Origin of the sequence: Facivitalis istanbulensis (genome assembly GCF_040560405.1) — a bacterium.
Lineage (GTDB): Bacteria > Pseudomonadota > Alphaproteobacteria > Sphingomonadales > Sphingomonadaceae > Sphingomonas > Sphingomonas istanbulensis.
Map to the genome: position 1 here is coordinate 1 of NZ_JAVSCQ010000035.1, position 41,927 is coordinate 41,927.

The window sequence follows — 41,927 nt, forward strand, 5'->3', positions numbered from 1 at the left end:
CGCACCCTCCAGGTGATCCATGAAACGCGCCCCTCGCAGCCGTCAACGCCATGATTTATATGCGAAATATCACGATTACGACAGCGAAATCAGCGACTTACTTGGAGAATGTGGGTTACATTGAGAGGTTTCCACGCCTCTGCCCCCCTCTCGGCGGGCGCGTGTCGTTTAGAGGAAAAGCATTAAGAATTGCAAATAAAGTGCAGTCCCGCACGCTCGCGGCACTGTTCTTCGGCAAGTCGTTTAAACGATCTCAACCGACGCCGATCGGCGCTGGGGTGGTTCCATAGTTGATACACTGACAGCAGCGGTGATGCAGGAACTGATGCACCTCCATTATTGAGATTCATTCGCAAGAAGATTGCTGAAAAGGGCATCCTGCGCTATGAGGCCGGCATGGCAGAGGATGGATTTTTGATCGCGAAAGCGCGCGACGATCTCTGTTTCTACGAGGATCGCGCGCGCCAGGAGCGGGCCGCCGCCGAGTCGGCAAGCAAGCCCGAAGCGGCTTCCGTGCATCGCCTGCTGGCGATCGAATATGAGGCCCAAGCCCGCGAGCTGCGGGCGGAGCTGGTGATGGGGTGCGCGCCATGACCATCATCGCTCTGGATTTCGAGGCGTCCTGCCTGCCCCGTCATGGGCGATCCTATCCCATAGAGATCGGGATTGCCGATGAGCATGGCCTGATCCGCTCCTGGCTCATCCGGCCTCCCGATGCCTGGGCGGGCTGGGGCTGGACGCAGGAGGCCGAACGCCTGCACGGCATCTCCAAGGAACAGCTCGCCCGCGACGGCCTGCCCCCGGCGCGGGTCGTCGCGGAGCTGGAACCCTATGTGCGAGGCGCGCGCGTCATCGCCGATTCCCATTTCGACGCGCCGTGGCTGACGACGCTTTCGGCACTGGCGGCCAAGCCGCCGCCCTGCGCCATCGGTCATGTCGCGGACCTGCTCGAAGAGATGGGCGCGGCCTATGAGCATGTCGAGGCGGCATTGCGCCAGCTCGATCGCCAGCCCTTTCGCCGGCACCGCGCCGCCGAAGATGCCCGCTTCATCATCGCGCTCGTGCGCGAAGTGCGGGGCCAGGTTGAAAAGACGCGGAAAAGCCAGCCCGTCTTTGACTGGCGGCGCGCACCGCCGATCGCGCGCCCTTCCGCCTATCGACCGTCGAATGTGGGGAGTGTCCGGTGAAGCCGATCAAAGACAGCAAGCGTCGCGAAGAGATGACCCAAGAAGCCGTCGCGCTGGTCAAAAAGGCGATGAAATTATTCGACAAGGCGGGCCAGGACATGGCCGCCCTTCATTGTCAAGAAGCGGTCGAAATGGTCGAGGATGGCCACGTTTCCCGGCTAGAAATGGAACGGGTGCCAAGCAATAGCTGAACAGACCGGGCGGCGCGATCGTCACTCGCGGAATAGGTCCACCACATGACAGCCCAGCGCGCCCGCTATCGAATCCAACAGTTCCAACGTGGGGTTGCCGCGTCCGTTTTCTATGCGCGACAGATACGACGCGGCAACGCCCGATCGCTCCGATAATTCTACCTGCGACATTGCGAGTTGCACGCGGCGCTCGCGGCAATTTCGACCGACAAGCATCTGGCATTCCTCTGCCCCGGCAATAGCTGGCTGGTTCATGATTTTTGTCCGCTATCCGCTTTGACCTCAATCGTGCAGCGCACCGGCTTTGCCGCCTTTTCCGCCTGCTCACGGCATTTCTGCACCGTCTCGCGATTGGCATCCGTCAGCGGTGAGGCCGCGACGATCAGCGCCCAGCTCTCCGGATCGGCCGCCTGCATCAACCGCTGCCCCGCTCCCCACGGTCCCGGTTCATTCAGAACGCGGGTCGCCATGCGCTCGGGCCAGCGCCAGCTATCGGGGGTCGCCCGCGCGAGCGGGCCGGCAAGGAAGGCATAGAGCAACAGCCCTAGCACCACGCCGCAAGCGCCGATGACATACAGCCAGCGATTTTGCTCGTCGCCGCGCCGCGCCGACGCGAGCCGGCTACCGATCTCGCGCGCGGCCTGGTCCAGCGCCGTGCGCGCCTCGGTGATAAGGCGCTGATCCTCGCGCCGCGCATTCGTGGCGGCGCTGGCGATCTCGCCCGCCATATGCGCCGGGTCCATCGACAAGGCGGGGCTTTTCCGCATCGCCGCGACCTGCTGGGCCAGCACGCCCAATATTTCCTGCGTCTTGGTGAGCGTCGGCTGATAGTCGGGTATCTCGATATTCTCGCGCGCAGCGGTCAGTCCTTCGACCGCAAGGCGCAGCAACGACACTTCGCCGCGCAGCTTCTCGAACGCCCGCGCCGGATCGTCCGCGTCGTCCAGACCATCACCCTCGCCCATTATCGCTTCTCCTTACCGGCTAAGGCCACGATCGCGGCCAATCCCAAGTTCGTGCGTCAACTGGTGGCTAAGGTCGCGCCCGCGCCCCATGCCCATCTCAAGCCCCAGCTCGCGCTCACGGCCGCGCAGGATCGATTCCACCTGGGGATCGCGCTCAAGGCTTTTCGCCATGCCCGCCATCTCCTTGCCCGCCTTCTCCCGGCCCGTCATGTCCCCGGCGCGATAAAGCCGGTCGCGATCCTGGGAGAGCTGTTGCCAGCGTTCCACGAACCGATCGGCGCGCAAGTTCGGATCGGCCCGCACCTTGGCCTCATGCGCCATCGCATCCATCATCGGGCCGCTGCGCCCTGCCGCCGCCTCATGGAGCAAGCCGGGTTCGCGCTGGAACGCCGATGCCATATCGCGCGAGGCCCCCGCCCTGATCTGGTCCAGCGCCTCCGTCGCGCGCTCGAGCGCGACCTTCTGATGCTCCAATACCGGCCCGCCCGATGCGCGGGCCTGCAACACCGCCTCGGCCGAACGCGAGGCCCGCTCGACCGCGCGCCGGAAATCATGGGTATGGCCCTGCTCGGCACGCGCCGGGGCTTCCTTCGCCGGCGTCGGCGTGCGCGACGACAGTTTCAGCCCATCGAACATGCCGCGCTTGGGGGCGGCCTTTTCCTTCGCGCCCTGCACTGGCTCGGCCGCCTTCGCCGGCTCGGCCGACAGCTTCAAGCCGTCGAACATGCCGCGCCGCGGCTGTCGCTCGGCCGCGGCCTTCCCCTCGCCAGCGCCGCGGCCGCTGGCTTCATGGGGGCCGATCTCGCGCGGGCGTGGATCTTCGCCCATCTGGCGCATGGTGCCAGCACGCGGGCCAAGAAGCTCCACACCCTTCCGCTCGGGCGCATCCGGCAATCGGATCTCGCCCGACAGGCCGCGCCGATCGGCGAACGCTTGCGCCCCCCTCTCAAAATCAGCGCCGTCGCGGTCCCGATACATGGGATAATCCGACGCCATATCCTTCGCCCGCTCGCGCGACAGCGTGCGGACAAGCCGCCGATCGTCGGCGAAGTCGTCGCGGCCGTAATGGAGCTGCACGCCGTCACGGTGCCGCGACAACGCCACATAGGCCGCATGGCGGTCCATGCCGGGGGTGGCGAGGACATGCCCCTGATCGACCGTCACGCCCTGCGATTTGTGGATGGTCGCGGCATAGCCATGATCGACATGGGCATAATCCTTGAGGTCGAACGCCACCTGTCGGCCGTCATCGAGCCGCACCGCCATGCTGTCGGCCGACACGCGCTCGACCTTCCCCAGCGTGCCGTTCTTCACGCCCATGCCGCGCTCGTTTTTCAGGAACATGATGCGGTCGCCGGTCGCGAAGTCGCGCGCGCCCCGCTCGGCCGAAATCCGCACGTCCTGCCCCAGCTCGCCGGCGTCGCGCAGCCGATCGCGCGCGGCAAGGTTGAGGTCGCGCACCTCGGCATTGGTATGGGTAAGGATAATCCGGGTCTTGTCGGGATCGGCAAGCCGCTGCGCGTCCCATGTGTCGATCAGCTCGGCGCGGGCCGCCTCGCGCGTCTCGGCCGCGTGGACCATGCCATGCTGCTCATAGGCACGGATCGCCTCGCCGGTCCTGCCCGTCGCCAGCGCCCGCGTGGCGTCCTTCTGCCAGTCCTCATGCTGCCGGCGAACCTCGTTGATCTCGGCCGCGCCGTGGCGCTCGGCAAGCGAGCGGAACGCCGCGCCCGCCTCGATCGCCTGCAACTGCTCCGCGTCGCCGACTAGAACGACCTTCGCCCCCGCCCTCTCGGCCTCGGACAATACGCGCTCCATCTGGCGCGTGCCGATCATGCCGGCCTCGTCGATCACCAGCACGTCGCGCGGGCCTAGCAGCTCGCGGCCCTGATCCCACTGATATTCCATACTCGCGATCGTGCGCGACTGGATGCCGGAGCCGCCCTCCAAGCCCTCGGCCGCGATGCCGGACAGGGCCGCGCCGCGCACCTGATAGCCCGCGCGCTCCCATTCGTCGCGCGCAACCCCCAACATGGTCGATTTGCCGGTGCCGGCATAGCCCACGACGATTGCAAGGTCGTTCTTGCCGGTGATATGGGCCAGGGCGTCCTTTTGCTGGCTTCCCAGCGCAAGGCTTCCACTCTCGGCGGTGTCTCGCCCCCCCATTTGAGACGCCGCCGAGAGACCATGCCCTGCCCGATCCGCAAGCCGATCGCCGGCCTGACTCAACCGCTGCTCGGTGTCGATCATGTCGCGCGACGTGAACCGATCCTCGCCGCGCCCATCCTTCCCCAGCGCCACCAGCTCGGGCGAGGTCCGCACCGCGCTCATCACCTGGTCGAACTGGTCCTTGCCGTCGCTGTGGCGGAACGCGAACTGCGCCAGGTCGCGGCGCGTGAACGTCGCCTGCTGCCGCGTGATCGCGTCCAATGCGATCTCGGGCCGCGCAATGATCTTCTCGCCATTCTCGCGCGCGATCCGGGCATGGTCCTCAACCCGTTCCGCCTCAAGCCCCTGTTCGGGCATACGCGATGCAGCCGGCCCGATCTTGTGTTGCGGCTCAAGGTCGATCCCCTGCGCCGCCAACGTGCGATGGTCGATCCGCGCGTCAATATCCAGCTCGGCAAGCCGCTGGTTCACATGGTCCGCCCACGCCTCGCGCCACTCCTTCAGGAGCGCCGTGCTGTTCCACTCGACAACCTTCTTGCCGAAGCCGTCCGGGCTGATTTCGCGCATCGACAACATGACATGCGCGTGCGGCTTGGGCTGGCCGTCCTTGCCCATGTCCCAATGCACATTGAGGTCGGCCACCATGCCGCGTTCGACGAACTGCTTTTCGACGAACTCGCGCGCGAGCGCCACGCCCTGCTGCTGGTTCATCTCACGCGGAATCGAGAACTCCACCTCGCGCGCAAGCTGGGCGTCCTTGCGTTTCTCGCCGGCCTCAACCTCGTTCCACAAGGTCGCGCGATCGTTTAAACGCTCCGGCGCACCTTCGGGCAGCATGATTTCCGAATGGACGACGCCGGCCTTGTTCGAGAAATCATGGTCGCGCCCGAGTCGGTCATCGTGCAGCCGTTCCGCCGCACGATAGGCCGCGCTGGCAACGGCGCTCGATCCACTGGAGCGGCCGATGACTTTCGCGGAGAAATGGTAGATCGCCATGACAACGCGAAACTTACCCTTCTTAGCGCAGGTCGGCAACGACCTATAAGCGCGCACTCACCACTCTCTGCCGTTCGCGTGATTGACTTCGCCGCATTTCTGTTCGGAACCGCTGTCCTGCCAGCGCGATCGTGCTACTGTGCGGCTTCTGTTCGACGGGCGCGAGGGAGAGAATGATGCGAAAGACGCGCGACTATGACGCCGAATTGCGGGCACTGAGCGACAAGGCCAAGTCTATCAAGGCGAAGAAGGTCGAGCAACTTGGGCTACTGGTAACGGGGACCGGGGCCGATGCGCTCGATCTGGACACGCTCGCCGGTGCGCTGCTCGCCGCCGTGGAATCGGCCGACGCGGAAGAAAGGGAGGCGTGGCGCTCGCGGGGCGCGGCCTTCTTTCAAGGACGCGGGCGCAAGGCTGGGCGACGCTCTGGCGGCAACGGCGAAGGCGGAAACCCGACTGGCGCAAGCGAGGCATAGGGTTGAAGCCGCCGCGCGCCGCACCGATACGAGAGGATGGGTCGTGGCTCGCCGCGAGCGCACGCGCCATCTCATAGAGCTGGGCGGCCTCGTCCAGAAAGCCGGCCTCGTCGATCTGACCGACGACGATCGCGCAACGCTCTATGGCGCGATGCTCGATCTGGCCGCCCGCGCGCGCGACGATGGCAACGCTCTCGCGCTCTGGAAGCGGCGCGGCAAACGGGCCTTCGACGCGGAAGCCGAAGGACAGGACAACGCGGAAGGAAACGCCCATGACTGACACGTCGCGCCTCTCCTGGCAGCTCCTGATGGTGGGGCCGGGAATCGACCGCATCACCCCCGACATTCAGGACAAGCTCGCCTCGCTGCTCGATCTGCTTCCCGCCACCGCGACCATCAATGTCCAGACCGATGCCGGCTATGTCACCATCTCGCGCGACTGGCCCAGTCACCGCATGGAAACCGTCGATAGCCTGGTGGACGAAATCGCCGCCGCTCCGGGCATCACCCATATCGCGCTGCCCGACGATCCCGCGCGCAACGCCATCGCGCAGCCGACAAGCCAAGGGCAGGAACCGTGACGCGCGCCCTCGACATCGCGGCGATCCGCGCCCAGGTCCGCGCGCTCGATTATGTGCGCGGCACCCCCGCCGAAGTCACGATGTGGCGCGAAGGCGATGCCGAAGCCCGCGCTAATCTCGCGATCGAAGGCATGGACCTCGACGCCGGCGAACATGCCCTGTTCGACATGCTGCGCGAGGAAGCCGTGCCCCCTCCCCTCGCCACGGCGATCGTCCTAAAGCTGCTCGATCATCCCGACGCAGACCCGGCGCTGGCGATCACGCCGGCAACGATCGAATGACGATGCGGGCCGATCTCGATCATCTCCCCGCCGCCAAACGCCGCGAGCTGGAACGGGTCGCCCGCGTCCTGTTCGATGAATTTGAGGATGCCGTCAAAACCAAGCTCTCCGACAAGCGCAAGGGCGGCCGCATCCTCAAGCTGATCCTGTTCGGCTCCTACGCGCGCGGCGATTGGGTCGAGGATCGCGCCAGCGGCTACATCTCCGACTATGACCTGCTCGTCGTCGTCAACTCCGAGACCTTCACCGATCTGCAAACATGGTGGGCGGTCGCCGACGATCATCTGGTGCGCGAGCTGACCGTCACCCGCCACCTCTCCACCCCCGTCAATTTCATCGTCCATTCGCTGATGGACGTGAACGACCAGCTCGCGCGCGGCCGTCCCTTCTTCGCCGACATAGCCCGCGATGGCATTGCCCTCTACGAAGCGCCAGGACAGGGCCTCGCCGTGCCGCGCCAGCTCGACGCGCAGGAACGCCACGCCGAAGCCCTGCGCCATCGCGACCATTGGTTCCCGCTCGCCGCGCACGCGCTCAAGCTCGCCCAGGACAGCATTGCCGACGGCGTGCCGCGCGATGCAGCGTTCATGCTCCACCAGGCCGTCGAGCGGGCTTACAATGCCGTGCTGCTCGTCCTGACGCTCTACGCGCCCAAATCGCACCGGCTCGGCATCCTGCGCTCGCTCGCCGAAAATCTCGATCCCCGGCTGATCGAAGCATGGCCGCGCGATACCCGCGCCGCCCGTCGCCATTTCGCGCAGTTGCAGCGCGCCTATGTCGAGGCCCGCTATTCCCACGCCTATGAAATCACCCCCGACGAACTGGCCTGGCTCGTCGAGCGCGTGAGGCATTTCCACACGATCGCCGCCGCGATCTGCGCCGAACATCTCGACAACGACAATGGGAGGGAATCCTGATGATGGAATGGTTCCGCCAGCTCGGCCGCGCAATCCGCAACCTCGCCCGCATGGCGCGCTCACAGCCGATATGGGCGGTAACGGCCCTCGTCACCAGCCCGGTTGCGCTCATCCGCCACCTGTTCGGCGTCGCGGTCCTGTTCCTCATCACCACGCTTGTGCTGGGGCTGGGGACGCAACTCGTCCTTCGCTCCCTGCTCGGCCTGCCGCGCGATTCTAATATCTACCAAATCGTGATGATGCTGGCGGGCCTGGTTATCATCCTCGTCACGCTGCGCGCCCTCTTCCAACCACTGATCCTGCGCTATGGCGGCCCTGACGGCGACGACACGCACGGCTCGGCCCGCTTCGCCTCCGATCGCGAGACAAAGCCCCTCGCCGGCGACGCTGGCCTGCTGATCGGCCGCGACCGCAAATCGGGCAAGCCCCTGCGCTATGCCGGCCCTTCCCATCTGCTGACGATCGCGCCAACGCGCACCGGCAAGGGCGTGGGCACCATCATCCCCAATCTGCTCGACTATCCCGGCCCGGTCGTCTGCATCGACCCCAAGGGCGAGAACGCGCGTATCACCGCCCACTACCGGGCAAGATTCGGGCCGGTCCATGTTCTCGATCCCTTCGGCGTCACTGGCATGGTCGGGGCCGCGTTCAACCCACTGGATCGCATCGACCCTGCCGGCCTCGATCTCGCCGACGACTGCATGACGCTGGCCGACGCGCTGGTCTATGACGCCCCCGGCGAAGCTGGCGAGGCGCATTGGAACGAGGAAGCCAAGGCGTTGATCGCCGGCCTGATCCTGCATATCGTCACCAGCGAGCCGGCGAGCACACGGACCCTTGCCACGCTGCGCGACCGGCTCACCCTCGCCCCTGCCGCCTTCGCCGCCCAGCTAGAAGCCATGCAGGCGCAAGGCGGCCTCGCCGCGCGCGCCGCCAACCGCCACCTTGGCAAGTCCGATCGCGAAGCCGCTGGCGTGCTGTCGGCCGCGCAGCGCCATACCCATTTCCTCGATTCCCCGCGCATGACGGCGGTGCTGGGACATTCCGATTTCACGTTCGCCGATGTGAAGGCGCAGCCTACCAGCGTCTATCTGGTGCTGCCGCCCGATCGGCTCGCCACCTATGCCCGCTGGCTGCGCCTGATGCTCGCGCAAGGGCTGACCGATCTGGCGCGCGCGCCGGCCTCCCCTGCCCGCTCCGTCCTGTTCCTGCTCGATGAGTTCGCCGCGCTGGGCCGCCTCGAACCCGTCGAGCGCGCTATGGGCCTGATGGCCGGCTACGGCATCCAGCTCTGGCCGATCCTGCAAGACGTTCACCAGCTCCGCGCGCTCTACGAGCGCCGCGCCGGCACCTTCCTGTCCAACGCCGGCGTGCTGCAAGTGTTCGGGGTCAACGATCACGACAGCGCCAAGCTCGTCTCCGATCTGCTCGGCCAGGAAACGGTCGTGTTCGAGACGATGAGCCGCGCGATCGACAGCGACGAAACCGGCATATCGTTCGGCGCGCAGCATGTCGCGCGGCCCCTGCTCACGCCCGATGAGGTCCGCACGCTGCGCGAGGATTTGCAGCTCCTGTTCCTCGCCGGCCAACGGCCGATCGTCGCCGCAAAGCTGCGCTATTTCGCCGATCGTGAGTTCGCGGGGAAGTTCGACAAGGTGTAGAGCGTTTAAACGCTCTCAAACACAAGGTATTTCGACCATGCCAAATGAACGATTTGAGGAATTTGCCGATCGTTTCATGAAGAGCATCGGCGAGCCAGGCTGTGACCTACAAGCATTGGTCGATGAGCTGATAGAACTGCACGCTGTCGAGCGCGACGAATTTAACCGCGTCCGCCTGATAAGTATGCACATCGCGTTGACCAACATCGCCGCCGAAGGGTTGGCCAAGGCACAAGTTCCAGGTGATCGGATCATCGGCTTTCTGGCCGATAACCTTTCGACTTACCATCTCATGCTCCGCCAGGAGAGCTTGGTTGACGGGCAGATCGACAAGGCCGTGCTTTTGCGCGTGACCGAACGCGAAATCACCGCTGGCCGCATGAAGGGCAACGATCCGCTCCGGGCATTTGCCGAAGGCGGCGAATATGTTCGCGACAATCCGATGGAGGGCCTTTTTCACGCTGATCCATCGGCCGACGACAAACCAGTCCTGAATTGAAGCGATAGCGCCGACGCGCCACAAGGGCGCGAATGTATAGGCGTATACAAATATAGGGGTCAGTTTCGGTAGGGGGCGGAATGACACCCTAAGCGAACTGTCAAGCGCCGCTGTTATCGCAGACGCGCTGGCTCGGGGATTTCGTCGGCCTCGCCCGTGGTGGCAAAAACCTCCTCGCGGATGATCCGCTCCGTGATGATCATCAGGTGGGCGCTGAGCGCGTCGCTCAGTTCCTGAAATTCCGGCCACAGCGTGTTGTTGACGAAGCTGGCAGGGGCATGAACCATGACCGTCTGGCGGTGCATGCGCGTGTAGCGGAACGGACGCAGCCCATAACGGCGACACAGGGCGGTGAATAATTGGCGCGACCATGGGTCGGAAATGGAAAACTTGAACTCCTCAACCTTTTCTCGCGACTTTGTTTCGGAAAATTGGCGCCGTATGCGCTCAGCGGCAGCGCCCGCCGCGGCCTTTTCACCGGCGGTTGCCGCCCCGGCAAACAGGGCCTCGATCTTGCGCAATTTCTCGCGCAGCCGTTGTTCGGCGTCGATTTCCCGCGTGGGTTTCAATGTCGAGTTGGCCACGGCGCGGTAAGGCCGGCCTCGTCCGCTCCGTTGAACAGCCCTTCGACAAACCCTTCTGCCTCCTGACTGCGCACCAGGCCAAAATTGCCGAGATTGGCCGCGGTGGGTTCCAGCGGCACCGGCATGGCCCTGAACGGAACCTTGGGATCCTGATGGGCCGACATTTCGTTCCAGAGCCCCATCACCAGCGCGCCAAGCAGTTCATTGGCGTCTTCCATACTATCAAATTCGGGCAATTCGCCGCCCCAAAGGTCGGCAATCACCGTCATGGGCTTCACGTCCGGATCGGGACTGGCGATGGCGCCCAACAGTCGGGTGCGAACCTCGTGATAGCCAACCGGGCAATCGTGTTTGGCCAGCAGGGCGCGGATCACCCTGTCGCCGGGCAGTTTAGTCGCTGCTTTTGCCATCGCAATGCCTTGCCGGTATCTCCATTTGGATATTGCCTACACCGGCCCCTCGTCCTTGGGCCAGCGATATTCACCGGTCAGCAGGATGTGCGCCCAACCCAAGGGCGAAATGTGGGCAAGCAATTCAGGCGGCACATCGAGGCCATCCCGGCGCCGGGCTTCGACGGCCTCGTGCAGGTGCAAGGTGTTCCAGTATATCACGATGACAGCCAACAGGTTCAGGCCAGCAATCCGGAAGTGCTGCCCCTCGCTGGTGCGATCGCGGATTTCGCCCTGGCGGCCAATCCGGAGCGCATTTTTCAAGGCATGATGCGCCTCGCCCTTGTTCAGCCCGATCTGGGCGCGGCGCTGCATGTCGGCATCAAGGATCCAATCGATGAGAAACAGCGTTCGCTCGATGCGGCCCACCTCGCGCAAGGCCACAGCCAGATTGCTCTGGCGTGGATAGCCAGCGAGCTTGCGCAACATTTGGTGGGGTTCGATCCGGCCCGAGTTGACGGTGGCGATCGCGCGAAACAAGTCGGGCCAGTTGGCAACGATGCTATCTTCTTTGATCTTGCCCGCAACCAGCTTGCGAAGTTCGGTCGGGGTGGCGGTGGGGTCGAACACATAGAACCGTTTGGACGGAAGATCGCGAATGCGCAGGACAAGGCGGCGGTCGAGCAGGCCGCTCATCCCAAAGACATGATCGGTGTAGCCCGCCGTGTCGGCGTATTGCTCGCGGACCAGCCTGCCCGCGTCATTCGCCAGCAGGCCACTGAGGATGTAGGGTGCTTCGCTTGCCGTCACTGGAATCAGGCGGGAAACGAATGGCGCATACTGGTCGTTCACCGAACTGTAGCTCTTGGTGCCGGGGTCATTGCCATACTTCGCATTGACCGCGTTCATCGCCTCTCCCTGACGGGCGGCAGGGAAGAACTGACCGTCGCTCGAGGCCGTGGTGCCAAATCCCCAATGGCGGGCCATGTCCAGTTTCCCCTGCGCGGCAACCACCGTCGCCAGTGCCTGATCCATGGCCTCGCTCTCGACGTACCAGCGTGCCAGGCGCGACAACTGCCAGTAATCGTGAGTGTTCGACGCTTCCGCCATCTTGCGCAGACCCAGATTGAGTCCTTCCGCCAACAGCACGTTGAGCAAACCGATCTTGTCCTCGCACGGCGCGCCTGTGCGCAGATGAGTGAACGCCTCGGTAAATCCGGTGGCCGCGTCGACCTCGAGCAGGATGTCAGTGATCCGCGCCGTTGGTAGCCGGCGATAGAGATCGAGGATCAGCTCGTGCGCCTTATCGGGCACATTGGCGGTCAGCCGGTCGATCCGCAGCGTGCCATTTTCGATGCTGCCGTGAGGAATGGTTCCGTTGCGGGCGGCTGCGGCAAGACGTTTCAGACCGGCCGCCAATCTCGCCTTGCGATCGGCAAGCCATGTGTGCGGATCGAGCGGCATGGTCAGTTGGGCCATTTCCTGCTGGGCGGCCGCCATCGGTACCAGTACTTGCTTCATGTCGCCGTAGCGGCGCGAATGCGCCAACCACATGTCGCCAGCGCGAAAGGCGTCGCGCAGATGGAAGAGGACCGAGACCTCCCAGAAGCGGTTGTCGTCCCGATCCTGGTTCTTCAGGTGTCGGCGCCATTTGGAACTCGGTCGCAAGAAATCCGGTTCCGCCCTGTCCGGCGGCCTGGAATCCCTGATCTTCATGGCGGCGGCCAGCAAGGGCTTGGCCACCGGTGCGCATTCGATCCTGAGACAACGCAGCATGCGCGGTGCATAACGACGGAACCGATGGTAGCCCATCCCGACATGGGCGAGTGGCTCATCCGCCATGGTGGTGCTCAACTGCGCCGCGGTCGCCACCAGCTGATCAAGCTGGCCCCATTCCGGTATCCGGCCAAGAACTGTCTCGATCGGTACGCCATCATTGCGGGCCGTGATCATGGCGGTGCCGATGGCGGTAAATCCGCGCAGCGTTTCCGTCACCGCTGAACGGGCATCGCCAATCCGGGCTTCGTGAAGTTGTTTCGCCTCGCGCCAGGTCTTGCCAACAATCCGTTCATGGGTTTCGACTACGGCATCCGCAATGGCAGCCTCCCATTCGACGCAGCAGCAGGCGAGGATGGCAATGCGGCGGTCCGACGTGATATCGCGAAGCCCGTCCGTGAAATAGCGCTCTCCCTGCCGGCGTAATCGCGTGATCCTGTGCACGGGCACGCCTTTCAGTACGGCCGTCGGCAGATTCAGGTCTTGAAGGAACTCGAGCCGGTCGAGCAAGCGGCCCGCCGCAGTCGATTTGTTGCCGACCTCGAATTTGCGCAGCCACACGAGGCGACTGATGTTTCCCGGCATCGTTTCCGTCAGCAATGCGATCATTCGCTTGCGCATCTCACCGTCGATCCGGCGAGCGATGCGGGTTTCGATACGCCGCTCGGCGGCAACCAGCGCGTCAGCGCAGAGCCGTTCGATGGTCGTGATGGCCGGCAGAATGGTCTGGGTCTCCCGGCAGCGAGCCACAAAGCGCCTGACAATATCCTCGTTGGACCGTGCCTCTTCCGCCTCCCGCGAAAGCCACTCCTTGAAATCCCGAGCGCACCGCCCGGTAAACATCTTGTAGCCGTAAATCCGGCGCAGCGCATCCATGTGCTGCTGGCGGGTCTGTCGACGCGCTGCGTAGGTCAGCAATGCATCTGCTGGGATGCCCAATTGGGCGCCGATGAATGCTAGCAGCGGTTGGGGAATGACTTCGCCCGAGTTCAATGATCTGCCAGGAAAGCGGAGGGCGCAGAGCTGTAATGCAAAACCGATTCGATTTGCTGGGCGGCGGCGCTCGTTGATGTGACCGAGGTCGTCATCGGCCAACATGTAGTGCCGTAGCAACTGTGCATCATCGGTTGGCAGGGCAAACAGAGCAGATCGCTGGCGGTCGGTGAGAATAGTACGCCGGGTCATTGCCTCCGTCCCATTTGATCATTAGTCTGTTTGAGACGGAGTTCGGACCAGCATTTCTGCGGCTTTGCAAGCCGGAAATCCGAAGGGGTTCAATTGGGACAACGCGCCGCCATTTACGCCCGGGTTTCAACCTCGGACCAGTCGTGCGAGCGCCAACTTCTCGACCTGACCGGTTTCGCCGAGCGTGGCGGGTTTGAGGTGATCGCCACGTTCACTGAAACGGCTTCCGGCATGAAAGCTGGTCGCTCCGCCCGCAAGCAGGTCATGCAATTGGCGCAGGCCCGAAAGATCGATGCCGTTCTGGTCACCGAACTCAGCCGCTGGGGGCGCTCGACACAGGACCTGCTCGATACGCTCAACGTCCTTGCGGGGTGGAGAGTTTCGGTCGTCGCCATGAGCGGCATGACCTTCGAGCTCAATACCCCGCATGGACGGATGATGGCGACCTTGCTTGCGGGCATCTCCCAGTTCGAGAGGGACTTGCTCAGCGAACGGGTCAAATCCGGCTTGGCCGCAGCCCGCTCGCGCGGACGCAAACTGGGCCGTCAACCTGGAGACCGTCCGAAATCGGATCGATTGACCCCCAGGGTCATCGAGGCGATAGAAGCCGGACGCAGCTATCGTTGGATTGCCCGCGATCTTGGGATCAGCAAGAACACGGTCACGGCGATTGTGCGTCGCCACCGGGACGGATCGGCATTGTAGTATATAGTTGACATGTCATCCTAGTCTGTGCATTATACTTGACATGATCGAAGTCCTCCGCACTGCCAAGTTCATCGACTGGCTCACGGCGCTGCGGGATGTCTAGGCGCGGGCGCGGATCGCCAAACGAATCGACCGTATCGCTCAGGGCAACTTCGGCGACGGCTCTGTTGCAAAAATCGTGAAGCTTGAGCATGCTTGGCGGAGATTGGACGGACGGAACGATGACGGATTTCAAGTGGCGCCATTTCCAGGGTGATGTGATCCTGTGGGCGGTGCGCTGGTATTGTCGCTATCCGATCAGCTATCGCGACCTTGAGGAAATGCTGGCGGAACGCGGCATTTCGGTCGACCATACGACGATCTATCGCTGGGTCCAGTGCTACGCCCCGGAGATGGAGAAGCGGCTGCGCTGGTTCTGGCGGCGTGGCTTTGATCCGAGCTGGCGCCTGGATGAAACCTACGTCAAGGTGCGGGGCAAGTGGACCTACCTGTACCGGGCAGTCGACAAGCGGGGCGACACGATCGATTTCTACCTGTCGCCGACCCGCAGCGCCAAGGCAGCGAAGCGGTTCCTGGGCAAGGCCCTGCGAGGCCTGAAGCACTGGGAAAAGCCTGCCACGCTCAATACCGACAAAGCGCCGAGCTATGGTGCAGCGATCACCGAATTGAAGCGCGAAGGAAAGCTGGACCGGGAGACGGCCCACCGGCAGGTGAAGTATCTCAATAACGTGATCGAGGCCGATCACGGAAAGCTCAAGATACTGATCAAGCCGGTGCGCGGTTTCAAATCGATCCCCACGGCCTATGCCACGATCAAGGGATTCGAAGTCATGCGAGCCCTGCGCAAAGGACAGGCTCGCCCCTGGTGCCTGCAGCCCGGCATCAGGGGCGAGGTGCGCCTTGTGGAGAGAGCTTTTGGCATTGGGCCCTCGGCGCTGACGGAGGCCATGGGCATGCTCAACCACCATTTCGCAGCAGCCGCCTGATCGGCGCAGAGCGACAGCCTACCTCTGACTGCCGCCAATCTTTGCAACAGAGCCAGCGCGAGCACCGTCACGCGCAAGCACGTCAATGTTTCAGGCGCCTAAACTTCTAACCGATATCCATCAGGAACGACGATGACCAAGATCATCACCCTTCAGGCGTCCGCGCTCTTGTCGACATGGACGGGACGCTGGTTGGGACCCACATGCGCCGCCAGTTTGGAGCCAACGCCTTTTCGGCGGCGGGCGGGAGCAACCTGATCCCGGCCCCGTCACAGTTCGCTGACCCATCGCTCTCTGACGCGTTTGAAACAATGGTATCGGTGGCCGATATCTCGTTTTCACATCCTGTCGGTTGTCAGCGGAAGGATATCGCTCGCCGTGAACTGGCAAGCGCACTCACCACCTCTGCTGACACAGGGGTTGTCGCCGCGACCTTGAATCTGGAAAGCGCACACGTCGCGAGAGCCGTAGGCGACGTGTGCCGGGCATATGGATGCGATTTCATCTTTCGAAGGTCGAAAGGAAGAGGTTGGCTTGATCGCCTCTCCGCCCGTATCACGTCGGCGGCAAACATCGCCCGGAGTCCGGTCCCTGTTCTGAGGTGATCGGCAAGCAGGCATAAACGGTTTTCACAATCGGCCGATACGGCAAAGTGCGTTTCATACGAAGAGATTAGATGACAATGACAGGAAAATGGCCCGATCTGACGGATATTCGACACGGCGATTGGGTGGATAGGTTTTTACCTGCCGCCTTTCAGCCTTATGCGCGCCTCGCCCGTATTGATCGGCCAGTTGGCATCTGGTTGACACTGTTTCCATGCCTGGCAGCACTGGTGCAGGCATCGGGCGGTATTCCGTCAGCGCGTGTGCTGGTGATCTTCACGCTCGGCGCCGTCCTGATGCGAAGCGCCGGTTCGACGGTCAATGACATAGCGGACCGGAAGTTCGACGCGCATGTCGAGCGCACCCGTTTCCGACCGCTTGCAAGTGGCGCGATCACGACACGCGCGGCGCTGATCTTCCTTGCGGTGGAATTGGCGCTGGCCGCTTCGCTTCTTGTGTTTCTGTCGCCTTTCACGAGACTGGTTGCGGTCAGCGTCGTTCCGCTGGTTTTCCTCTACCCATTCTGCAAGCGCTTCACATACTGGCCGCAGGCGGTTTTGGGGGCGGCGTTCAACTGGGGTATGCTTATGGCATGGTCTGAGGTGACCGGGCATATCCCTTTCGGCGCGGTACTGATGTGGCTCGGTGCGGTGGCGTGGCAGATCGGATATGATTCCATCTACGGCTATGTCGATGCGCGCGACGATGCCCGGCTCGGCCTTCGCTCCACCGCGCTTCTGTTCGGCGCGCGCGGCAAGTTCTTCATCAGCCTGTTCTACGCCCTTGCCGTTCTCGCCTGGATCGTGGGGGGCTGGATGCTGGGAATGTCCAATCTCTATCAGATGGGGATGGTCATCATCGCGGCTCATCTGGCATGGCAAATCTACCGCTTTGATCTGGATCGGCCCGATTTGAATTTCAGGATGTTCCTATCAAATGTCGGAACGGGCGCGCTCTTGGGGGTCTTCGCTGTCGCAGGCGTCCACAGTCTGTAGCAGCGAACAGAGGGGATTTCGCGCGGCGTCGGTCTGGCCGCCGATCGTGCCACATATCGTCTATAACGGTTTCAACCTGGTTTATTGTTCGACGCTGTGACCGTCGTCGGTGCTTCTGCTCAAGGCATTCGTTGCACGCAACCTTAGTTGAATATTTGTGACAGGGACACCCCTCCGCCTGCCAACAGGACGGCACAGATCGCAGCGGTCGGAATGATGGTGGGACGATATGCCAGCAGCACCTGGAGGACAGTCGCGGCCAGAGCCACGAGGCCGAACCAGCAGGCAAGACCGATCGACCAGCCATAGGCGGCGATGCAAATGGCGGACGATAGCCCAAGCAGCAGCACACCACCAACGCGCGCCAGATGCCGCTGCCTGGGTATTGGCCTGCCCGCCATCACTTGCCCGTAATGGCGGTCCATGGCGAGCGACAGGCACACACAGCCGGCAAACGCCAGGACCAAGGCGAGCATCATCATAGCGCTACTTCGCCGCCGCCAAGACAGCAGTATTCGCTTCCCGTGCCTTGATCGCCCTCCGGCCTTTCGCTTCGCGTCGGATCGACAAGCGCCGGGCGGTTTCCAGCAGCGCGAGACCGGTCGCCAGGCAGGTGAGATCGAAGCCGGCGACCACCCAATTGCCATTGGGAATGGTCATGCCGAGATGCGCATTACCGGTGAGAACGCTCAGCAACGGGATTGCGGCGAACAGCATCCCGCCGAGGACAAGCTGCTCCATCCATGCGCGTTTCAGGGGACGCAGGATCGGATGCAGGAACGCTATCAGCCACAGGATGAGGAAGCTGTTGATCTCCCATTGCTCGCGGCCCGGCATGGCGGCGGGGATCAGCCGGTTCGCCCAGAAATACCCGGCGATCGCGATCAACAAGCCGGAGATCGCACCGACGTTGAGATGGTCGACCAGCCGATGCCCGAACGACAATCGCTCGGCCCGGCTCTTCTCGGCGTCTCTTCCGGCGCATTCCTCGCGGCTGATCTCGCTATCGGCGACAATATCTCACGGCCGGATTTCGTCGGCCTGATCTATGGCGGCCTGCGCACGCCGGTTCCCGCCGATGCGTCGCCAGCGTTTATCGCTGGCGCGGCGGATGATGAGTTCATGCCGAACGATCCTGTGCAACTCTATTCCGCATGGCGAAAGGCTGGCGTGCCAGCTGAGCTCCATATCTGTAGCGGCTTGCAATGATGATCGCCCGGAACTGCAATAAAGGGCGGTTTCCGGCTCACATTGGGTGAGACGTTAGGGGCCGGCAGGCTCACATTGGTTGAGACGCAAATCACAATCGGTGCGACGGACGCGAGATGTTCGGCGATCGGCGCAGGATCGCGGACACGCCATGACGTTGCGACTTCGTGGCCCTTTCGACCTGTGAGGTTGCTAAGCCATGACAGACCGCAGGCATGGTCCGCTCCGCACGACGCTTGCAATCACGCGGTGCTGCCTCCAGTCGAAGGCGACGTGCTCACGATGCTGCAGCGAAAGGACGGGTGCGAGATGACCGATGCCAACCGGATCGCTGCCGCCATTAACCTGCGGGTCCGCCAGCTTGAAGCGCAGGGAATCACCGGGATCGCGCTGGCCAATCATATGATCGGCCACATGCAGGACCTGCACGCCATCTACACCACTGCAAGCGACCGGGCGTTACGCGATCTGTGTGACCGCTTTCCCGGGTTTGAGCGTTATGCCAGAATCATGGAGGAGGTTTCGGAACGGAACCAGGCCATGATGGCCTCCGGCAGCCATCCCCATGGCGATTTACCCGAGTTGCCTGAGCCCATGAAAGCAAAGCTCGTGCACGTGCTGCGCGCTGCCGCCGAACTCGAGCGAGAGGCCCAGGCAGCCGTTGATGGTCGCACAGGCGACCTGTCGGAGCGATTGACGGAGTTGAGGCGAAGTTGGGCCGACGGCTGCGCGCGATTAGTATCCGAATTCAAATCCTCGGATTTACCGCTCGGTTCCCAGGCTTTGGTGGAACAGGTGCTCAAGGCGACAGCAGAAAGAATTTGCAAGGCGGTGGAAAACCGTAGCGCAGCCTGATCGCCGGAAACCGATGCCGGGACCGCCAGGAAAACGAGCGGTTTTCTCGCGGTCGGGCGATGCCGCTTCCGGCTGCCCGAAAACAGCAAGAAAACCCGTTGTGAAAACCAGCGCCATCTTGCACCATGCCGGTGATCTTTTCTGGCGGGGTACGCATTGCTCATCGGCTATATCCGGGTGTCCAAGTCGGACGGCACGCAAACGCTGGAGCCGCAGCGCGACGCACTGTTCGCGGCCGGCATCGATCCATCCCGCATCTATGAGGATATGGCCTCGGGTCGGCATGATGCCCGGCCGGGACTCACCGCCTGCCTGAAGGCGCTCCAGCCAGGCAACACGCTCGTCATCTGGAAGCTCGACCGGCTCGGTCGCGATCTGCGTCACCTCGTGACGACGGCGGAGGATCTCCGGTCGCGCGGGGTCGGGTTGAAGGTCCTGGCCGGTGCCGGCGCGCAGATCGACACAACGTCTGCCAATGGCCGTCTCGCTTTCGGCATCTTCGCGGCGTTCGCCGAGTTCGAGCGCGAGTTGATCGCCGAGCGCACCCATGCCGGCCTTGCTGCGGCGCGCGCGCGCGGTCGCATGGGCGGTCGGCCGCGCAAGATGAACCGGGCGACGCTGACGATGGCGATGGCGGCGATGTCCGATCGGGGTGCCGTCGCAGCCGATGTCGCCAAGCGGCTCGGAATCACGACCACCACGCTCTATGTCTACGTCAACGGCGACGGCACTCCCAAGGCGCCGGGGCAGGCGTTGCTCGATGCTGGTCCCAGTCGGCAACTACAAAGCCAGGCTGCGTAATGAGCGCGGGCGTCACGGTCCCCATTGAGGCGATCGTGACGCTCCGGCGTCGATTGGCGGCACTTCCGGCGAGGCATCCTGAGCGGCAGCCGCTGATGGCATCGACCGCCGAACTCTACGATATCAGCCGCGCCACGCTCTACCGGCTGTTGCGCGGCGAGAGGCGTCCGAAGGACGCGCACCGCGCCGATCGTGGTCTGTCGCGGACGATGCCTGCCGACGAGATTGAGTGGTGGTGCGAGGTCGTCGCGGCGATGAAGAGCCGCACGACCAACCGGCAGGGTCGTCGCCTCTCGACGAAACGTATCCTCGAAATCGTCACTGAACACGGCGTCGAGACCCCCGATCGCGGTCTGGTGAAGCTGCCGTCAGGGCGCTTGGCGGCCTCGACGCTCAATCGCCACATGCGGCAACGCGGGTACGACACCGAGCGGATGACGCGCGAGCCGACTGCGGTGCGCTATCAGGCCGAACGCGCCAACATGCTCTGGCATTTCGACATGAGCCCGTCGGACCTCAAACAGTTGAAAGCCCCGACCTGGATCGATCCCGATCGGGGCGGCGCACCGACGCTGATGCTGTTCTCGGTGGTCGATGACCGGTCGGGCGTCGTCTATCAGGAATATGCGCTGGTTTACGGCGAGGATGCCGAGGCGGCGCTGCGCTTCCTGTTCCGGGCGATGGCGCCGAAGGAGGACAATCCCTTCGAAGGCATTCCGGAGAACATCCAGCTCGATGGCGGCCCGGTCGGCAAATCGAGCGTGTTCAAGCGGGTCATGGAATGTCTCGGGATCACCGTCACCCCGCACATGCCGGCAGGGTCGGACGGACGCCGCACTACCGCGCGCGCCAAAGGCAAGGTCGAGCGACCGTTCCGCACCGTCAAGGAAGCGCACGAGACGCTGTACCACTTCCACGAACCCACCAGTGAGGAAGAGGCCAATCGCTGGCTGGCCCGCTACATCGCCACCTACAACGGTGGCGATCATCGTCGCGAGCCGCATTCCCGGATCGACGACTGGCTCGGGCATCTGCCCGACGGCGGCATTCGCGCCATGTGCGGTTGGGAGCGCTATTGTGCATTCGCCCGCGAGCCCGAACGCCGCAAGGTCGGGCTCGACTGCCGCCTGACCGTCGCTGGCGTTACCTATGAGGTCACGTCCGAGGTGGCCGGCGAAACGGTCGTCGTCTGGTGGGGGCTGTTCGACCAGGAGCTATGGGTTGAATATGGCGACGAGCGGTACGGACCGTTCGATCCGGTCGGAGGGCCGGTGCCGCTGCATCGCTACCGCAAACATCGCAAGAGCCGGCGTGAGATTCGCGCGGATCGGGTTGATGCGCTGGCAACGAAAATCGGGATTCCCCGCTCGGTCCTGACGGGCGAGAATGACATCGTGGTGATCGGTCGCAAGCCTGCCGATGGGATCGCGCCTGTGCCGGCCCGGCCATTTGCCGATCCCGACCCGTTCGGCGAACTCACCTTCGCCACGCCGCTCAAGGCACGCTTCGCCATATCCGAGGAGTTGCGCCTGCCCCTGGGCGGGCTTTGCGAGGAGGACCGCGCCTTCATCGACGCGCTGCTCGCGCGCACGCTCTCCAGGCCCGAGGTGATGGAAGAAATCCGCAGGCGATTCCCGCCCGGCCATAGACGGAGCGGCTGATGCAAACCGAGGTAATGCGCTATTACGGACTGGCCCGGCCTCCGGTCGATCTCGGCTTCTTCGAGACCGAGCATCATGCCCAGCTCACCCATGATCTGAAGACTGCGATTAATGGCGGACGCCTAGTTGCGCTCACCGCCACCATCGGCTCGGGCAAGACCGTGCTGACGCGGCGACTGCGCGAAGAGCTGGAGCGCGAGGGGCGCGTGATCGTGTCGCGCGCGCTCAGCCTGGAGAAGGCCAAGATATCGGTACCGCTGTTGGTCGCGGCCCTGTTCTACGACCTCTCGTCGGAGAAGACCGTCTCGATCCCCAGCCAGTCGGAACGGCGCGAACGCGATTTGCAGGAGCTGTTCCGCAAGGCCAAGCGGCCGGTCGCACTGTTCGTCGACGACGCGCACGACCTCCATCCCAAAACGCTGACCGCGCTCAAGCGCCTCGTCGAGCTTGTCACCGAGGGCGGCGGTCAACTTGCCGTGATCCTCGTCGGCCATCCAAAGCTGCGCAACGACCTCAAGCGCCCTCTTATGGAGGAAATCGGCGATCGGACGACGGTGTTCGAGTTTGGCGGTCTGCGCGACCGTCAGCGCGATTACATCGACTGGGCGCTGCGCACTGCGCTGTCGCCGGGGATTGAGCCCGATGCCGTGCTGACCGAGGATGCCGCGATCCTGCTCGCCGCCAAGCTCAAGACCCCGCTCCAGATCGGCCGTCATCTTGTGCGGGCGTTCGAGGCAGGGTTCGAGGCCAGCGTGAAACCGATCGACGCCGCGACCGTCGAGGGTGTGCTTTCACGCCAGATCGACGACCTCGAACCTCAGCTTACCCGCCACGGCTACGACACGAAGAGCCTGGCGGACCAGTTCTACGCCAAGCCGGCGGAAATCCGCCATGCCAATTGCTCCGGGGCGGACTCGACCCGGCTCGTGCGCGCGAACTGACCGACGATATGCGAGCAGCAGGATTGCCGCTTTGACCGCCGTGTCCGCGATCCTGCGCCCATCGCCGAACATCTCACGTCCGTCGCACCGAATGTGATTTGCGTCTCAACGAAACTGCGTCTGCCGCGCCCTTCCGTCTCACGCAATGTGAGCCGGAAACCGTCCTTTATTGCAGTTCCGGCCGCGCATCATTGCAAGCCACTACACATATCTAGGCCCAGTCGGCCCGAAGCTGCGATTTTGGCCAGGTTGAAGAACGAACACTGAACGCTTGATTGATTCTACCAGGACCGTTGCTGACCACCGACCTCGTAGATATCGGCTTCCATGGAGCAATTGTAGCTCTCTGCGATGTTGAACATCTCGGAGAGGAGGCTTTGGATTTCCTCATCAAGGGAAATGCCATCCGGATCGGGGTCATAGGCGACGGTCAGTTTGTAATCACAATTGCCGTTTTTTACCATGGCGTAGTCGCGTTCCAGCATCGCCTCAATCCGCTCCCGAGCGGGTTTTCTACCTCTTCCACGCTTGTTGAAGTTCTCGATAATCAGATGCAGGGCGATGCTGGCAGTGGGCGGCTTTTCCGGCAGTTTGGTCTGTGACGGAATAATGTCGAGCGCCCGATAGACGGTCATTCGTGAGACCTTCAGGTCGCGGGCAACGCGGGCCTTGCTGGCGCCGGCGGCAAGGCGACGGCGGATTTCATCGTCATCGACGTTCTTCTTCCGGCCTTTGTAAACGCCTTCGGCGCGCGCCGCTTCGATCCCGGCGCGCTGACGATCCTTGATGAACTTCAGCTCCATATCGGCGACCATGCCGAGTATGGTGATGACCATTCGCCCCGTGTCGCCCGCCGTCGTCACCTCTGGCTCAAGGATGCGCAGCGAAGCTCCCTTTTCATCAAGCTCATGCACCAGGTTCAGGACATCGCGCGTGGAGCGGCCGAGCCGGTCGAGCCGCAGCACGACCAGCTCGTCGCCGGTGTGCATAAACTGCATGATCGTTTCCAGTTCCGTGCGCCCGCTCCGCGAGGCCCCCGATCCGGTCTCGGAACGGATAATTTCGCAACCTGCATTCTTGAGGCGGCCAATCTGGATATCCAGATCCTGGTCCGTGGTGCTGACGCGGGCATATCCGATACGAGCCAAGTGCAAAATCCGTCACATTAGGGTGGCTCTTGCAGTGTATCGTCACATTGAGCGCAAACCCACCCTTTTGTGACAGACGAATGGTGTCACTCGGCCCTATCACTCTGGGGTGTACCCAAATGTTATAGGCCGATCAGCCGCCTCACGCTGCAAGCCGTCCAAAATCAATCCGGTCGTTCAGGTCGAGGTCGAAGCGGCCATAAGGGTTCACATGACTGTAGATCAACGGCGTGAGACCACGATAATCTTCCGGCGTCATCCGCCCCGCCCACTTCGGCTCAACCAGTACGGTCTGAAGCATGCGGGTGTTCACATACACCAGCGACGCTTGCAGGAGGTGTAGCGCCAGAACGGAGATTTCCTGCTCATGGATGCGGTTGGTGGCGATCTCGCCGCCCTTGCCGAAGAACACGAAACCATTAGCGCCGTTCCAGTTCTCAACCACATTCAGCCCTTCGTGGATCTCGCGGCGGAATGCCTCCTGACGCAAATACCGGCATAGGAAGATTGTTTTGACCGCGCGGCCGAGTTCACTCAGCGCCTTGTAGGTCGGGTGCATCACTTCGGCTCTGGCAAACCGGAGCAGGATCGCTTCCGGATCGGCGGTGCGCGATTGCATGGCAGCGGCATATTTGACCATTTCGTCATATTGTTGCTCGATCTCGTCCCAGTCGATCGGGCTGGAGAGGATCGGCAGTAAATTGGAAAGCCGCGTGCGCATGCCGGCTTGGGGAAGGGCCAGTTTCTGGCGTGCCACTGCTTTCAGCCGCGGGGCAAGCTCAAATCCAAGGAGTCGGCAGAACGCAAAGCCGACTGCGCTCTGGCCGTGGCTATCGACGTACTGGCGCTGGATTTCCATGTCGGTGCAATGGCGTAGCACGCCTTCGATCATGGAGGCGACCTCCGAGGAAGAGCACCGCTTGAGCTGGGAATAAACGCAGGTCGCGCGCTTCTCCACATGCCAGTAGATCATGACGCCACGGCCGCCATAGCGGGCGTGCCATTCCGTCATCAGGTTGCGGTCCCACGCGCCGAACTTCGTTGAATCGGACGCGCATGCCGTGCCCGCATCTCCCCATACTGCGGCATTGCGGATTGCCAGTGTCGCGTTTGCTACCCGCGCGCACGCCTCCCTCAGCGCTGGCGCGTGGATGAAACGGCGATGGACATGCAGCAATTCCTCGTAACTGACATCGGGTGTTGCGCCAGCGACCCGCTTGAGCCCGGCGTTCGTGCCCAAGCCATAGAGACACAGCAAAAGACGCTGAGCCAAGGCTGCTTTCGACAGGGTAACCCGCGAGGCCGACGTTTCGAAAGCATCCATCAATCCCGTGTCCAGAGCAGCCTCTTTCAACACGTCCAGCAGTCCGGTCATCGGCCAGCGCTGACCGATCTCGCTTTTGATCGAAGCGAGACCCTTCGGTTCGGGCAAGGGCTTGAACGGTGTAATCGATATCCGGTTGTCGCCGCGCCACAGGAGCCGGACCTTGTCGTTTTGTGGAATATTGGCATTGAGGAGCAACAGTTCCCGTTCAAGCTCCTCCCGGATCGAGGCGCAAAACGCCTGCGCATCTGGCGTCAGGCTGAGGCCGGAATAGTACGCATCTCGCCTGATCTCGAAGTCCTTGGGAAGATCGTCATCGGGATTGCGATAGCGATCCGCCCCGACCACCCAGATTTCTTTGGAGCGGATGCGGTCGCGCAGTTGCGTCAGGACGCAAAGCTCATAGCTGATCCGGTTTACCCGCCCATCGTCATCAATGACGGAACTGCGCCATCGCGCTGGAATCACCTCATCGATCGGAACATCCTGCAATGGCACGAAGCGGCATCCGCCATCCACCTTGCTCCTGATCCAGTCGAGGGCCGCCAGGACCGGCCGCCACACCGCGTTGTTCGACCGGAACTCAAGTACGGAAAGCAGGCTTGGCAGCATGCGCCGGTAATGATTGGCCCAGGAACCACGCATCACCTTGTAGATGCGCCGGTCCAGAGCGCCCTTCGCATGGCTCTCCTTGACGATCGCCGCCAGCTTGGCCTTACCGGCGATCGGGAAAATGACATCGCAGATGCGCCCCGATGGTTCATTGATCGAGGCGCTGGCGATCTCGACCAGCAGGCGCTCCTTTCCATAGACCCGCTCGATGTCTTTCGCGATATCGCCCACCACCTTGCGTTTCGAGCGCGTTCCGATCTTGTGAACGGTTTCGATCAGCAGGTCGATCATCGCGTCAGTGAGTTGCGCCTCCCGCGACATTAGATAAATCGCATAAAGGCCGAGCTGTCGCGCCGGCGCATGCCGGCGCATCTCCGAGGCCTTTTCACCGGCAACGCGGCGAACAATCTGATCGACCCATGGCTTGCCCGTAGCCGTCAGGAGATCATGGGGAAGATCAAGTCTCTGGATAAAGGCGAGTTTCTCGGTCACGTCGAGAATGTTGTCGAGCGTTGCCTGTCCGGCGTCACCCTTCATCCTGTTGAATCCGGTCGAGCTGTCCGGATCGGCAAGCGAGGCTTCCAATAACGCCACCGCATCTGACGAAAGCCGATCACTGGCTCCGATCAGCCAGGTGTCCAGATAATCTTGCCGTTGTGAGCGAACGACACGTTCAAGCTCCTTGCGCGACGGCCCATAAATACGCCGGTCCCGGCACCACAGGAAAACATGCTCAAGCATGGCATTGATCGACTGGCCGCCCGGGCACAGCTCGCCAGCAATCCATTCCGTCAATTGCGCGCGATCCACCCGCTTCATGCGGTGATATCCAAGATGGATCAGGATCTCCGCACAATGCCGTCGTGCTGTCCGACTGGAAAAGTCATAACCGGCTATCTCGCCAGCCTCGACACCGAGTTGCTCGGCCAGATACGAGAGGCCATCGGTAGGGATTGAGCCGGGATCGATCGCGAAAAACCCCAGGGAAGCGAAGAATTTCAGCTGCGCGGCGAGGCCAAGGCGCGTCAGGGCCGGCTTCGAATTTACAAAATCAATATCGGCAAAGCTCAGGCTCCATCGTCCGATCAAATCCCCGCCCGGAATACTCCGATCCATCAACCCACTCCCTATGATGGAGCGAACTGTCCTCTTCTATGATTTCCATCGTCAATACCGAATGCCACGTTCCCAAAACGTTCTCCGACTTGGCCAAAATCGCAGCTTGGGGCCGACTGGGCCATCTACGAGCGCGGTGGGCATGGGTTCGACTTCAAGCCGAAGGGCGCGACCAGTGACTACTGGTTCGACGAACTTGTATGGTGGATGCAATCTCGCGCACTGGTGGCGCCCGCTAAGCGCTAGCCGAAGATCGGATAAGGCAGACTTGCGAATTTACAATGGCAGGTTGTGACGGAACCCGCCATTCACGGTTGCTCTCGGGAACCGCAGATTTGTCCCAGGCCCCGTCATTCTCCGTGGTGTACGACAAGCAGGTGCTTTGCGATGCCTGAGCGGGCCTGCAGGCGCTTAGACCCAATGACCGTCATTCGCCTCGCGCTTCGAGGCAGGTGGGGCGTAAGCTCAGCTTGTCAGGAAGGAGAAGGACAATGTCGATCAGCAAGTTTGTCGGTCTCGATGTCCATAAAGAGACGATTGCAGTTGCGCTCGCCGATGACGGTCGGACTGGAGAAATCCGGTTCTACGGGACCATACCCAACACGCAGGATTCGATCCGGCGTCTGGTGGCCCGACTGAGCAGCCCGGATGTCGCGCTGCATTTCTGTTATGAAGCAGGCGGCTGTGGCTACGGAATTCATCGTCAGTTAGTCGATCTGGGGGCGGAATGTAGCGTGATTGCGCCATCGGTCATGCCGCGCAAACCTGCGGACCGGATAAAGACCGACCGACGTGACGCGATGACGCTCGCCCGATTGCTACGGTCTGGTGAATTGACGGCGATCTGGGTCCCGGACGAGGCACACGAGGCTATCCGTGATCTGATTCGTGGGCGACGCCAGGCGAAACACGATTTGGTTGCTGGCCGGCAGATGTTGTTGAGCTTCCTTCTGCGCCATGGGCGCAAGTTCGCCGGTCGATCCAATTGGACCAAGGCGCACTGGCGCTGGCTCGGTGAGCAGGCGTTTGATGCACCTCACCAGCAATTCGTATTCGGCGAGAGCATCCGCCGGATCGAGGAAGCACAGCAGCGCTGCGACCGACTGGATGCAATGCTGGTGGAGGCATTGCCCTATTGGTCGCTGGCGCCGTTGGTTCAGGCTCTGCAGGCCTTGCGGGGTGTCGGCTTGATTGTCGCCGCCACCTTAGTTGCAGAAATAGGCGACCTTGGTCGGTTCGATACCCCAAAACAGCTCATGGGTTGGCTGGGGCTGGTCCCGTCTGAAGCGTCGAGTGGTGCCCGGACGCGCCGAGGCGCAATAACGAAGACCGGCAACCGCGAAGCGCGAGCAATGTTGGTGGAGGCGGCCTGGTCCTATCGACTGCCAGCGCGGGAAGAACGCCGCTATCGAGCCCGGGTCGAGGGACTGCCGGATGAAGTCAAAGCCATCGCCTGGAAAGCACAAGTCCGACTGTGCCAGCGCTACCGGATGTTGGCTGCGTCCGGGAAGCCCTTGCCGAAGGTCATCACGGCGATCGCTCGCGAATTGGTGGGATTTGTCTGGGACATCGGGCGACGTATGCAGCCCGCATGACGACGGCATCTCAAGTTATTGGACCTGATGGGCGTGCCGCGAAGACCAGGCAAGATGGGTAACCCTCGGCGTACGTTGGGGCAGGTTTCGACCGATGCCCGTGCTTAGAGAGAGGAAGGCCCACGACGGAAATGGGAAATGCGGTAGTCAATCCGCGGATGAGAGCATGATCAATCGTCGTCGATCGGCTCGCGGCACACCCATCAGGTGCATCATCAGTTTCAATTACACCGGACCTCAGTTTTGGTGTAGGTTCTGTGCGGTGCGGCTCCGCTTCCAAAATGACGGTCATGAGAGCGTAGGATTCCGCCCTCTCCCGCAACGATGTTCGGGCCAGGTCCGCGAAATCGTTGTCTGGCGCACAAACCTTGAAGCTCGCCGCGCCGATCGTGCGAGGATCTAGCACCCAGAAAATCGGCCGCCTAGGAAGCCCGTAGAGCGGCATGGGCGCTCAACCTCTCCAACCCCCCTGCCGAACGTCCAGAATGACGCCCAGCGGCCCGGAAATCGCCCCTGTCGCGACGTTTCCGCCTCCCCTGCCCTCTCGGCTCGATCGCTGCCCTATCCGCCTGGCTTTTCTGGAAAGCCAATCTGCGACGGTGCCGCTGGCGCTGTCGTTGCGATAGAAGTGCAGCGTTTAAACGATCCCCAAACCAACGAAAAGCGTGCCGGCGTAGCCGGCTCATCATGGGGGATGCCGGGTGGGAGGATCGCTTTAGCGATCCGGGGCGGCCGAAGGCCGCGAGCCGGCGGGGGCGAAGCCCCCAAGAGGCGGCGCTTTTCTTCCCTTTGACCGTGCCTGATGCGCGGCGCCGGTGAGTCGCGCTGCCTCTGTCCTGATTTTCGGGACAATCTGTCCGATCTGGCGGGACGCTGGTGGGTGAAACCACGATGATCCGGCCTCGCGTCATAATTTGCGGCCGAAGTTATCCACAGGCTCGCCTAGTGTTAAAATATGGGTTTAGTGATGTGTTACGGAAATTCGGCCTGCTCGGAAACGCGCGGAAATCCTCACTTTTTTGGCCGAAATTTGGCGCGTGGTGAATCCGCTCTGACGAAAAGGCGAATCCAGAGTGACGAAAAGGCGAATCCACTATGACGATAGCGACTGGCCTTCCCTGCCGCTCTCAAGCGTAATCGAAATGACGATAGCGCGGCGGTGAATCTGAAATGACGATAATCCGCTTGCGTATGTGAAATGACGATAGTAGCTCTAGCGTTAGTGAAATGACGATAGACCCCTCCCCTTCCCTGTTTGACGCGCCGATCGCCGCGCCGGCCCCAGCCGTGGACGGCGACGATCGCACGCCGCTGCTGCCGGTGCGCCACCCCAACCAGGACTTGTTCATCTGCGACGTGCTGGACGCCATCCCCAAGGATGACATGGCCTCGATGGAGCATCCGGTGTTTTCGCTCTCGACCAAGCCCGACAACCGGACGCGGCGCTACGAGCATAACGGCAACGTCATTGAGATTATCCCCTCGGGCAAGGGGCTGGCGACAATCCACGACAAGGACATATTGATTTACTGCATCTCGCAGCTCGTCGCGAAGATGAACCAAGGCGAGCAACCTAGCCGCACGGTGCGCCTGCAAGCCTATGACATGCTCGTCGCCACCAACCGGCAAACCAGCGGCGAAGGCTATCGGCTGATGGCCGACGCCCTCACCCGCCTGCGCGGGACCACGGTGCGGACCAACATTCAAACGGGCGGTGTCGAGGAAACGCGGATTTTCGGCCTGATCGAAGAAGCCAAGATCACGCGCAAGACGTTCGACGGCCGTATGCTCGATCTCGAAATCACCCTGTCGGATTGGGTCTATCGCTCGGTCATCAGCAAGAATGTCCTGACGCTCCACCGCGACTATTTCCGGCTCCGCAAGCCGTTCGAGCGGCGCATGTATGAGCTGGCCCGCAAGCATTGCGGCGTGAAGGACGAATGGAAGATCGGGCTAGAGCTGCTACAGAAGAAATGCGGCTCGAACAGCCCGATCCGGGTGTTCCGCGCCTTGGTCAAGAAGGTCTGCGAGCATGACGCGGACCACGGCCATTTCCCCGACTATGCGGTGACGATGGACGATGACGTGATCCTGTTCCGCAACCGCTCGGGCCTCAAGTCCAAGCCCGATCCGGTCGCCAGCGCCGGCGACGATGCGCCCTATATCGACCCGGAAACCATGCACGACGCCAAGACGGCCGCGCCAGGCTATGACGTGTATGCGCTCTATGACGAATGGGTGTCGTGGTGGCACGACATGGGCAAGCCCGAACTCAAAAGCCCTGCCGGGGCCTTCCTCGGCTTCTGCAAGAAACGGCACGAACGCAAGCCGCTGCGCTGAAGCTCATGCGGCCATGCTCACATGCAAACATGTGGACATGCCCGCATGTCTCACCCTTCTGGCCGCGATCCGCGCCGGATATAGGCGGCCATGTCGCGCATGAAATCGGCTTCCCTGATCTCGACCCCTTGGCTCCGCAAGATGCTGTAGGCCGTGATGACGTGGTAATAGAATTGGGGAAGCGCCCAATCGCGCACATATTCCGCGCCCGTCATCTCATAGACGATGCCACCGGGAAGCTCGATCTCGACGGGCAACGGCGCGCTAATATCGAAGCTGTCGAAGTCCAGCCCGGTCAATTCAACCAAGGCTTCGTCCATCCGCTTTCGGGCATCCGCGAGCGACCCCGGCGCTTCGCCGCAAGCGTAAGCCTCGGCCAGGAGGTCATCTAGGTCTCTCGGCCTGTGGAAGCCGGATAGCTTATACATCGCCTCATGGACCTGACAGGCGGCAAGGCGCACTTGCGAGGCCAGCGGCAATATGTTGGGGGCGAGACGCGCCGAAGGCAGGGATTCCGCCCGCTCCGGCATCTCGCGTTGGGCTTTGGCCAACAGCCCGTCGATCGTCCCCAGCATCTGCGTATAGGTCGGCACAAGAAGTTTGGTCAGCGACATGAACCGTCCCTAGCCCTCATTTTTGCATGTGGACATGCTCACTTGCCTACAGGGCTTTCCCCCATCTTTCGCAGCCAGTCGTTGAACGCCTCGGCCATCGCGTCCTGTAGGCTCATGCCGTGCTTGCGGGCGGTCATGTGCATGGCGAAGGACATTTCCGGGCTGAAATAGCCCGTCATGGCCTTCTTGCCCTGACGGCTCGGCGCAACCGGGCTGCTGCTCGATCCGCTGCCGGTGCCTGCGCCAGAGCTGCGGGCGATCGGCGCGGCCGCCCTCCCCTCCGGCTCGGCCGTCGCCGGCGCTGGTGCAGCTTCCCGATCCCGCAATGCCAGCAATGATCCTTTCCGGCTGCTCATGCGCTGGCCCTCCGCTTCTTAGATGCTTGCATGTTTACATGCTCGCATGTCCACTTGTAAAGCTGCCGCACCTCGTCGGCCGCCTTGCCGCTCGGCTCGATTTCCATCGCCGTCTTGCCCTCGGCCGCCGCATGGCGGAAGGCGGCGCGATCGGCGATATGGTGGGGGCAGGCATCCAGCCCATAATCCTGCACGAGCTGCGCGGCCTCGTCATACATGCGCGGCGCGGTCGGGCTTCCCGCCGTGAAGATCACGAAAGCGGGCTTGCCGCGCATCTTCACAAGGCTGGCGGTCGTCTTGATCGCCGCCAAATCGAACGCGCTGGGGCGGCAAGGGATCAACACCAGGTCGGCCGCCTCAACAGCGGCGCTCGCCGCGCTGTCGGCGTGGGGCGGGGTGTCGATCACGATGAACGCCGCGCCCTGGCTCGTAGCCTGCTCGATCTTAGCAGCGAGGCGAGGGGGCGCGCTGTCGATCACAACCGGGGGCGCATCCTGTCGCCATGCCGCCCACTGGCTCGCCGTCGCTTGCGGGTCGAGGTCGATCACAAGGGCGGTATGCCCGGAATCCTCGGCGGCTGCGGCCAGATGCAGGGCGAGGGTGGTCTTGCCCGCACCGCCCTTCTGGCTGATGATCGCGATTGTTGGCATGTGAATATCCTTACATGGCCGCATGTTTGCATGTGGTCATACTGGCTTGGGCCGGTTGCGTCAACGAAACCCCGAACTGGCGCGCAGCGTCAATGAAACCCCGAATTGCGGGGGAGGGGAGGGCGGTCTAGCTATCCTCGCCGCCTTCATCCTCGCTGTCATCGTCGAGCGGTTCATGCTCCATCTGGCCGTGATCCTCGATCGGGCAAAGCGGCGCTCCGGCCTGCTCAAGCCATTTGCGCGCGGTCCTGACGGTATAGCCGCACGTCGCGCACTCGCATTTGAGCATCCGGGTTTTCTGCTTCTTCGGCGCGGTCGACTCTCCGTCCGTGTCGAGACGGGCATGGGGGAGGGGGCCAACATCGGCTAGGATCGGCGCGATGGCCGCAAGGAACGCCTCGCCGGGGGTGGTGGCGCGCATCGACCCGACAAGGCCAAGGCCAAGGGCGACCCGTCGTCTAATCGCAGCTCATAGCGCAAGTCCTTTCTGATCTTTTTGCGTCGTATGCCGGGAGCACGGTCGTCTTCGCGGTCGATATGGTGTCGCCGCATGATGGGTCTCCACGGAGCGGACCTTCCAGTGTTTAAAGCGCACATGCTGAAGGGGAGCTTCGGCAATGCAACGGGTCGCTCGGAATGGTCCAACTCACGTCCTGGCAGGGACGCCTCGGGGTGCTCGGATCAGCGTGATCGAGCCGGCGAGGATATCAGGCGGCGGCAGTCCGATTGAACAACTCGCCGGATTTCAACATGGCGTGCATGATGACCGCCAACTTGCGGGCGACGGCGACGGCCGCGCGTTTGAAGCCGAGCTTCTCGCGAAGCTTGAGCCCCCATGTCCGCAGATCGCTGTCGGCGTATGTCCGCGTCAGGATCACTGTCGCCGCCTCATAGAGCACGGCTCGCAGATTTCCGTCGCCTCGTCGCGAGATGTGGCCGTCATAATCGACCTCGCCCGACTGGTATCGGCGGGTTGTAAGGCCGATCCAGGCACCAACCGAGCGCGACTTGGCAAAGTTCGTCGGATCTTCAATGGCGGTGGTGAAGGTGGTTGCCGTCACAACGCCGACGCCGGGGATCGACATCAGAAGCTGGCATGCCTGGCTATGACGGGCCGCCGCCGTGAGTTGGCGACCGAGCTCGGCCGCTTTCGTGCGCATGGCGCGCCACGCTTCCAGGATCGGGATGATGATGCGGGCCAGGGCGTCCTCGCCTTCGAGCAGCCGATGAACATTCTTCTCGAACACGCCGCCCTGGCCGCGAGGTACGACCAGACCGAACGTCTTCATGAGACCGCGTATCTGGTTGGAAAGGTCAGTCGTCACGCGGACCAGCTTGCTGCGCCCCGCCACCAGCGTGCGCATTAGCATGCTGTCATAGCCCTTCACCCGCACTTCGCGGAAGAAGCCGACTTCGGCAAGATGGGCCAGGCCGTCAGCGTCATTTGCATCCGTCTTGTTCGGAGCCATGTCGAGGGCGGCCTTCGCATGCCGCGCATCGATGCAGATCGCCGGCACGCCATGCCCGGTCAGCTCATGATAGAACCACACCGACAGCGGCCCGGTCTCGAACACAACGCGCTCGGCATCGGGCGCGCGCTTGCGGATCAGCTCCGCCAGCAGCGCCGGGTCCGACAGGCACTTGCCGCGCCAGATACGCTTGCCCGCTCGCCGGATGGAAACGGCCGTCTCTTTCAATGACACATCAAGACCGATATACTCACCCATGGTTGTTCTCCGTTCGATGCCTGGGCCCGGCGCCAGTCGTGAGCCCGTTTGTCCATCCTATCGGGGAACAACCACCTGTCTCCTGTCAGGCCATAAATCCTGAGCCTCCGGGTGACTCGCTCCCGCGATTACCCCATGTTTAAACGCCTTCCCATGCCCTGCCGGGATGCCAACGGCGGCATGGACAAGCTCATGCGCGAGGATGGCCGCGATCTGCGCGGGCATGGCGTCGGGCGCGTGCGCCAGGTCGGGCCGGATGAAGATTTCAAAATGCCCGTCCGCGCTCAAGCGGTTGTCCCAGCACTCGCCGATCGCCTTGGCCTTCGCGCCTCTGCTGGTGAAGCCGATCGCCACGCGCACGCGGTCGGGCAGGGGGGCGTCCAGCGCCTCGAACAGCGGAGCCATGCCCAGCGCCACCGCATTGAGCCAGCTTTCACGGGTTTGGTGGGTCATCGTCCTTACTCCCTTCAAATCGCCTGTCCGGCGATGGCCATGCCATCGGCCGGAACACGGACGCCCAAGAACGCCGGCGAGAGAGGGGGGCAGCGGGATTCGATGGGGGTGGTGCGGCCGCAGCGCAGCGAGGCACGGCCCCGTCTAATCCCGTTGCGGGGGAGAGGCGGCCGGGACCGCCTTTCCCCCCTTGAACGAACATCGACGCCGGCGCACGCCGGCACCATGAAGCGAGATCCGCTTGCGATCTCGCCCCCGCCATGTGGGTCGTCACCTTGGGCCAAGACCGCTTGCGGGCTTGGGGAGCGAAGCGAGTAGGGCCACGGTGCCGCGCCAGCGGCAGGCGCATGTCCCCGCCTGCATCTAAACCTAGCTCTCTTCGGTGGGAGACTTCGCCTTTTCCCGGCGCTGCAACTCACTTTCCACCGTCTCACGGATGAATTTCGCAATCATTTCGGTGGATGGTTCCGCCTTCTCTCGGCGCTCCAATTCGCTCTCGATCGCCTCGCGGATGAATTTCGCGATCCTCTTTTTGCCAACCAGCATTTCAATGCGGCGCATCGTTTCGAGCGGTAGCCGGATCGTTGTCGGCTTCATTCCAAGAGGCGGTCGTCCCATGCCCTGTCGCTATCGGGCAAGGTTTCGTTCTCCAAGGTAAACCCGTTGACGCTACCGCTTATTTAAGTATTAGCTATCGTTTTACTGTATAAGCGATAGCTTAAATGCCGTGGACATGGCTTGCCTGGCTTTCTGGCTGACGCTGCGACAGCGCGATTCGCGCGGGAGCTGGTTTAAAGCCGCATCCGTTTGCCACTCCCGATTTGCCACCACGGATGCGGAACGGAGGCAAGTCTATGACCGGCAAACGGATTGCAGCGAGTTCCCTTGCGGGAGCCAACGAGCCGTTGACATTCGAGCAAAACTGGCAGTTGCGCGAGCGTGTTACGGAGCGAGTGGCGCACCTTACGCACAGGAGACAAATCGAAGTAGAGCGCGCGGCCCGCCTGCTGCGCCTTCATTTTGTGAATAGGCGGGACCGCGCCCCGAAGCGCGGGACGCTGCATCGGTTGATGCTGGTCGGCCGCTATGCCGACACCGGGCGGCGCGATCGGGACGATTTCCACCGCACCGATCTCGAAATATGGGCGTTCGTGGACCACGACGCCTACAAAGGCATGAACCGCTATTGGGGCATCGCTCGCCAAGCTGTTGCGAGCGAGCTGCGCGGGCGGGCAACTGTCCGGCTGTCCGTGTTCACGCTTCATGAGATGGATCGGCTTCGGGCAGCGGAAAACTTCTTCCTCACAGACCTCTATGATGCGGGGATCGTGCTATACGATCGCGCGACCGATAGCCCTCATCATCAAGACGGGGAGGCGTGCAATGCCAACGCCTCCTGAACCTAGCGCCGATTACCTGGCCCGCTATCAAGCGGCCGTCTATCAGGTGCCAGTCCTATCGCGCGTGGTGTTTCGGCTCCACCGCTTCGATAATCTGGCTTTCGGGGAAATCGCTGATCGCCTCGGAATCGACGTGCAGGCGGTGCAAGGCTGCCTCTCCGAAGCCCTGTTGATGGTGAGCGCGTCGCTCGATGGCGATCCGCCTCATCGCAGCGACAACCCCGCAATTGCTCCCGCTGAATACGCCCTGCGCCTGCGCTACCGGGCATATTGCGAGGGCTGGCTAGACCGGCACGGCTTCAACGATCGCATCCCCTGGGATGACGCTCGCCCCGACAGCGACGCCGTGTCACGCATCCTGTTCGAGACCATGCCGCCGATCGCGCGCGAAACCTTTGTCTGCAACCGGGTTGGGGGGAAGAACTATGCTGAAATTGCGCGGAGTATGGGGACGTTCCGCTGGATAGTCCCCGCCTCACCGGTCACAAGCAACCGATGTTCGTTCGCCAGCCGGCTGACTGGCCGCTTGATGATCCCGGAGACCTTCTCGATTGCTTCATAGAGGTGTTCGACGAAAAATTGGACACGCCGCACTGGTGACACGCCTCGAAGAGGAGACCCGGATCGGCAAAGGCGGGACCCTGGCGGCGCAGCTGTCGCGGCTCGACCTGATCGTTCTCGACGAGCTCGGTTATCTGCCGTTCGCCCGCTCGGGAGGGCAGTTGCTGTTCCACCTCATCAGCAAGCTTTATGAGCGGACCAGCGTCATCATCACCACGAACCTCGCCTTCGGCGAATGGCCGACCGTGTTCGGCGATCCCAAGATGACCACGGCGCTGCTCGACCGCGTCACCCACCACTGCGATATCGTCGAGACGGGCAACGACAGCTGGCGCTTCAAAAACCGCAGCTGACAGCCACCTTCGGCGCCTTCAAAAATCTATCTTGCGCTGCGCGCGCCTCCGGTCGGGCTACGCCCGCCCTCCGCCGCACGCAGCGCAAGGCCATCTTCAACAAACCAGCATCATATTATCTGAAAAGGGGGTCCCTCTTCGACGCCGATCGGGGGTCCCTTTTGAACGCCGTTTGACAGATAGTGCGATGGCGGATGCTGCGCGCGATCCAGCACATCGCACGCGGCCCCGGCTGCTTTGAAACATGGCTGTGGGAACTAAGCAGGCGGTCGTAATCTGCTGGGGAAAGGCGGCCAGGATCGCCTTTCCCCTTCAACGAACATCGACGCCGGCATATCGCTCGCGAAATCCGTGCAGCGATCTTGCCAAAATCGGATTTTGTGACTACATTGGGACTACGTTTTCAGAGGGAAATTCCAATGGCTGTTTCCGACACCTATGTTCGCGCCAGGATCGACAATGCCACGAAGGAGCGCGCCACGGCCGCGCTGGGCGCGATGGGGCTTTCGATCTCCGATGCTATCCGGCTGCTGATGCTGCGTATCGCCGATGAACGGCGCTTGCCTTTCGAGGTCAAGGTGCCGAACGCCGCGACGCGCGAGGCAATGGCGGAGCTGGCGGCGGGGAAGGGGACCAAGTTCGCCAGCGTCGAGGCGCTGATGGCGGACCTCCATGCGGACGATTGATCGCTCGACCCGGTTCAAGCGCGACTACAAGCGGGAATTGAAGGGCCGGCATCGGGCGACCCTCGACGCCGATTTTCAGCCCGTTCTGGCCGCGCTCGCGACTGACACGCCGCTTGATCCCAAATACCGCGACCATGATCTGAGCGGCGATTGGGCGGGCTATCGCGATTGCCACATCAAGCCGGACCTGGTGCTGATCTACGCCAAGCCCGACGACGAAACGCTGCGCCTCGCGCGCCTTGGCTCTCATAGCGAGGTATTCGGATAGATGACGCACATGCAGGCGATTTTCATCCGCCACGGCCAAAGCACAGGCAACGCCGGCCTGCCCTGCGATGATCTCGGTGCGATCGAGCTGACGGAGCTGGGCCAGGAACAGGCGCGCGAAGTCGCGGCGAGCTGGACGCAAGCGCCCGCGCTCATCGTCACGTCGCCCTATACGCGCACGCAGCAGACGGCCGCGCCGACGATCGCGCGCTTTCCCGGCGTGCCGGTCGAAGTGTGGCCGATCGAAGAGTTCACCTATCTGCAACCGGCGCGCTGGAACGGCACGCGCAGCGCAGAGCGGATGCCGCACCTCGAACGCTATTGGAGCGCGGCCGATCCTGATTATTGCGACGGGGAGGGGGCGGAGAGCTTCGCCACCCTGCTCCGGCGCTGCGAGGCGGCGCTGACGCGCCTCGCCGCCATGCCTGCGGGATCGCTGGTCTATGTGTTCGGGCATGGGCAGTTCATCCAGGCCGCGCGCGCGATCGTCGCCGACACGCATCTGGACGATCGGGGCAAGATGCTCGGTTTCTGGCGCAAGGGCGAGCCACCCGCGATCAGCAACGCGCAGCGGGTAGGGTTCCATTGGCAGGGCGACCGCTGGGCCTGCCAAACGGTTCCGCACCTGGTCCCTGAAATGGGGTAGCGATGTAATTGGATGAATATAGGTGTCGCAGGTTTCAGGATTTTTGCGACAGTGTCAGGAGATTGGCGTCGCGTGCAAGCCGCCACTTGCCATCGGATTCTTTGTGCAAAAGTGTGAGCGTGTATCCTGATCGACGGATGGGAGCGCCGGCGGACGGGGTAGCGGTCATCTCGATACGATTGCGAGTAAACGCCCAGTTCCCGATAATCTGTAATTCGATGATTTCGTTTGTGCCTTCTATCCGGGTGTCGCCCATGCTTTCGGACGCCGTAGCGAAAGCCTCTTTTCCAAACGGCTCCTGTCCCGGCACCATGAAGACAACATCGTCGGTCATCAATGAAAGGACGGTTGCAATATCGCCCGCTTTGCTCGCTGCCATCCAAGTTTCAACGACTTGACGGATCGCCTTTTCGTCATCGGTCATCTTGTGAAATCCTCTACGGCTCAATTCTTCTTACGGTATACTATACGCCGATGCTGGCACCGGCACTGTGATGCTGCAATGCCGCTCCGTCTGGTTTGTCTCGCCGCCTCTGTCGCAAAAATCCTAAAACTCGCGACAGGAAAAGCCGCCTAGATCAACACCCGCTCCACCTCGTCGAGCGTCACATCATCGGGCCGCCGATCGTAGAGCTGGGTGGTGCGCGTCGAGCTGTGGTTCGCCATCGTCGCGGCCGTCTCCAAGGTGCCGCCGTTTTTCAGATAGGTGGTGATGCCGGTCGCGCGGAACGAATGGTTGCCGATCGCCGTGCCGATCCCGGCCGCCGCCGCGCGCCGACGCACCATCGCGAAGGCATTGGCTTGGGGCAGGGGGGTTTCGCTCAACTGCCCGGTGCCGCGCGCGATCGTGCGGAACAGCGGCCCCTTGCGATCCTCGCGCAAGCCGCACCCGTCGATGTAGGCGGTCAGATAGTCCTCAAGATTGTGGTGGCAGGGCATCTCATGGCGCTTGCCGCCTTTCTCATGCAACCGGACCCATAGACGGCGGTTCTGCATGAACACGTCCTCGACCCGCATCGCCAGCGCCGCGCCGATCCGCGCGAAGCTATAGACCATGAGGCCGATCAAGGCGCGGTCGCGCAGGCCGGCATGGGTGGCAACGTCGATCGTATCGAGCAAGTGCCGCGCCTCGTCGGGCACCAGCACCGGCGTCTTGCCGCGCCGCTGGCTATAGGCCGGCCCGCGCACCGATGCGGCGGGGTTCACCGGCACTACCTGACCCATCACCAGCCAATCGAACAGGCTCCGCACGCCGGCGAGCTGCTGCTTGACGCTGGGCGGGGCCAGCTCGCCCCCCTGCGCCTCGATCCAAGCCGCGACGTGAAGCGGCTGCACGCCGGCGAGCGATATGACGCCGCGTGCCTCGCACCAGGCCAGAAACTCGCCGGCTGCGCGCATATAGGCGCGGCGGGTATGCGGATTGCGGATGGTGACGGCGAAGAACTCAAGGAAGCGCAGCCGCGCCGCCTCGTCGGCCGACGCCACCAGCGCCGGCAACGCCAGCGCCGAAGAAGATGGGGGCGGGGGCAGGGGGGCCAGCTCGTTCATCGCGCGATCTTCGCCCAACGCGCCGGCTCGGGGCGCGGCTCGGCCATTTCCCGGCGCAGCTCGTCAAACACTTCCTCGGCGGGGCGGACGCGGCCCGCCTTCACGTCCTCAAGGCCGCGCGCAACCGACTCATCCAATATCCGGCGTAGCAGCTCGTCGCGCAAATCGCGGTGTGGCTCCATCTCGATGAAGTTCTTGACGATCGCGAACACCGCCTCGGACGGATCGACGAAATGGCCCTGCTCGACCTGCGCCAACAGCCAATCGGCCATATCGCCGGGTAGATATGCCTCGAAGCGCAGGCCGCCCGTGCGGGCCTGCTCGCGCAGCGTCCTAGCCTGGTCGCGCTCAGCATAGTTGTCGGCGAAAGCCGTGTCGTCATCCTTGTGCATCAAGGCTCCCTCCTAGCTGTGGATCTCCGGGCCGTTTAAACGCTCTGTGTTGGTCATCGCACCGTCTCCAATCGCCGGCCCCGAAGGACATGCGCCGCACCGTCGATGATCGTCGCGGCATCGGGGGACAGGTTCTCGACCGCAGCGGCCATGCCGAACAGCTCGACCCGCCCGCCCTTGTTGTAGATGCGCCCCGCGACGGTGCCGTGGATGATCGCGCGCGCTCCCGGCTCGACAGTGAGGTCGCCGCCGATCGTGCCGTGCAGGACCATCTTGACGCCGCCCTGCAGGGCGGCCCCCTGGGTGATGAGGCCATAGACGGCCAAATCCTCCCCGATCGCAAAAGGGCCTTCGATCGTCTCATGCACCGCGCGCATTTCCATCCTCGTCCTGCGTTGCTCCAAATATATGATAATGTCCTTTATCACACATAGTTGGGCGCGTGAATCCCGCGCATGGGTGGAGTGGAACCGGATGCTGGAAATCGAGCTGTCGAAGGATATAGAGGCCCGCCTTGCGAAGATTGCCGACGCGACGGGGCGAAGCCTCGCCGCCTGCGCGGCCGAGGCGATCGAACGCTATGTGGAATCGCCGTCGCCGCAGCGGTTCACCTACGGCGAACGAATCATCGTCCATATGCTAGCCGATTGGGTCGATACGCTGGCGGGGGAGAAGGGTTTGGAAGCATTGCGGCAAACGCTCCCCCCGGCTCTTGTTTTGGCGGCCCTGGAAAGCGGCCGCGACCATGTGATAACCGAGCATATCGGGATTGGTGGCGAAGAGTTCCAGCACCCCGGCACCGCCTATCAGGCAATGTGGATCATGCTCGACGATCTCGCCGATGCCCGCGAGCGCGGCTGCGATGTTCCCTTATTCAGCGGCATCAGCGATGATGAAGAGGCGGACGCGCTCGCGGATTTGGCGCAAGTCGCGCACTCTGCCTACAAGGGCAAGAACCAAGCCCGACACGTCGATTACTCTCTGCCCGAGCGGCCGCTCGCCTTTTGGCGGGAACTGGCGGAGCGATATTCGGACAGGCGGGCGGGGGAGGGCGTTTAAACGTCCTCGGTTGGCGGCGGCGCGTTGATTATCATTTCGACATAATCGAGATATTCGCGGGCCTGGTCCGCCGTGATGCCAAGGCGCTGCGCGATTTGCTCAAACGTCATCTCGTATTTGTTATGAAGCTGAAAGACCCTCTGCGCGACATAGGACATCTGCCAGGTGAGTTCCGTTTCGTCGGCTGTCATCTTGGCCAATGGCGCGGGCATCGCGGCGTCGATCGCCTCTACAAGATGCTCCACCGATTTCGCGCTATTTCCATCGAGCGTCCGCAAGATCGCGAGGGCGCGTTCCATGTAATCGAGTGCGGTAGCGCGCGAAGCGGGCACGCCTGCGACATTCCCCGTCATCCGATTTTCTCCCGTTCAGGACGCGCGGCAATTACAGTAATTCCGCCACCCTGTTCACAACCTCGTCGATCCGCCAGGGCTTCGCGAGGAAGCCGACACCCTGCGGCAA

46 protein-coding genes and 3 pseudogenes are annotated in these 41,927 nt (G+C 62.7%); 27 read left to right on the forward strand and 22 right to left on the reverse strand.

Annotation, left to right across the window (positions count from 1 at the left end; genetic code table 11):
* Positions 1–339 precede the first annotated feature (339 nt).
* Genes RN629_RS15850 through RN629_RS15860 form a run of 3 tightly spaced genes read left to right on the forward strand, consistent with a single transcriptional unit; the run spans position 340 to position 1,378 of the window.
* Entirely contained in the window at positions 340–594 is a 255-nt protein-coding gene (locus RN629_RS15850; RefSeq protein ID WP_407036112.1) for a hypothetical protein, read from the forward strand.
* Positions 591–1,187 carry a 3'-5' exonuclease gene (locus RN629_RS15855; RefSeq protein WP_407036113.1) on the forward strand — a complete coding sequence of 199 codons (597 nt, stop codon included), beginning with the start codon at positions 591–593 and terminating at the stop codon, positions 1,185–1,187. The genes RN629_RS15850 and RN629_RS15855 overlap by 4 nt, the downstream gene beginning before the upstream one ends.
* Positions 1,184–1,378 (forward strand): hypothetical protein, encoded by a 195-nt coding sequence (locus RN629_RS15860; RefSeq protein WP_407036114.1) that lies wholly within the window; start codon positions 1,184–1,186, stop codon positions 1,376–1,378. The genes RN629_RS15855 and RN629_RS15860 overlap by 4 nt, the downstream gene beginning before the upstream one ends.
* A gap of 21 nt (positions 1,379–1,399) precedes the next feature.
* Here the strand turns inward: RN629_RS15860 and RN629_RS15865 are convergent, their stop codons facing one another.
* The 3 genes from RN629_RS15865 to traA are packed head-to-tail and all read right to left on the reverse strand — an operon-like array spanning position 1,400 to position 5,508.
* Entirely contained in the window at positions 1,400–1,633 is a 234-nt protein-coding gene (locus tag RN629_RS15865) for a helix-turn-helix domain-containing protein (protein WP_155646416.1), read from the reverse strand.
* Positions 1,630–2,343, reverse strand: coding sequence for a DUF6118 family protein (locus tag RN629_RS15870; RefSeq protein ID WP_407036115.1), 714 nt, complete (start codon positions 2,341–2,343; stop codon positions 1,630–1,632). The genes RN629_RS15865 and RN629_RS15870 overlap by 4 nt, the downstream gene beginning before the upstream one ends.
* A 12-nt stretch (positions 2,344–2,355) precedes the next feature.
* Positions 2,356–5,508, reverse strand: coding sequence for a Ti-type conjugative transfer relaxase TraA (gene traA / locus RN629_RS15875; RefSeq protein WP_407036116.1), 3,153 nt, complete (start codon positions 5,506–5,508; stop codon positions 2,356–2,358).
* 176 nt (positions 5,509–5,684) lie between these two features.
* Here traA and RN629_RS15880 point away from each other — a divergent pair, with 176 nt between their 5' ends.
* From RN629_RS15880 to RN629_RS15910, 7 genes are read left to right on the forward strand one after another with little or no spacing between them, the layout of a single operon-like run.
* Positions 5,685–5,984 carry a conjugal transfer protein TraD gene (locus tag RN629_RS15880; RefSeq protein WP_407036117.1) on the forward strand — a complete coding sequence of 100 codons (300 nt, stop codon included), beginning with the start codon at positions 5,685–5,687 and terminating at the stop codon, positions 5,982–5,984.
* A gap of 43 nt (positions 5,985–6,027) precedes the next feature.
* Complete coding sequence (locus RN629_RS15885) at positions 6,028–6,264, forward strand: conjugal transfer protein TraD (protein ID WP_407036118.1); 237 nt, start codon at positions 6,028–6,030, stop codon at positions 6,262–6,264.
* Entirely contained in the window at positions 6,257–6,565 is a 309-nt protein-coding gene (locus RN629_RS15890; protein WP_407036119.1) for a hypothetical protein, read from the forward strand. Before RN629_RS15885 ends, RN629_RS15890 begins: the two co-directional genes overlap by 8 nt.
* The gene (locus tag RN629_RS15895; RefSeq protein ID WP_407036120.1) at positions 6,562–6,846 is read left to right on the forward strand and encodes a hypothetical protein; all 285 of its coding nucleotides are present in this window, start codon (positions 6,562–6,564) and stop codon (positions 6,844–6,846) included. Before RN629_RS15890 ends, RN629_RS15895 begins: the two co-directional genes overlap by 4 nt.
* A complete protein-coding gene (locus RN629_RS15900) occupies positions 6,843–7,763 on the forward strand; it encodes a HEPN domain-containing protein (protein ID WP_407036121.1) in 921 nt (306 codons plus the stop codon). The genes RN629_RS15895 and RN629_RS15900 overlap by 4 nt, the downstream gene beginning before the upstream one ends.
* Before the next feature lie 2 nt (positions 7,764–7,765).
* Positions 7,766–9,424, forward strand: a complete 1,659-nt coding sequence (locus RN629_RS15905; protein ID WP_407036141.1) for a type IV secretory system conjugative DNA transfer family protein — start codon at positions 7,766–7,768, stop codon at positions 9,422–9,424.
* A gap of 37 nt (positions 9,425–9,461) precedes the next feature.
* Positions 9,462–9,923 carry a hypothetical protein gene (locus RN629_RS15910; RefSeq protein ID WP_407036122.1) on the forward strand — a complete coding sequence of 154 codons (462 nt, stop codon included), beginning with the start codon at positions 9,462–9,464 and terminating at the stop codon, positions 9,921–9,923.
* Between the two features lie 113 nt (positions 9,924–10,036).
* On the opposite strand, the gene RN629_RS15915 is transcribed toward RN629_RS15910, so the two are convergent.
* Genes RN629_RS15915 through RN629_RS15925 form a run of 3 tightly spaced genes read right to left on the reverse strand, consistent with a single transcriptional unit; the run spans position 10,037 to position 13,857 of the window.
* Positions 10,037–10,507 (reverse strand): hypothetical protein, encoded by a 471-nt coding sequence (locus RN629_RS15915; protein ID WP_240530236.1) that lies wholly within the window; start codon positions 10,505–10,507, stop codon positions 10,037–10,039.
* Positions 10,489–10,917: a hypothetical protein gene (locus RN629_RS15920; protein ID WP_141521615.1), complete on the reverse strand. Its 429-nt coding sequence runs from the start codon at positions 10,915–10,917 to the stop codon at positions 10,489–10,491. Before RN629_RS15920 ends, RN629_RS15915 begins: the two co-directional genes overlap by 19 nt.
* Positions 10,918–10,953: 36 nt before the next feature.
* Entirely contained in the window at positions 10,954–13,857 is a 2,904-nt protein-coding gene (locus RN629_RS15925; protein ID WP_098108308.1) for a Tn3 family transposase, read from the reverse strand.
* 93 nt (positions 13,858–13,950) lie between these two features.
* Here RN629_RS15925 and RN629_RS15930 point away from each other — a divergent pair, with 93 nt between their 5' ends.
* The 3 genes from RN629_RS15930 (at position 13,951) to ubiA (ending at position 17,151) form a co-directional block, all read left to right on the forward strand.
* A complete protein-coding gene (locus RN629_RS15930) occupies positions 13,951–14,562 on the forward strand; it encodes a recombinase family protein (protein ID WP_098108307.1) in 612 nt (203 codons plus the stop codon).
* Positions 14,563–14,786: 224 nt separating this feature from the next.
* Positions 14,787–15,551 carry an IS6-like element IS6100 family transposase gene (locus RN629_RS15935; RefSeq protein ID WP_001389365.1) on the forward strand — a complete coding sequence of 255 codons (765 nt, stop codon included), beginning with the start codon at positions 14,787–14,789 and terminating at the stop codon, positions 15,549–15,551.
* Positions 15,552–16,227: 676 nt separating this feature from the next.
* A complete protein-coding gene (gene ubiA, locus RN629_RS15940; RefSeq protein ID WP_407036123.1) occupies positions 16,228–17,151 on the forward strand; it encodes a 4-hydroxybenzoate octaprenyltransferase in 924 nt (307 codons plus the stop codon).
* A 143-nt stretch (positions 17,152–17,294) separates the two neighbouring features.
* Here the strand turns inward: ubiA and RN629_RS15945 are convergent, their stop codons facing one another.
* Positions 17,295–17,633, reverse strand: a complete 339-nt coding sequence (locus RN629_RS15945; protein ID WP_407036124.1) for a DUF3325 domain-containing protein — start codon at positions 17,631–17,633, stop codon at positions 17,295–17,297.
* A gap of 4 nt (positions 17,634–17,637) precedes the next feature.
* Positions 17,638–18,042: a hypothetical protein gene (locus RN629_RS15950; protein ID WP_407036125.1), complete on the reverse strand. Its 405-nt coding sequence runs from the start codon at positions 18,040–18,042 to the stop codon at positions 17,638–17,640.
* 24 nt (positions 18,043–18,066) lie between these two features.
* On the opposite strand from RN629_RS15950, the gene RN629_RS15955 reads away from it, so the two are divergent.
* The 5 genes from RN629_RS15955 (at position 18,067) to RN629_RS15975 (ending at position 22,618) form a co-directional block, all read left to right on the forward strand.
* Positions 18,067–18,360 (forward strand): alpha/beta hydrolase, encoded by a 294-nt coding sequence (locus RN629_RS15955; RefSeq protein WP_407036126.1) that lies wholly within the window; start codon positions 18,067–18,069, stop codon positions 18,358–18,360.
* A 309-nt stretch (positions 18,361–18,669) separates the two neighbouring features.
* Positions 18,670–19,215: a hypothetical protein gene (locus tag RN629_RS15960; RefSeq protein ID WP_126849571.1), complete on the forward strand. Its 546-nt coding sequence runs from the start codon at positions 18,670–18,672 to the stop codon at positions 19,213–19,215.
* A gap of 156 nt (positions 19,216–19,371) precedes the next feature.
* Complete coding sequence (locus RN629_RS15965; RefSeq protein ID WP_126849570.1) at positions 19,372–20,016, forward strand: recombinase family protein; 645 nt, start codon at positions 19,372–19,374, stop codon at positions 20,014–20,016.
* A complete protein-coding gene (locus RN629_RS15970) occupies positions 20,016–21,677 on the forward strand; it encodes an IS481 family transposase (RefSeq protein ID WP_126849569.1) in 1,662 nt (553 codons plus the stop codon). The genes RN629_RS15965 and RN629_RS15970 overlap by 1 nt, the downstream gene beginning before the upstream one ends.
* Positions 21,677–22,618, forward strand: a complete 942-nt coding sequence (locus tag RN629_RS15975; protein ID WP_455189841.1) for an ExeA family protein — start codon at positions 21,677–21,679, stop codon at positions 22,616–22,618. Before RN629_RS15970 ends, RN629_RS15975 begins: the two co-directional genes overlap by 1 nt.
* A gap of 281 nt (positions 22,619–22,899) precedes the next feature.
* Here the strand turns inward: RN629_RS15975 and RN629_RS15980 are convergent, their stop codons facing one another.
* Positions 22,900–23,766: a recombinase family protein gene (locus tag RN629_RS15980; protein ID WP_086485392.1), complete on the reverse strand. Its 867-nt coding sequence runs from the start codon at positions 23,764–23,766 to the stop codon at positions 22,900–22,902.
* A gap of 142 nt (positions 23,767–23,908) precedes the next feature.
* Positions 23,909–26,818, reverse strand: coding sequence for a Tn3 family transposase (locus RN629_RS15985; protein ID WP_021224283.1), 2,910 nt, complete (start codon positions 26,816–26,818; stop codon positions 23,909–23,911).
* A gap of 491 nt (positions 26,819–27,309) precedes the next feature.
* Here RN629_RS15985 and RN629_RS15990 point away from each other — a divergent pair, with 491 nt between their 5' ends.
* Together RN629_RS15990 and RN629_RS15995 are read left to right on the forward strand one after the other, a co-directional pair.
* Positions 27,310–28,413, forward strand: coding sequence for an IS110 family RNA-guided transposase (locus RN629_RS15990; protein ID WP_015063481.1), 1,104 nt, complete (start codon positions 27,310–27,312; stop codon positions 28,411–28,413).
* Between the two features lie 1,227 nt (positions 28,414–29,640).
* Positions 29,641–30,753, forward strand: a complete 1,113-nt coding sequence (locus RN629_RS15995) for a replication initiator protein A (protein ID WP_407036127.1) — start codon at positions 29,641–29,643, stop codon at positions 30,751–30,753.
* Between the two features lie 50 nt (positions 30,754–30,803).
* On the opposite strand, the gene RN629_RS16000 is transcribed toward RN629_RS15995, so the two are convergent.
* From RN629_RS16000 to RN629_RS16030, 7 genes and pseudogenes are all read right to left on the reverse strand, one after another.
* Positions 30,804–31,367: a DUF1993 family protein gene (locus RN629_RS16000; RefSeq protein WP_407036128.1), complete on the reverse strand. Its 564-nt coding sequence runs from the start codon at positions 31,365–31,367 to the stop codon at positions 30,804–30,806.
* A 38-nt stretch (positions 31,368–31,405) separates the two neighbouring features.
* The gene (locus RN629_RS16005; protein WP_407036129.1) at positions 31,406–31,723 is read right to left on the reverse strand and encodes a ribbon-helix-helix domain-containing protein; all 318 of its coding nucleotides are present in this window, start codon (positions 31,721–31,723) and stop codon (positions 31,406–31,408) included.
* Positions 31,720–32,373, reverse strand: a complete 654-nt coding sequence (gene parA / locus RN629_RS16010; RefSeq protein WP_407036130.1) for a ParA family partition ATPase — start codon at positions 32,371–32,373, stop codon at positions 31,720–31,722. Before parA ends, RN629_RS16005 begins: the two co-directional genes overlap by 4 nt.
* A 127-nt stretch (positions 32,374–32,500) precedes the next feature.
* A pseudogene (locus tag RN629_RS16015) lies at positions 32,501–32,830 on the reverse strand (transcription elongation protein SprT); the annotation flags it as partial.
* Positions 32,831–33,080: 250 nt separating this feature from the next.
* On the reverse strand, positions 33,081–34,100 hold the full coding sequence (locus tag RN629_RS16020) for an IS110 family RNA-guided transposase (RefSeq protein ID WP_407036131.1): 1,020 nt from the start codon (positions 34,098–34,100) through the stop codon (positions 33,081–33,083).
* Between the two features lie 138 nt (positions 34,101–34,238).
* A pseudogene (locus RN629_RS16025) lies at positions 34,239–34,553 on the reverse strand (transcription elongation protein SprT); the annotation flags it as partial.
* Positions 34,554–34,922: 369 nt separating this feature from the next.
* Entirely contained in the window at positions 34,923–35,150 is a 228-nt protein-coding gene (locus tag RN629_RS16030; RefSeq protein WP_407036132.1) for a hypothetical protein, read from the reverse strand.
* 257 nt (positions 35,151–35,407) lie between these two features.
* On the opposite strand from RN629_RS16030, the gene RN629_RS16035 reads away from it, so the two are divergent.
* From RN629_RS16035 to RN629_RS16060, 6 genes and pseudogenes are all read left to right on the forward strand, one after another.
* Positions 35,408–35,953, forward strand: coding sequence for a hypothetical protein (locus RN629_RS16035; protein ID WP_407036133.1), 546 nt, complete (start codon positions 35,408–35,410; stop codon positions 35,951–35,953).
* On the forward strand, positions 35,937–36,515 hold the full coding sequence (locus RN629_RS16040; RefSeq protein ID WP_407036134.1) for a sigma factor-like helix-turn-helix DNA-binding protein: 579 nt from the start codon (positions 35,937–35,939) through the stop codon (positions 36,513–36,515). Before RN629_RS16035 ends, RN629_RS16040 begins: the two co-directional genes overlap by 17 nt.
* A 31-nt stretch (positions 36,516–36,546) precedes the next feature.
* Positions 36,547–36,867 (forward strand): annotated as a pseudogene (locus tag RN629_RS16045) (ATP-binding protein); the annotation flags it as partial.
* A gap of 419 nt (positions 36,868–37,286) precedes the next feature.
* On the forward strand, positions 37,287–37,553 hold the full coding sequence (locus tag RN629_RS16050; protein ID WP_004213356.1) for a type II toxin-antitoxin system RelB/DinJ family antitoxin: 267 nt from the start codon (positions 37,287–37,289) through the stop codon (positions 37,551–37,553).
* Complete coding sequence (locus tag RN629_RS16055; RefSeq protein ID WP_004213354.1) at positions 37,540–37,821, forward strand: type II toxin-antitoxin system YafQ family toxin; 282 nt, start codon at positions 37,540–37,542, stop codon at positions 37,819–37,821. The genes RN629_RS16050 and RN629_RS16055 overlap by 14 nt, the downstream gene beginning before the upstream one ends.
* A 9-nt stretch (positions 37,822–37,830) precedes the next feature.
* The gene (locus RN629_RS16060) at positions 37,831–38,466 is read left to right on the forward strand and encodes a histidine phosphatase family protein (protein WP_407036135.1); all 636 of its coding nucleotides are present in this window, start codon (positions 37,831–37,833) and stop codon (positions 38,464–38,466) included.
* A 34-nt stretch (positions 38,467–38,500) separates the two neighbouring features.
* Here RN629_RS16060 and RN629_RS16065 read toward each other — a convergent pair whose 3' ends face one another.
* The 4 genes from RN629_RS16065 to RN629_RS16080 all read right to left on the reverse strand — a co-directional run bounded on the left by RN629_RS16065 (position 38,501) and on the right by RN629_RS16080 (position 40,783).
* On the reverse strand, positions 38,501–38,890 hold the full coding sequence (locus RN629_RS16065) for a YybH family protein (protein ID WP_407036136.1): 390 nt from the start codon (positions 38,888–38,890) through the stop codon (positions 38,501–38,503).
* 149 nt (positions 38,891–39,039) lie between these two features.
* Positions 39,040–40,014 carry a tyrosine-type recombinase/integrase gene (locus tag RN629_RS16070; protein ID WP_407036137.1) on the reverse strand — a complete coding sequence of 325 codons (975 nt, stop codon included), beginning with the start codon at positions 40,012–40,014 and terminating at the stop codon, positions 39,040–39,042.
* Positions 40,011–40,406 (reverse strand): CopG family transcriptional regulator, encoded by a 396-nt coding sequence (locus RN629_RS16075; RefSeq protein WP_407036138.1) that lies wholly within the window; start codon positions 40,404–40,406, stop codon positions 40,011–40,013. Before RN629_RS16075 ends, RN629_RS16070 begins: the two co-directional genes overlap by 4 nt.
* A 53-nt stretch (positions 40,407–40,459) precedes the next feature.
* On the reverse strand, positions 40,460–40,783 hold the full coding sequence (locus RN629_RS16080; RefSeq protein WP_004213342.1) for a hypothetical protein: 324 nt from the start codon (positions 40,781–40,783) through the stop codon (positions 40,460–40,462).
* A gap of 97 nt (positions 40,784–40,880) precedes the next feature.
* On the opposite strand from RN629_RS16080, the gene RN629_RS16085 reads away from it, so the two are divergent.
* Positions 40,881–41,465: a hypothetical protein gene (locus RN629_RS16085; protein ID WP_407036139.1), complete on the forward strand. Its 585-nt coding sequence runs from the start codon at positions 40,881–40,883 to the stop codon at positions 41,463–41,465.
* Here RN629_RS16085 and RN629_RS16090 read toward each other — a convergent pair.
* Positions 41,462–41,818 carry a hypothetical protein gene (locus RN629_RS16090; RefSeq protein WP_407036140.1) on the reverse strand — a complete coding sequence of 119 codons (357 nt, stop codon included), beginning with the start codon at positions 41,816–41,818 and terminating at the stop codon, positions 41,462–41,464. The genes RN629_RS16085 and RN629_RS16090 overlap by 4 nt on opposite strands.
* Positions 41,819–41,927: the final 109 nt, after the last annotated feature.

What these genes read in the sequence shown, in the direction of transcription:
- RN629_RS15855 (WP_407036113.1), top strand. Translation starts at nt 591, where the DNA reads ATGACCATCATCGCTCTGGATTTCGAGGCGTCCTGCCTGCCCCGTCAT.
- traA (WP_407036116.1), bottom strand. Translation starts at nt 5,508, where the DNA reads ATGGCGATCTACCATTTCTCCGCGAAAGTCATCGGCCGCTCCAGTGGA.
- RN629_RS15935 (WP_001389365.1), top strand. Translation starts at nt 14,787, where the DNA reads ATGACGGATTTCAAGTGGCGCCATTTCCAGGGTGATGTGATCCTGTGG.
- ubiA (WP_407036123.1), top strand. Translation starts at nt 16,228, where the DNA reads ATGACAATGACAGGAAAATGGCCCGATCTGACGGATATTCGACACGGC.
- RN629_RS15945 (WP_407036124.1), bottom strand. Translation starts at nt 17,633, where the DNA reads ATGATGATGCTCGCCTTGGTCCTGGCGTTTGCCGGCTGTGTGTGCCTG.
- RN629_RS15900 (WP_407036121.1), top strand. Translation starts at nt 6,843, where the DNA reads ATGACGATGCGGGCCGATCTCGATCATCTCCCCGCCGCCAAACGCCGC.
- RN629_RS16085 (WP_407036139.1), top strand. Translation starts at nt 40,881, where the DNA reads ATGCTGGAAATCGAGCTGTCGAAGGATATAGAGGCCCGCCTTGCGAAG.
- RN629_RS16080 (WP_004213342.1), bottom strand. Translation starts at nt 40,783, where the DNA reads ATGCGCGCGGTGCATGAGACGATCGAAGGCCCTTTTGCGATCGGGGAG.
- RN629_RS15925 (WP_098108308.1), bottom strand. Translation starts at nt 13,857, where the DNA reads ATGACCCGGCGTACTATTCTCACCGACCGCCAGCGATCTGCTCTGTTT.
- RN629_RS15970 (WP_126849569.1), top strand. Translation starts at nt 20,016, where the DNA reads ATGAGCGCGGGCGTCACGGTCCCCATTGAGGCGATCGTGACGCTCCGG.
- RN629_RS15870 (WP_407036115.1), bottom strand. Translation starts at nt 2,343, where the DNA reads ATGGGCGAGGGTGATGGTCTGGACGACGCGGACGATCCGGCGCGGGCG.
- RN629_RS16020 (WP_407036131.1), bottom strand. Translation starts at nt 34,100, where the DNA reads ATGGGTGAGTATATCGGTCTTGATGTGTCATTGAAAGAGACGGCCGTT.
- RN629_RS15985 (WP_021224283.1), bottom strand. Translation starts at nt 26,818, where the DNA reads ATGGATCGGAGTATTCCGGGCGGGGATTTGATCGGACGATGGAGCCTG.
- RN629_RS16050 (WP_004213356.1), top strand. Translation starts at nt 37,287, where the DNA reads ATGGCTGTTTCCGACACCTATGTTCGCGCCAGGATCGACAATGCCACG.
- RN629_RS15890 (WP_407036119.1), top strand. Translation starts at nt 6,257, where the DNA reads ATGACTGACACGTCGCGCCTCTCCTGGCAGCTCCTGATGGTGGGGCCG.
- RN629_RS16040 (WP_407036134.1), top strand. Translation starts at nt 35,937, where the DNA reads ATGCCAACGCCTCCTGAACCTAGCGCCGATTACCTGGCCCGCTATCAA.
- RN629_RS16005 (WP_407036129.1), bottom strand. Translation starts at nt 31,723, where the DNA reads ATGAGCAGCCGGAAAGGATCATTGCTGGCATTGCGGGATCGGGAAGCT.
- RN629_RS15880 (WP_407036117.1), top strand. Translation starts at nt 5,685, where the DNA reads ATGCGAAAGACGCGCGACTATGACGCCGAATTGCGGGCACTGAGCGAC.
- RN629_RS15920 (WP_141521615.1), bottom strand. Translation starts at nt 10,917, where the DNA reads ATGGCAAAAGCAGCGACTAAACTGCCCGGCGACAGGGTGATCCGCGCC.
- RN629_RS16065 (WP_407036136.1), bottom strand. Translation starts at nt 38,890, where the DNA reads ATGACCGATGACGAAAAGGCGATCCGTCAAGTCGTTGAAACTTGGATG.
- RN629_RS15995 (WP_407036127.1), top strand. Translation starts at nt 29,641, where the DNA reads ATGACGATAGACCCCTCCCCTTCCCTGTTTGACGCGCCGATCGCCGCG.
- RN629_RS15975 (WP_455189841.1), top strand. Translation starts at nt 21,677, where the DNA reads ATGCAAACCGAGGTAATGCGCTATTACGGACTGGCCCGGCCTCCGGTC.
- RN629_RS16090 (WP_407036140.1), bottom strand. Translation starts at nt 41,818, where the DNA reads ATGACGGGGAATGTCGCAGGCGTGCCCGCTTCGCGCGCTACCGCACTC.
- RN629_RS16070 (WP_407036137.1), bottom strand. Translation starts at nt 40,014, where the DNA reads ATGAACGAGCTGGCCCCCCTGCCCCCGCCCCCATCTTCTTCGGCGCTG.
- RN629_RS15960 (WP_126849571.1), top strand. Translation starts at nt 18,670, where the DNA reads ATGACCGATGCCAACCGGATCGCTGCCGCCATTAACCTGCGGGTCCGC.
- parA (WP_407036130.1), bottom strand. Translation starts at nt 32,373, where the DNA reads ATGCCAACAATCGCGATCATCAGCCAGAAGGGCGGTGCGGGCAAGACC.
- RN629_RS16075 (WP_407036138.1), bottom strand. Translation starts at nt 40,406, where the DNA reads ATGCACAAGGATGACGACACGGCTTTCGCCGACAACTATGCTGAGCGC.
- RN629_RS16035 (WP_407036133.1), top strand. Translation starts at nt 35,408, where the DNA reads ATGACCGGCAAACGGATTGCAGCGAGTTCCCTTGCGGGAGCCAACGAG.
- RN629_RS16055 (WP_004213354.1), top strand. Translation starts at nt 37,540, where the DNA reads ATGCGGACGATTGATCGCTCGACCCGGTTCAAGCGCGACTACAAGCGG.
- RN629_RS15955 (WP_407036126.1), top strand. Translation starts at nt 18,067, where the DNA reads ATGGTCGACCAGCCGATGCCCGAACGACAATCGCTCGGCCCGGCTCTT.
- RN629_RS16060 (WP_407036135.1), top strand. Translation starts at nt 37,831, where the DNA reads ATGCAGGCGATTTTCATCCGCCACGGCCAAAGCACAGGCAACGCCGGC.
- RN629_RS15865 (WP_155646416.1), bottom strand. Translation starts at nt 1,633, where the DNA reads ATGAACCAGCCAGCTATTGCCGGGGCAGAGGAATGCCAGATGCTTGTC.
- RN629_RS15910 (WP_407036122.1), top strand. Translation starts at nt 9,462, where the DNA reads ATGCCAAATGAACGATTTGAGGAATTTGCCGATCGTTTCATGAAGAGC.
- RN629_RS15990 (WP_015063481.1), top strand. Translation starts at nt 27,310, where the DNA reads ATGTCGATCAGCAAGTTTGTCGGTCTCGATGTCCATAAAGAGACGATT.
- RN629_RS16030 (WP_407036132.1), bottom strand. Translation starts at nt 35,150, where the DNA reads ATGAAGCCGACAACGATCCGGCTACCGCTCGAAACGATGCGCCGCATT.
- RN629_RS15905 (WP_407036141.1), top strand. Translation starts at nt 7,766, where the DNA reads ATGGAATGGTTCCGCCAGCTCGGCCGCGCAATCCGCAACCTCGCCCGC.
- RN629_RS16000 (WP_407036128.1), bottom strand. Translation starts at nt 31,367, where the DNA reads ATGTCGCTGACCAAACTTCTTGTGCCGACCTATACGCAGATGCTGGGG.